A 56,965-nucleotide genomic window follows, 5' to 3' on the forward strand; every position below is an offset into this window, starting at 1 on the left:
AATGTTATTGAGGAACTGGGGACGGTCTGGGATGCCAACCAGATGAGTCTGTGCGTGAAAGCGACTTATAATGGAAATACCGCATTTTTCGGAGGGGATCTTTCGGCTGACAGAGAAGCAGTGATTGCATCTGAGATCGGAAGTATCGATTTGATGAAGGCGAATCATCATGGGTTTTACAGCTCAAATTCTTATGAATTTGTAGCAGCTCTTTCTCCGGAAATTGTCGTTGTCACCGGAGCCAATATCAGTTTTGTATCGGAGCAGATCAATAAAATCAGCGCCGGTTCAGCAGGAACCGATGTCGGTATCTATGCTACAGGCTGGTATTACGGACAGGTAGGGGCGCTCGTTTTTGATATGGGGGATTTCAGCTCCAATGTCAGTGAGTCGCCGCTTGTTATGGCGGGTACGGCTGATTCGGCTTATACACTTTTCCTGGATGGCCGTAAATACACTGCGGACGGAGTTGTGGAATACAGCGGACAGAATTATTATTTTGACAACAGTCCATATGCTTCTGTCGATGAATGGAATACCCGTGACGGAAAGTGGTACTACAGCGGCTCTGACGGAGTGATACAGACGGGCTGGCTTGAGCAGGACGGGAACAGAGTGTACATTACAGAAGAGTTTGAAAGAGCGACAGGCTGGCTTGAGCTGGACGATGGAGTTTATTACTTTGATGAGAACGGGGCAATGCAGACGGGCTGGCTTGAACTGGAGGATGACAGGTATTATCTCGACAAAAACGGAAGGACGGTAACGGGCTGGCATTTTATTGACGGAGCGCTGTACTATTTTGAGGAAGACGGACGAATCGTAAAAGGCGAGCATAAAATTGACGGCAAAACCTTTCTTTTTGATGAAGAAACCGGGGAACTTCTCGAAGCATCAGGTACGGGCTGGCAGCAGTTCGGATCTATCTGGTCCTATTTTGACAAAGATGGCAAGGCACTGACTGATTGGCAGTTTATAAACGGGAAATGGTACTATCTGGGAACGGATGGCGTTATGAGTACAGGCTGGCAGAATGTGGACGGCAAATGGTACTATTTCAACGGAAGTGGAGCGATGCAGACGGGGTGGCAGAGCATCGGCGGCATCTGGTACTATTTCAACGGAAGCGGAGCGATGCAGACGGGCTGGCAGTATATTGGCAGCAGATGGTATTACCTGAATGAGAGCGGAGAGATGTTGACGGGCTGGCAAAATATCGGAGGGGTCCGGTATTATCTGGACGGCAGCGGAGCAATGGCAACAGGCTGGCAGCTCATCGACGGCATCTGGTATTATTTCGACGGAAGCGGAATGGTGCAGACGGGCTGGCAGTATATCGGCGGCAGATGGTATTACTTAAATGCAGACGGAGAGATGACGACAGGCTGGCAGCTCATCGGTGACGCATGGTATTATTTGAGCGGCAGCGGAGCGATGGTGACAGGCTGGCAGTATATCGGCGGCGCGTGGTATTACTTAAGCGGCAGCGGAGCAATGGCGACGGGCTGGCAGTATATAAACGGCGCGTGGTACTATTTGAGCGGCAGCGGAGCGATGACAACAGGCTGGCAGTACATTGGCGGTGCGTGGTATTACTTAAGCGGCAGCGGAGCGATGGTGACAGGCTGGCAGTATATCGGCGGCGCGTGGTATTACTTAAGCGGAAGCGGAGCGATGGCGACAGGCTGGCAGAATATCGGAGGATACTGGTACTACCTGAAGTCAAACGGGGCAATGGCTGCTTCGGAATGGGTGGACGGCGTCTACTATGTTAACGGCTCGGGAGTATGGATAGCCTGATTTCACTGTTTCACAGGAAAATTTCAGATAGGTTTATGCAGGGGCGGTTTGTATTGGCAAACTGCCCTTTCTGTACATATATATGTAAAGAATCTGTAAATGAAATGTAAAATTTAGTTGAAAGATGGAATAGAGTGTTATAAAATATTAAGAATGGAGAATAGTAAATATATTCTGGAAATTAAAAAAGAAAAGAGGAAAAGCTATATTGGATGAAAAAAGAGAAAAGAAAATGATACGCACCTGGATAAAAGGTTTGACAGGGCAGCTTTTATGCGCGGTTCTGGCGATCAGCATACTGAGTCTGATTCTGGGAATGTATATGCTTGTGATGACCGTAGTCCCAAGTGATCCGGCGCTGATCAGGCCGCTGCTGGAGGATATCACACTTATCATATTGAATTCAGTTCCAATTCTCTGTATCATGCTCCTTCTCTTTTTTGTTATAAACAGGGTGTGGATCAGTTTCCTTCTGGCAGGAATCCTGTTTGGAGTTATCGCTACGGTAAACCGGTTCAAATTGGATTTCCGTGATGATCCTTTTGTGTTCTCCGATATTCTGCTTGCGAAGGAAGCTACAGAAATGACAGGCAGATACGAGTTGTATGTGGACAAGGCGATGGCGCTGTGTATTGCGATTATTGCCGCGCTCACTGTGCTTTGCGCGGTTTTTCTGAAAATCCGGCTGAATAAGAAACTTGTCCGGGGCGCCGGAGGGGTGATTACTGTTCTTGTCATGGTTCTTCTGTGCAGATTTGTCTATTTTGAGTATGGTGATCTCTATGACAATACATGGCACTGGCAGTTCGGAAATCAGTGGAAGACAGCCAACCAGTATATGTCAAGAGGAGTTGTGTATTCTTTTATACAGAGTATACCTGAGGCGATTGACCTTCCGCCGGAAGGATATGACGAGGATGAACTGGAGGCAAAACTTGACGAGTATGAAGATGTGGATATACCGGAGGAGAAGAAGGTAAACATTATCAGCATTATGCTGGAAGCGTACAATGACTTCAGCGTGTTTGACACAATTGAATTTAAGGAAGATCCATATGAAAATTTTCATGCTCTTCAGAGTCAGTCCTACTATGGAAACCTGTATACGAATATATTTGCCGGAGGAACGGTGACAACGGAGAGAGCCTTTCTCACAGGCTACTGTGATCCTGAGCTCAGAACGACAGACACGGAATCCTATGTTCGTTATTTTAACAGTCAGGGATATTATACCGAGGCCATGCACCCGTGCTATGGCTGGTTCTATGACAGGCAGAATATCAATGAGTTCCTGGGATTCCAGAATTTCGATCACTATGGAAATGCCTACAGTGACTTTACGCAGGATATGACAGAGCATGAGCTGTATGATTCTTTCCTTGACGACTATGACTTTTTTGATTATATTATTGAAGGATTTGAGGAAGCGACAGGAGCCGGGCAGAAGTATTTTAACTTCAGCGTTACCTACCAGAATCACGGACCTTATTCAACGGAGGCCCAGAGCGACACAGAGTTTGTGGCGTGGCAGGACGGCTACACGGAAGAAGAGTACAATATCATCAATAACTATCTGTACTGGATTGACAAGACGGATGATGCAATCGCCCATCTGTATGAATATTTTTCACAGTCGGATGAGCCGGTCGTACTGATCCTTTTTGGAGATCACAACCCCTGGCTGGGTGACAGCAACAGTGTATACTATATGTTGGATTTTAATTTTGACATGAGCACTCCGGAAGGGGGAGAAAACTATTATCAGACTCCGTATGTGATTTATGCCAATGATGCGGCAAAGGCTGCTCTTGGCAGAGATTTTGTGGGACAGGGGGATACGGTGTCACCCATGTTCCTGATGAACGAACTGTTTGATTATGTGGATCTGGACGGTCCGAAGTATCTGAACTACTTAAGTGATGTGAAGGAGAAATATGACGTAATCAATACAGTTTATGTGGGAAAAGGCGGGGAATACGAGCTCAGGGAAAATGTGGAGGACGACGGAACTCTGCTGGAAGTGGAGCAGATGTGTTATTACATGAAGCGCAAAGCGGTCACAGAAACCGGTTGATATGAGCGCTGTTAAGGTGTATAATCTTCATGTTCGGAATTTTCTGTCAAGTATAGCTAAGAGAGGACATATCGATGATACCTAAAAAGATCCATTACATCTGGGTCGGCGGCAAGGAAAAACCAGCCGACATAAAAAGATGCATGGCGACGTGGAAACGGCATCTGGGAGATTATGAGATAAAAGAGTGGAACGAAACGAATTTTGATATAGATGCGCATCCCTATACGAGGACTGCTTATGCTGCAAAGAAATGGGCCTATGTCAGCGATTATATCAGGGCATGGGCGATCTATAATGAAGGCGGGATTTATCTGGACACGGATGTCCTGATTCTGGATAATTTTGAGAAATTTTTAAATGACAGGGCGTTTGTCGGATATGAAACTCCGGATTATCCGTTTACAGCAGTATTCGGTGCGGAGAAAGGGCATCCTTTCGTAAAGGATATGATCGATTATTACGACGGAAGGGCGTTTGAGTTTGACACGTCAGATCAAATGAAAACTGTAAATACAAAGAGTGTTTCCGATATCTTGATTCAGGACTATGGGTGTGAACTTGGAAATAAGCGCCAGACACTCCGGGAGGGAATTGAAGTGTACACAGAGGATATTCTGTGCAACCCTTCTGCAAATTCCGTATCGATCCATGTCTTTACCGGAACGTGGATGGAGGGGGAAAAACCGCTTGCCCGTAAGGTAAACACATTCCTGAAGCTTCGCGCTACGACAAAAAGAAGAGCAGGCTTATTCAGGAAATATATTACAAAGAATAAATAAGGGACAGTATAATGGGAGAATTGAAAAAAAAGGTCAGCGTTCTGACACCGACCTACAATGATGCCGACAGTATTGAGGAGACTCTGCTGTCGCTGACACGGCAGACATATACAAGCTGGGAATGGATTGTGGTCAACGACGGGTCTACGGATAATACTTCGGAGCGTATTCCTCAGTTGTTCGAAAAATATAACATAGAAGATAAAGCAAAATTAGTCAGCCAGGAAAATGCTGATCAGCTTAACGCGCTTCTGCATGGGCTGGAATGTGCTTCGGGGGATTATATTTTTGTCCTTCATTCGGACGATCAGCTTCCGTCTGACAGTTTTTTCTCAGACTGTGTGAAGATCATGGAAGAAAATCCCGAAGCGGCAGGACTGTTCGGCGATCTTATGATTATGAATGAGGCGTCCAGAGTGGTCGGACATCAGAGAGTGAGAGAGTATCACTGCTGTGAGGAAGATCCTGCACTGATGCTGCTCTGGCTTGGGAGAAATATTTATTCGGATTTTGCTTTTCACAGAGCTTCTGTATACAGAGATTCCGTGAAGGATAATTATCTGACATGGAATATGCCGCTGTGGATTGATTTAAGAGACAACGATGTCCGCATGCTGAATTATCTGAGCGTACCGTTTCCGGTGCTGAAATACCGGGTTCACGCGGGAAACTATATCAATAATGAACTGGGAAAACTGAATGTGATCAACGGTGAGCTGCGTACGGCTTCTGAGCTGCTGAATCACTACACGATACCGAGATACAGCTCCCAGTATTTTCTGTTCCGTGTAATGAACAAACTGATGCCGGGAAAACGGTTCCGGGTACGCTATGAGAAGCGGCCGGCGCAGAACAGATATGAGGTGCTTTCTTTCATTGTAGAAAAGCGCTATCCGGACGGAGGCGAGGGGAATTTGTTCCTTTCCAGTCTTCTCGGATTTTACAGGGAAGAGTCTGAAAGAGAACTTGTGCTTCCCGGTCTGGACCCGGATCTGAAGATTTACTATGGAAAAGACGTCAGAATGTTTAACAGGCGTCTTCTTGATGGCACGCTGGAACCATTCTATCTGTCATTTATGGAAGAGATGAAGAAAGGCTTCGGAAAGATAACGGTACAGAGCGAAGCGGACAGAAAAAAAGTGAAGGACTTTGCCAGGTTCTTCTGTATCGGTCATATTGAAGTGGAGATTCGGACATGAAAATATCAATCTATGCTCTGCATCTGGGGTTCGGCGGGGTAGAGAAGTATGTCATTACTCTCGCGAATATGCTGTCAGAGCAGCATGATGTGGAGATTGTTTCAACTTACCGCATACAGGAAGAACCGGCATTCGATGTAAGGCCGGAAGTAAAGATTCGCTATCTTCTCACCGGTGTGAATCCGAATAAAAATAAGGAAGAGCTGCGAAGAGCAGTAAAAGACAGAAATATTGCTGCGGGTTTAAGGGAAGGCATAAAATCAGTCAGAATTCTCTGGCTGAGACGGAGCAGAAACGCGGCGGATCTGAAACAGTGTGACAGCGATGTTGTCATATCTACACGTGTCTTCCATAACCGGCTGATTGCGAGATACGCCAGACCAGGCATCGTACGGATTACAGGTGAGCATAATCATCATAATAATAATCAGAAATATATCCGCTCGGTTATACAGTCATGCAGAGGATTTGATTATTTTATTCCGATTTCCGGAGAATTATGTGATTTTTATAGGGAGTCAATGGAAAAACAGGGAGTCGAAACGCGATATATCCGATTCTGTATTGATAAAAATCCGGACAGGGCAGTACCTGCGCTGGATGGGAAAAATCTGATTTCAGTGGGACGGCTTTCACACGAAAAGGGTGTGGAGGATCTGATCCGTCTTTTCGAAAGGATTCACCGGGAAAATCAGAATGTAACACTCCATATTGTCGGAGACGGCGATGAGCGGGACAGAATGAGCAGGATGATCGAGGAAAAGGGCTTAAGCGGCAGTGTCGTTCTGCACGGGTTCAGGGAAAAAGAATATATATACGGACTGATGAAAGAGATGAGTCTATATGTAATGACATCCTATACGGAATCCTTCGGCATCGTACTTCTGGAAGCAATGTCATGCGGCATCCCCTGTGTTGCATACAGCAGCGCCCAGGGAGCACACGAAATTATTCAGGACGGACGCAACGGGTGGCTGATCGACGGCCGTGACGAGGAAAAGATGAAAGAGAAGATTCTTAGTCTGCTCTCAGACAGGGAAGAGCTTCTGCGGCTGAGCGGAAACGCGATTGCGACAGCGGAAGAGTTCAGTTATGATAACACAAAAAGAGCTTGGCTCTCACTGATGGATGAAATCGAGAGCAAAAGGGAGAACAGAAAATGATTAAAGTAATGACGATTTTTGGAACCAGGCCTGAGGCGATCAAGATGGCTCCGCTTGTAAAAGAGCTTCAGTCGAGAAAAGAGATTGAGACGATTGTCTGCGTGACCGCACAGCACAGACAGATGCTTGACCAGGTTCTGGAAACTTTCGATATTGTACCGGATTATGATCTGAATATCATGAAACAGGGGCAGACACTGGCGGATATTACGACACGCGCTCTGTGCGGGCTCGAGGAAGTGATCCGGGAGGTAGAGCCGGATATTGTTCTTGTCCACGGAGATACTTCCACTACATTTGCGGGAGCGCTTGCAGCCTACTACACACAGACGGCAGTAGGGCATGTGGAGGCAGGGCTCCGCACGTACAATAAATATTCACCGTATCCGGAGGAGATGAACCGTCAGATGGTCGGCGTGATTGCGGATATGCATTTTGCGCCCACCGAGAAGAGTGCTGCGAATCTGATCAGCGAAGGGAAAAAGAAAGAGACAATCTACATTACGGGAAATACGGCGATTGATGCCATGAAGCATACGGTTTCCGAAGAGTATCATCATGAGGTGCTGGACTGGGTCGGAGATGACAGAATGATTCTCCTTACCGCACACCGGAGAGAGAATCTCGGAGAACCGATGTATCACATCTTCCGTGCAATCCGGAGAATCGTGGATGAATTTGAGGATATCAAGGTGGTCTATCCGATCCATATGAATCCGAGAGTCAGAAGTGTGGCGTCCGAAGTGCTGGACGGGTGTGAACGGGTTCGGCTGATTGAGCCTCTGGAAGTGGTGGATTTCCATAATTTCCAGAACCGGTCGTATCTGATCCTCACAGACAGCGGAGGAATCCAGGAAGAGGCGCCGTCGCTTGGCAAACCGGTTCTTGTCCTGCGCGATACAACAGAGAGACCGGAAGGGATCGATGCCGGAACGCTTAAGCTTGCGGGAACGGATGAGCAGGTGATTTATGAGATGACAAAAGAGCTTCTCACAGACAAAGAGGTCTATGAGAGCATGAGCCACGCCTCCAATCCATACGGGGACGGACATGCCAGCGAAAGAATCGCCGACGCGATTATTGAGAAATTTTCAGACAGGTAAACAGAGAAAAGGGGGGATTTCGGGGCAGGGCCCTGTTACAGAAAAGGCGGAATTATAATGCGAAAAACAAATTCACTGAAGAATTTTATTACCAGTACAGTACCGTTTATCATTTTGATTATTCTCGGATTCTGGAAAGTCAATGTATGGCAGAATACTCTGGATGAGGATGTTTACGCGCTGAATCAGCTCTTCTTTCAGATTTTTGCCTATCTGTCTCTGGCAGAAGCCGGGATCGGCGCTCTGGTTCAGAAAGAATACTATAAATTCTTTGTGAACATGGACAAGGAAAAGATAAGGATCTACTTTACTCTTTCCAAGAAGATGCTGCGGACAGTCTGCTTTATTATTATGGCTGCCGGCATTGCAGTATCCTTTTTCCTTCCCGCGCTGGCGAACGATAATGATCTGTCGCTTCGCTATATGCAGGAGATCTTTATCCTGTTCCTGATCTCAAGTCTGGTAGAATATTTTATGTTCTCGCCGAGATTTGTGCTGCAGGCGGATCAGAAACTGTACAAGATAAATGTTCAGATGAATATTTATAAAATAGTGGAGGCCGTGATTGGTACGCTGATGATCATGTTCGGTATGTCATACGAGGCGGTTCTTGTTATGACAATCATACTGAGAATCGTAATGAATCTTCACATGAACAGGATCATTTACAGGGAATATCCGTGGCTGAAGCCGGTGAAGGATACGAAGGGAATCAAAATCAGGGGCATGCAGCATGTTCTGCTCTATAAAGTTGTGTCCGTTATTTACGAGAATGTGGATATGGTTCTGATCTCCGCGTTCGTGAACCCGCTGGCAGTCATCATATATTCAAACTATAAATACATTACAAAATACCTAAGTGACCTGCTGTATCAGGTGGCCACATCGATCACGTCGAGTATGGGAAATCTTCTGAATACGGAGAGGGACGAACATACCTTCTACACATATGAGATGATCAGCACCATGTTTTATTTCGTCGGATGCTTTCTGACGGCTGCGCTCGGGTACTCCATCAATTCCTTCATTGTGGTATGGGTAGGAGACGGAAAGCTGTTTGATTCAGTATCACTTGCCTGCATTTTGTTTACTCTTTATCATAATGTGGTGCGGAGACCTCAGTATATGCTGAAAGATATTTTTGCCCTGTACAAGGAGCTTCAGATTGTATCGATTGCAGAGGCTGCGCTGAATACGGTGCTTTCGCTTGCACTTGTCATACGCTTCGGCATCAGCGGCGTGCTGGTGGCAACCGTTATATCCACCATGCTGACAAACTTCTGGTATTTCCCGAAATATCTGTACCGGGAAGTGTTTGACAAAGGGCCGTGGCTTGATATCGTGAAATATCTCTGCGTACTGGCGTGGGCGGCTGCGATTGTTGTTTTAAGCAATCTCTTCCTTCCGCCTATACCGGATACAGGATATGTGGCGTGGTTTGTCGGATCATGTATCTATTCGCTCGGGGTGCTAGCTGTTCTTTTTGTTCTGTTTTTTGCAATGTTCAGAAGCTTCAGAAGACTGGTTGCACAGAGCCTGGACATGGTTCGGGGAATTCTGAGAAAAGGCAGGGAATAACTTTAGAAAGGACTTGACAAAATGAGGGGGCTTATTAAAAGCGTTTTAGGGCATATTCTGGAAGTTGTGTTCGCCCTGTTTCCGATCCGGAAAAACAAAATTTTCTTTGAGACGGGAATCGGCGAGGTGAAGGACAACACCAAAGCGGTATATGACTACCTCAGGAAAAACTATAAAGATCAGTATATTTTAAAATGGGCAGTCAGAAAGGGCAGTGACGTGTCGGAGATTGATCCGGGAGAAATTGTCTGGAAAAAGACCTTCGGCTATTACTATCATCTGATGACGAGCAAATACTGGATACGCACGCACAGTGTGGATAATATAGTCAGAAAGAGAGAAGGGCAGATCTATATCCAGCTCTGGCACGGGCCCGGAGCAACGAAAAAGGAAGGATTTGACACACCGGGAATTGAGAATACGGGTGAGACGATGTGGCATGCCCGGGAATGGGATTACTATATCGCGACAGATCCGGACAGCCGGGATTACATAAAAACAGCAGTCAACCTGAAAATCCCCCGGCTGCTTCTGGGAAGTCCGAGAAGCGACAGACTGGTCAACATGGATCCCGGAGAATACAAAAGAATCCGGGAAGAGCTCGGCATCCGGGAGGGGGAGACTGCAGTTCTGTATGCCCCCACATTCCGGGAAGAGGATTTTAACCGGACAAAAATCGAGCTGAAGGTGAAAAAACTCTGCGCGCTGGACGGCGTAAGAGTGATTTTAAGGCTTCATCCGGAAGTGAAAAGCCGTATGGATATCTCGGAGTATGACAGCTCTGTGATTGACGGAAACGGATACCCGGATATTTTTGAACTCTATATGGCTTCGGACATCATGGTTACAGATTATTCCAGTGTCAGCATTGAATACTCCCTGCTGAAACGGCCGATCCTGTATTATATGTACGACCTGGAAGAGTATACAAAGGAAAGAGATTTTTATTTCAATTATCTGGAACGGCTTTCCGGCCTCATTGTCCGGACGGAGGAGGAACTGATCCGTGCGGTTGAGAATATCGACGGGATTATGGAGGAGTATCACGACCGTTATGAGGCATATTATGACCATTACAACAGACTGAATGACGGTCATGTGTGCGAACGGTTCTGCCGACTCCTGAGTGAAGGTTTTTTTGACAGACCGGGAAACGACTGCCTTCCGGAATATGCGAAAAAACAGTGAATTAACTGTGAACATCCGGTGGATAAACAGGGGCGGGTTGACTGACTTTGGAAAATATTATATAATACACCGGAATAATTATTAGCAAAGGATAAGGATGCAGAATGAAACCAAACCAATTGGAGCAGTATAAAAGAATACTGAGAATCATAGCAGCACTTCTTGTGATTGCAAGTGTTTCTCTGGCTTTTTTCTTCATTTGGACAAGATACTATAACCTGAGAATTGTATTTCCATTTTATTATAAGGGCCATTGGGTTGTGATGGCCATCTATGTGATCCTGCTGTTTGTTTTCTTCTATATATATGGTGGGCTGAAGTTCGGTTATCTGAAATCTTCCAGTGTAATTCTGTCACAGATTATAGCCGTCGTTTGTGCGAACGTGCTGATGTATCTGCAGATTTCGCTGCTGTCTGCGGAACTGGAAGCTGTGGTGCCGTTCCTGTACCTCACCTGTGCGGATTTCCTTATTATTGTATTCTGGACTCTGATTATAAACAAGGTGTTCGCAAGGCTGTTTCCGCCGCGGAAGCTTCTGATCCTCTATGATGAGTATGAACCGCAGGCCATGCTGAAAAAGATGAAGGTCAGAAACGACAGATATGAGATCGGAGAGGTAAGAAAGGTATGGACGCTCTCTCAGGAGAAGTTTGAATATCTTGCCAAAAAGTATGACGCAGTGCTGATTTATGATCTTCATTCCGAGCTGAGAAACAAGATACTGAAATACTGTTATTCGGAGTCTATTCGCGTGTATTCGACTTCAAAAATTTCTGATATTCTTGTGAAAGGTGCGGAGAACATTCATTTGTTTGACACGCCGATCCTTCTGTTCAGGAATTACGGGCTGACATTTGAGCAGAAACTCGTGAAAAGGATTATGGATATCGTGATGTCTTCGATTATTCTGGTCATAACATCACCGATTATGCTGATTGTGGCTGCTGCGATTAAGCTTTATGACGGCGGCCCGGTTATGTTCCGTCAGGAAAGGTGCACAATCAACGGGAAGGTATTTCGCATTCATAAGTTCCGCAGTATGATTGTTGACGCTGAGAAGGAAGGAAAATCGATTCCGGCTACTGATAATGATCCGCGTATCACTCCGGTGGGACGTTTCATCCGCAAGACAAGGCTGGACGAGCTTCCGCAGATGATCGACATACTGAATGGAAATATGAGTATGGTAGGACCCAGACCGGAGAGGGTTGAGCATGTAAAAAAATATACGGAAGAGATTGCCGAGTTTGACTACCGTCTCAAAGTAAAGGGCGGGCTGACCGGATATGCTCAGATTTATGGGAAGTATAATACAACTCCGTATGACAAGCTGAAACTTGACCTGATGTACATCCAGAACTATTCTGTACTGATGGATCTCAGACTGATTCTTATGACAGTGAAGATCATGTTTATGAAGGAAAGTACGGAAGGGTTTGAGGAAAAGGAAGGGCAGAAAGCTCAGGAAAAAGAAGAAAAATAATAAATGGAAATAGCAGGCTTTTGTCTGCTGTTTTCTCTGTGAAAGAGAGCAGGCATATGAAAAAATATTTTGAAAAGATATTCGGGGGCGGACAGGAAGAGTTTCAGAAAGTCCTGTCAAAACATCTCGAGGAAGAGAAGCGCCTTTTTGTGGTGACCGCGAACCCTGAGACGCTGATGACCGGACAGGAGAACAGTGAGTTCGACCGGCTTCTGATGGATGAGGAAACATGTATCGTGCCCGACGGTATCGGTACGGTGAAGGCTGCGCATATGCTGGGATACGACGTGGCAGAACGCGTTACCGGTGTGGAGATCTCTCAGTTCCTTCTGAAAGAAGCAGTACGGCAGGGAAAGACTGTCTTCCTGCTCGGTGCAAAAGAGGAAGTGGTATCCGCGCTTGCGGGCAAGCTTGCTGCAAAATACCCGAATCTTGGAATCCTCGGTTATGAAAACGGATATGTGAAGGATAAGGATGTCGTGTTTGATCGGATCGCAGAACTCAGGCCGGATGTTGTGCTTGTCGCGCTTGGAATCCCGCAGCAGGAGCTTCTGATTTACAGACATTTAAGGCAGTTTGAAAAAGGAATTTTTGTAGGGGTCGGAGGAAGTTTCGACGTACTGAGCGGAACGAAGAAGAGGGCGCCGGAGATTTTCATAAAGCTGAATCTGGAATGGCTGTACAGAATAACGACGGAGCCGAAACGCCTTGGCAGATTTTTCAGAAGCAATATTATGTTTATTCTTAAGATCAGGAAGATGAAGTAGAAATATAGGAGTTGATATGGTGAAGGACAACAAAGCGAGGATTGAAAAAATATATGTGACGCTGCTTGCCGTTCTGGTTGCGATTCAGCCGATTCTTGAACTGGTGTGGTTTAATGACGGAACGGTCGGTGAAGTGGGGGGATTTACAATACCGACACTCATCAGGTTTGGCCTGATCGGGGTAGCCGGTATTTTGTCTTTTTTCGTAATCAGATTCAACAGAAAATATCTATGGCTGGTGCTGTATCTGGCAGTTGTGGCTGTCTATGCTGTTCTGCATCACATTTTCTGTATTGATTTTCAGTCCCTTGTGCCGGGAAATTTCAATTACAACATGATTTCAGAGATGTTTTATCTTGTCCGCATGCTTGTTCCGATTGCAATGATTTATTTTGTATATAATTCTTCGATGAGCAGGAAAGTATTCGATGGACTTGTAATAGGTATTTCACTTTTCTCTTCGGGGCTTGTAGTGATCACGAATCTTACGAAGACGTCCATAGGCTCCTATTCAAACAGGACGATTCTTGGGAACCTGATTGACTGGTTTGTTAATAAGGGAGTGTTTACGTTTAATGACCTTGCCTCGAAAGGGTTCTTTTATACCAGTATTTTTTCAGTCGTGCTGGTGCTGCTTTTCCCATATATACTTTATCTTTTTATCAGGGACAGGAAAAAAAGATACTTCTTTCTTGCAGTTATCCAGGCTCTCGCGCTCTATATGTTCGGGACAAAGGCTACAACATTCAGCGTGATTATAGAGCTTGTGGTTATGTTTGCAGTATATCTTGTATGTACTCTGATGAAAAAGGATCAGAAATTTCTGAAGAGTCAGGCAATTCCGTTCCTTGTGCTGATCCTTGCAGCTGTGATTGTTTATCCGTACACACCGGCAATTTCAAGATCAAATTATGATGCGGAGTATCAGAAAGAGCTGGACGAGGATTACGACGAAGAAGAGGAGAATAGGGCGCTGGAGGAAGCGGATGATCTGGAGAAATATTATGATGAAAATTATATGTATTTCTCAATTAGTCAGGATTTCATGCTCCGATCATATCCGTATAAATATGACCTTGAATTCTGGGATCAGCTGCTCAAGGATCTTGGACCGTCCCAGAGAATGCAGAACCGGATTGTGGAACAGAGGATGCTTGAGAGAGTAAAAGAGATCAATGACGATCCGATGGACGACCTTTTCGGTATGGGGTATACAAGAACATCCAATATTTATAATCTGGAGAGGGATTTCCTGTATCAGTATTATTCCCTGGGAATTGTCGGAGTGGTAATTTTTCTTGGACCATATGTCGGAATCCTTCTGATTACGATGATTCTTATGCTTGTGAAGTTTAAAAAGCGGGGGAATATAGAGAACTGCTCCCTTGTGCTGGGAGTCGGTCTGTCTCTGTTTCTTGCGTATTACAGCGGAAATGTGATGGATAATCTCGGCATTACAATTATTATGGGAATGGTACTTGGAATGTTGCTCAGGATCAATTTCAGAAAAGAGGTAGAGGATTGAGATGAAAAATTCTGGAATCAGTGCGATCAGAGGAATTGCGACTCTTATGATTGTATGCTGCCATCTCATGCAGGGACTGGATAATGAACTGGCCTTCTGGCTGAATGTAGGGGTTCAGATCTTTTTGTGCATGTCCGGATATCTGTATGGGAAAAAGCAGGTGGAGAATACGGTCGCATGGTACAAAAGACAGTACCTGAAAATCATGAAACCGGTATGGATTCTGCTGACAGTGCTTGCTGCGGTTATTCTGATCGGTCAGTTTTCCGATCTGTCTGTTATTTCACTGGGACTGAGCTATCTTGGACTTGCAGGATTCGGGACACTGCCTGAACTGACGCATACATGGTTTATCACGTACATTCTTTTCTGCTATCTTCTGACACCGTTGCTTCAGATGATTGACATTGCTTCAGAGAAGAAAACGTGGAAATTTGTACTGTCGCTGATTGTGTTTGTCGGGATTGCGGAGTGCCTGTATCTTTCAAGAATCGTGATGCTGATGCCCCAGTATCTGAGCTGTTATATTGTGGGATATTATTTCTCCAGACGGGAAGCGGCAAACGGAGGAGCCGATCTGAAGAAACTTACAGCAATCGTGGCGGCGATTGCTGTGGTGACGCTGCCGATCCGTCTGCTTGTACAGTATGGAGGGATCGAGATTCCGATGCCGGGCTGGCAGTACATCCGCACACAGATTACAGACTGGCATCATACACTGCTGGGAATTGCACTGTTTTTCGGGCTTCTCCTGCTGTTTACCCGCAAAAAGCCCGGATATACGAAAATACTTGAATACTCGGATAAATACTCCTACTATATATATCTGGTACATCAGATTTTTATATTAAATACATTTTCGCTTCTTCATGTCACACCGTTTCTTTTCCTGAATCTGCTGCTGATCGCGGCAGCTGTTCTCCTGTCTGCCGCTGTGCTGCGATGGGTGACAGAGCGGCTTGTGATTAAGAAAAAAGCAGTCTGATACAGAAAAAATATCAGATGAATGACTGTTGAATTTGCTGCACATAGTTGTTACAATGAACAATAAGGGGATTTTTAAAAAGAGTACCCAGATATAAAAGGAGGAGAATATATGAGACCAGGGAAAAAGACAGCTCTTCTGCTTGCGGGCGCTTTGGCGATACAGTCTCCGCTGACAGTGCTTGCAGAGGAGACCTATCCGGAAGAACAGCAGGCAACAGCTGAATTTGGACCGGAGGATGCAGATACAGCGGATACTGCTGCAGGAGAGGATGCAGAAAAAGAGGATCAGGAACCGGCTGGCGGAGCTGAGAACGGTGAAGCAGCTGAGGAGTCTTCCGGTGAAGCACCTGTTGATACGCCGGATGCAGGAGATGATACATCAGATACAGATGGCGGCGCATCGGATACAGGGGATGATGCATCGGATACAGGAAATGATGCATCAGATACGGGAAACGATACGGAAACACCACCGTCAACAGATTTGCCGGATGGCGAAGATCCGTCAGAAGAAATACCGGATGAGGGAGAGCCTGAAGAAGAGCCGGATGTACATAAGCCGGGATGGTATCTTGCGAACGAAGGCTGGTATTACTATAACAGCAACGGTGAAAAAATGACCGGCTGGCAGTGGATAAACGGGGCATGGTATTATCTGAACCCGTCGAATACAGAGTACCCGGGACTTATGATTGATGACAGCAGCTATGTGATTAACGGGACGACTTACTGCTTTAATTCCGGCGGTGCAATGGCATCGGGCGGTTGGTATTTCACAGATGAAGGCTGGTACTATTTAAATGGAAGCGGTGCGGCTGTGACCGGATGGCAGTGGATCGGAAACGTGTGGTATTATCTGGATCCGGCAAATGCGGAATATCCGGGCCTTATGCTTTCAGATGAAACTGCGGAGATTAATGGCCAGCGATATCTCTTTAAGTCAAATGGAGCGATGTATACCGGCTGGTATCTGTCAGAAGACGGATGGAGATATTATGGCTGGAGCGGAGCAGAAGCAGCAGGCTGGATTTCTCTGGACAGCGTATGGTATTATCTGGATCCGGAGAATGACCGACTCATGGTATCCAACTGTGAGAAGGAAATTGGCGGAAAGCTTTATCGCTTTAAAGAGAATGGAGCGATGTATACCGGCTGGTATCTTGAGAATGGAACAGAATGGCGCTATTACAGACCGGATGGGGATTCCGCGACCGGCTGGGTGCTTGACAGAGGAAAATGGTATTATTTTGATCCTGAAAACGAAAACCGGATGGCTGCAGACTGCGAGAAAGTAATCAACGGAACAAATTACATATTTACTTCCAGCGGGGCAATGTATACCGGCTGGCACTATGTAGACGGAGAGGGATACTACTATTATACGGAAAGCGGATTCCTGGCTTCCGGTTGGTGCCAGGTGGGCCAGACATGGTATTATATGGATCCGGAAAATAATAATATCATGGTAAATGACAAATGGAAGGACATCAACGGATACCGTTACAGTTTTTATGACTGGGGCGGTATGAGAATAAACTGGGGTTATATTGATGGATACTGGTATTATTTTGCACTTGATGGTTCCATGCATACAGGCTGGCAGACAATTGACGGCAAGCGCTATTACCTGTATAAGAAGGATGATCCCAATGGTGGCGTCTGGGGAGCTATGGCAACGAATGTCACTATTGATGGTATTTATATAGCTGCAGATGGTACTGCAAGTGCAGCTTACGGATACGCGGCTGCAGTGCTTGACCAGATCGGCTGGGATTTAAGAGCTGCGTTTAACTGGTCGGCAAGTCTGTCGTATGTGAGTGTTTCCGACACACCGGATCCGGGCAGTGAGTATTTCGCGACTTACGGTTTCCAGAACGGCTCGGGAGACTGCTATGTGATGGCGGCAACGTTCTATTATATGGCGAAGCTTCTCGGATATGACGCCCATCAGATGACGGGATATGTACCTCTGCTTAATGGAGGAATGGGCCCCCATTCATGGGTGGAGATCGATATGAACGGAACGACTTATGTGTTTGACCCTGATTTTACACATGAAACGGGATATAACGGTTATCAGATTACATACGGCGCATCCGGAACATGGATCTACAGAGATTATTACAGAATGAATTAAAATCTAAAGGAGAATAATACCGATGAAGAGAAGGTTATTGCTTGCCCTCTGTGTATGTATGATCGGCGCGATGGGGACGGTTACAGGGTGTTCTTCACAGTCCGGCGGGGAAGAGGATACGGCAGCATCTGTTGAAGATACGGCTGAAAAAGAGGAAGAAGAGCTGAAGACTATCGGAACGGAAGATGCAGATGCATTTCAGGTGGAGCTGAAAAACAGCACGGGAAAAAATATCACCGGAGTCAGTATTAAGCTGATGAGCGAGACGGAATATCCGGAGAATATGCTTACAGACGGCGACGTGTATGAGGCGGATGAGAGCAGAATACTCTATTATAAGGCTCCGGACGCGAGCGGAGATGCTGCAGCTGCAGCGGATGCAGCCGAGACAGAAGCGGCTGATTCGAATCAGAAAGTGATGACCACAGGATATGATGTCCAGCTTACTTTTGAGGATGCGAGCACAGCGGAACTTCATGCATTCCCGTTTGAGGATATCAGCGAGGGAGAAATCTGCTTTGCAGATGATGTGGCATATCTGTCCTACACAAGTGTTTCGACAGAGGAAAAGGTAGAGACGAAAGAGGCAGAGCTGTCCGTCAAGGCTCAGAAAGAGGCGGAAGCGCAGGCGGCGGCAGAACAGGCGGCAGCGGAACAGGCGGCGGCAGAGCAGGCAGCGGCGGAAGCGGCGGCAGCACAGGCGGCAGCGGAACAGGCAGCAGCGGAACAGGCAGCAGCGGAAGCGGCGGCACAGGCGGCGGCAGCAGCGGCCCAGCAGCAACAGCAGGCAGCACCTCCGGCTGATACGTCGGGCGGAGGAGACGGATGTCTGGATGGAGCGCTGTTTAACTAGGTGCTGAAAATTCAGCGTCAGTATTAAAGTACAGTATAAGGGAATAAACATTGAGTAAAAGCGGTGAGAATGCGGCGCATAAAGCCGCATCCTCATCTTTTTGCAGTTATAAGAGGGAATTATGTCTTTAGTATCGAATATATTTATCCTTTTTGTTGCTCTGTCTGTTTTTGTGTACTATATTGTCCCGAAGCGCTGCCAGTGGCCGGTGCTGCTGGCAGCAAGCTATGTGTATTATCTGACTGCGGGGGCGGAATATCTGTTTTTTATTCTGTTTTCAACAGCCGTAACATACGGAAGCGGGCGCCTGATTGAAAAGTATATGGAAACGGATCGGAAAGCGGCGAAAAGAATTCTTATTGCCGGCCTTGTTCTGAATTTTGCCATGCTTGGCGGCGTAAAATACACGAATTTTATTGTTGAAAATATCAATGCATTATTTCAGACGGATATTCCGGGAATCGGTATTCTTCTGCCGCTTGGAATTTCGTTTTATACGTTTCAGTCGTCGGGATATCTTCTGGATGTGTACTGGAAAAGGACAGAGGCGGAGAAAAATCCTTTCAGGTACGCACTGTTTGTCTCGTTCTTTCCGCAGATTCTTCAGGGGCCGATCGGACGGCATTCCAGGCTTGCGGCACAGCTCTATGAGAGCCGCACGTTTGAGTGGAACCGTTTCGCAAGAGGACTTGAGAGAATCCTCTGGGGATTTTTCAAGAAGATGGTTCTGGCAGACTGGGCGGCGGTATTTGTGGATGCGATTTTTACATATCCCGACTATTACAGGGGGCTTGCTCTGTTCGGTGTGCTGTTCTATTCCGTCCAGCTTTACGCGGACTTCTCCGGGGGAATGGATGTGGTGATCGGAATCGGGCAGCTCTTCGGTATTACAATGGACGAGAACTTCAAGAGGCCGTACTTTGCCACTTCTATTACTGATTTCTGGCACAGATGGCATATCACGCTGGGAACGTGGATGAAAGATTATCTGTTCTATCCGCTGTCACTTTCCGGGTGGATGAACCGGTTCGGAAGATGGGGAAAGAAACATCTGGGCAAGAAGATGGGGCGCAGGCTTCCTATTTGTCTGGCAAACCTTGTCGTATTTTTCGTAGTCGGTGTCTGGCATGGCGCGGCCTGGAAATATATTGCCTACGGTATATATAATGGCGTAATCATTGCCTTCAGCGGCCTGATGACAGACGAGTACCGGAAATGGAAGAAGACGCTTAAAATCAGCGGCAGCGAACGGTGGTATCATGTATTTATGATTGTTCGTACATTCATACTTGTCAATATCAGCTGGTTCTTTGATTGTTCGGCGACTGTCGGGCAGGCGGTTCGAATGATGGGATATGCAGTGACGTCCTTTACACCGGCACAGCTGCTTACGATTCCCGCAGGAAGGGAAGGAGTGGCGTTCACCCCGTATGCGCTTGCGATTATCTGTGTGGGATGTGTAGTTGTGTTTATTGTAAGTTTCCTTCAGGAACGGGGCGTGAAAATCAGGGAGACGATCGCAAAGCAGAATTTTGCAGTGCATTTTATTGTTTATCTGTGTTTGCTGCTGGCGATCGGATTTTTCGGATCAACGGCGGAGGTGAGAGGATTTATTTATGCGCAGTTCTAAAAAGACAGTGATGAAAGCGGCTGCGGCATTTGTTCTGCTTGCAGTTATATTGGCGGGCCTGGATTTTCTTCTCTATCCATGCACGTTTATGAGAAATGATATCCATTCCGTCACAACAGAGGCCCATGATGATATTTTCATGGGAACATCCCATGGGAAGATGAATATCGATCCTGATACGGTAGGAGAGATTACAGGGAGAAGCGGCCATAACCTCTGTGTGGGAGGAGAATACGGGATTGATGTGTATTATATGGCGAAATTGCTGACGGAGACGCAGAAGCCAAAGAGGATTATATACGAGATCGATCCGGGTTACTTTGTATCCGAGAAGGAGGAAGGAAACAATTATCTGCTGTTCTACCATGAATTTCCATTCTCCATGGCCAAGATTGAATATTTCTTTGACGCTGTGCTCGAGTGCGATCTGAGAAGTGCTGTTTTTCCGTGGTATGAATATTCGCTTTCCTATGAGATTGAATCGCTGCCGGATACGGTGAGCAAAAAGCTTGGCGGAGACTACGGGATTGAGGATTTTAAAAGCGATACGCAGGAATATCATGAGAACGGTTTTGTAGAGAGGTATCCGGTAGACACTACGACACTTCCGTTTACGGAACCGGTGCTGTTTTCCGAAGAGAAGGTGAGTGCTCAGAATATGGAGTACCTGGAGAGACTGATTGACCTCTGCAAAGAGGAAAACATAGAATTTGTGGCAGTAACGACCCCGATCCCGGCTGTAACTCTGAATCAGTATCCTGAAGAGTATGGCGATGCCTGGGACTATTTTGAGACGTTCTTTGAGGAACAGGGTGTGGAATATATGAATTTTAACACAGAGTATTACGACCTGTTTCCGCATGAGATGATCAATTATACGGACTATGACGGCCATATGAACGGGGATGCGGCACTGAGATTTTCTGAGATACTTGGAATTATGCTGAAGGATTATTGATCTGAAGCTGATATGGAGGGAAGGGAACGATGATAAGAAACGTAACAGAATATTTAGATCATTCGGCAGAAAAGTACCCGGATAAGACGGCGTTTGTGGATAAACATACGCAGATGACGTACAGAGAGTTGAAAAATGCGGCATACCATGTGGCTATGGGCATGATCTCGGCCGGAATTTTCAAAAAGCCGGTTGCGGTCTATCTTGAAAAAAGCGTGCAGTGTATTGCAGCGTTTATGGGCGCTGCATATGCAGGAAACTTTTACAGTCCTCTGGACACGGAGATGCCTCTGCCGCGTATAGAGAAGATTATGGATACGCTTCAGCCGGCAGTTATAGTTACGGATGAGGCCCACAGACAGCAGGCGGAAAGCTTTGCGAAGGAAAGTCTGATTCTGGTCTATGAAAAACTTCAGAATGAGCTTGTTGATGAAGAGAAAATACACAGTGTTTCTCAGAAAGTAATAGATACTGATATCCTGTATGTTCTGTTTACATCAGGATCTACCGGTACGCCGAAGGGGGTTATCATCTCACACCGTGCCCTGATTGATTTTACAGAATGGGGGACAGAGAGGTTCGATATTGACGACGGTTTCATATTTGGAAATCAGACACCGTTTTACTTCAGCATGTCGGTTTTTGACATTTATCAGACGTTGAAAAACGGCGCGGCGATGTATATTGTGCCAAAAGAGATGTTCTCATTTCCGGTGATGCTGATGCAGTATTTGTATGATCATGACATTAATACGGTTTTCTGGGTTCCGTCCGCTCTTATGCTTGTCGCGGCGTTTAAGGCGCTGGAGTCGCCATATCTTCCAAAATTGCGCAATGTGTTTTTTGGCGGAGAAGTTATGCCGGTGAAACAGCTTAATAAATGGATTGAAAAGTATCCGGACTGCAGATATGTTAATTTTTACGGCCCGACAGAGGTTACAGATACATGTACTGTATATGAAGTGAACCGGAAGTTTGAAAATTCTGAAAGACTGCCGATGGGGGAAGCGTGCGCGAATATGGATGTCTTTTTGCTTGATGAGGAGGACAGACCGCCAAAGGATGGCGAGATCGGCGAGATATGCGTAAGAGGAAGCGGGATTTCATATGGCTATTATCATGATGAGGAAAAGACAAGAGAAGCCTTTGTCCAGAATCCCCTGAACCACTGCTGTCCGGAGACGATTTACAGAACCGGCGACCTGGCATATGTAAATGAATATGGTGAGTTTGTGTATGTGTCCAGAAAGGACTTCCAGATTAAGCATATGGGACACAGGATTGAACTCGGGGAGATTGAGACGGCGGTATCCTCGGTAAAAGGTGTGGAGTCAAACTGCTGTATCTATGACCAGCAGAGCTCGCGGATTATAATGTACTATACAGGCACGGCTGATGGAAAATATGTTATGGAGCGTCTGAAAGAGATGCTTCCGGTATACATGCTGCCAAACAAGAGGATTCATCTGGAAGAGATGCCTTTTAATCTGAACGGAAAGATAGACAGGCAGCGGTTAAAGGAAATGGGAAGGGGAAATAAATGATGGAGATAGCAATTGCAGTTTTCATCGGACTGTGGCTGACTGTGGCAAGCGTAATGTCGTATGCCTGGCTGAAAAAAGAACTTGGCGGGGAACAGGAGGATAAGAAGAAATGAATATCTACTTTATCGGAATGTGCATCGCCATGATTGCCTATGTAGTGATAGGAGCTCTGGTCAGCCGCCAGGTGAAGGATGCCAATGATTTTTATGTGGCCGGAAGAAGAGCGCCGGTTCTTTTGATTGCCGGCTCCATGATTGCATCATATACAAGCACGGGAATGTTTATGGGAGATGCGGCTCAGTGTTACGACGGTGTGTTCTCTTCCATTATACTGTTTGCAGGAATGCAGTCGGCGGGATATATTATCGGAGCGATTTTTTTCGGACGGTATTTAAGAAGGAGCAAGGTGCTGACCATACCGGAATTTTTTGGAAAACGGTTTTGCTCAGACAGGATGAGAGCACTTTCCGCACTGACGGCAATTATTATGATGAGTGTGTATCTGCTTTCTGTTATGCAGGGAATAGGAACACTGATGCATATCGTGACGCGGGTTGACTATAATGTGTGTATCGGCCTGGCACTGCTTGCCTTTACCCTGATTACTGTCATGTCAGGATCAAGGGGTGTGCTGATTACGGACACGATTATGTCGGGAGTATTTACGGCGGCCCTGGTTATAGCGGTTCTGTTTATTGCGAACAGTGCGGGAGGCTGGTTTGAATCAATCCATGTGCTGTCTTCATCCCCGGATACGGCTCAGCTCCTTTCTTGGAGCGGAAAGCCGGGGCCGCTTTATGATACGGGTATTCAGAATATGGTATGGGGGCTGAACTACGGCATTGTATGGATGTCTGTATGTATGGTAGGCCCATGGCAGTCCAGCCGCTATTTAATGGCAAAAGATGAACACACAGTAATACGGTCTGCGCCGATATCCGCTTTTGGCGTTTTTATTCTTGAGTTCCTTGTTGGAATGGCTGCTGTGATTGTGATTGTTGTGAATCCGAATATGGAAGATTCTTCACAGGTTATGATATGGGCGGCCATGAATATGATGCCGGTTCTCGCCGGAGTGATACTGCTTACGGGAGTGCTTTCGGCCGGGATATCCTCAGCCACAACTTTCCTGTCGCTGATAGGAGCGTCAGTGGCAAATGATATGATGACGGTGCGCGGAAAGCGGTCAGTGTCGGTTGGGCGAATCGCGATGGTGATTGTAAGCGCGGTTGTATTTGCGCTGGCTGTGTTTAATCCGCCCTCGATTTTCTGGATTATGTTCCTTGGAGGCGCGGTTGCAGCAAGCGCATGGATGCCGGTAGCGGTTGCTTCCATATTCAGCAAACGGGTTACGAAGGCAGGCGCGTTCTGCGGTATGCTGTTCGGAACACTGGGCTGCTTCGGATTGAAGCTCTATACAAGCCTTATGGGAATTGCTCTTCCTGTCTACCTTGATCCGAGTATTGTCGGAATTGTATGTAATGTGGCAGCGATGGTGATCGTCTCGGCGCTGACCCGGGTGACGGAAGAGGAAAAGGCCGCCCGTGAAGAACTTTTTGTTGTTCCTGATTCAGAGAAGAAACCAAAGGAGATAAAGAAAACATTTATCTGGATGAAATGCTCATTGGGATTGGGGGCTGTGGTTGTTTTGATTCTTCTGATCTGGTGGGTATTCCCTTACCTGAAATATGTAACGGGCTAACCGCCACGTCTGGCGTCAGTCTACAAGGGGAAGCATGCTTCAAATCGTGTATTTTTGCAGAGAGAAATCTTGAGGAAATTTTGAAAAAATGCTAGAATGAACAGAAAAGATATAATATAATACGAAAGTGAGAAAAATTATGGAAAAATTACTGGAAATTTTGGAAGATATCCAGCCGGATGCGGACTATGAGAACTGTACAACGCTGATTGACGATGGGATTCTTGATTCCTTTGCCATCCTTTCGATTGTAAGTGAGATAGAGGATGAGTTCGGAGTGTCGGTTACGCCGGCGGAGATTATACCGGATAATTTTAACTCTGCACAGGCCATGTGGGAAATGATCCAGAGACTGGGCGGAGAGTAATGCGTCGTACAAAAGAAATGCAAAAGAAAGAAAACAGATAAAAAAGCGGACATACCGCACGAAGGAAAATCTGCGTGCGGTATGTCCGCTTTTTAAATCTTATATTCAGGGACGCTGTCAGGATTCGAAACAGCGCCCCATGAGTATGTCAGAAAATCTGTCAGATATCAGAAAAATTATTCTGCCACTGCCGGTGCCGGGCTGTAGCCAAGCCATACACCATTTGCATCGAACTCTGCGTATTTGCTATCGCTCGGAATATAGTAGTATCCGTCATAATACATATATCCCTGATTGCAGTAGTACCATTTTCCGCCGCTTAATACCCAGCCTGTTGTTCCGGCGCCGCTTGTGCTGAAGTGATACCATTCGTCACCGTACAGTTTCTGCCAGCCTGTCAGCATAAGTCCGGATGCGTTAAATGTATAGAGCTTTCCGTCGATATAGGATGTAAGGTCTTCATACATAGCACCGCTAATTCTGTCCAGATAATACCAGCCGTTTGCGTATACCCAGCCTTTTGCCAGGGAGCCGCCTGCGTTGAAGTAGTACCATGTACCGTCTTCATAAACAGTTCCGTCCTCATCTGTCCAGCTGTAGGGGTCATAATACCAGCCGGTTACCATTTTTCCGGAGGCATTGAATGCGTAGGTTGTTCCGTCAATGACCGCAATGCCGTCAGACGCCATGGAACCATCCTCATATAAGTAGTACCATGAACCGCCTTCATACAGCCATCCTTTATAAACGGTTCCGTTAGAGTTTGCGTAATACCATACGCCGTTCTGAACAGTATTTCCATTGCCGTCTGTAGTGGTATATGTCGCATAGTACCATCCACCTGTAACCATTCGGCCGGAAGCGTTGAACAGATAACGGGTTCCGTCAATTGTGTAAGCGCCGTTGCTGTACATGGAGCCGCTGTATTTTGCCAGGTAATACCATGAACCGCCTTCATACAGCCATCCTTCGTAGGCGCTTCCGTCTGCGTTCAGGTAGTACCATGTATCGTCTTCATAATGCCATCCGCCGGTTAACATTTTTCCGGAGGCGTCGAACTTATAATCCTTACCATCGATGTAGATAGATGTGTCGGAAGCCATAATTCCGGTCCAGGGATCAAGGTAATACCAGGAGCCGCCGTAGGCCAGCCATCCGCCGTCGTACATGGAGCCGTCGCCGTTGAACCAGTACCAGTCGACAGCGTTCACTTCAGTGCCTTCCTCATCCGTGTAAACATATTCATCAGCATACCATCCTGTTACCATGTATCCGCCGGAGTTGAAAGCATACCACTCGCCGTTGATCAAATACATACCGTCGGCGTACATTTCGCCGTAATCATAACCTTCGTCAAAATAGAACCATGCGCCGTATCCGCTGTCATAGCGCCAGCCCACATGCATGGAGCCGTTGCCGTTGAAATAATACCATCCGTCATACAGATCTGAGAAATACCATCCTGTTACCATGTATCCGTTCTCATCAAAAGCATATGGCGTTCCGTCGATTTCCCAGATGTCGTCAGCTATGTACTCGCCGCTTGTCAGTTTGAATACCCATTTGCCGTCCTTAATTTCCCAGTTTCCTTCGGATTCAGAGGTATCCTTTGCGCCCGCTTCGTTTGAATAAACAAGTCCGCCCTCTGTTTCGGGAACTTCTGTCTCAGGAGTCTCTGTTTCGGGAACTTCTGTTTCAGGAACTTCCGTCTCGGGAACCTCTGTTTCGGGAACTTCCGTCTCGGGAACCTCTGTTTCGGGAACTTCCGTCTCAGGAGTCTCTGTTTCGGGAACTTCCGTCTCAGGAGTCTCTGTTTCGGGAACTTCCGTCTCGGGAACTTCTGTCTCGGGAACTTCTGTCTCAGGAGTCTCTGTTTCAGGAGCTGTTGTGTCATCTGTAACAACGACAGCGCTGTCCGCTGTATCAGCGCCGGCAGCTTCTTCCGCGCAAACAACCGCGCCAGAAGAAACGATCAGTGCCGCCCCAGAGAGCACTGATAAATAAAGTTTGAGTTTTCGCATAAAATTTTCCTCCTTTACAATAATTTGTAAATCCTCTTGAAACCTATTATACAAAAATAAATAGAAGACTACAAGTATTTTTAGACAAGTTCCACAATTAATTTGTGTTAAAATTTCTCCTTAATTCTGAAAATTTTTGTAAGGGGGATGTAAAACAAAACACTCTGTTATTATTTCTCTTTTAAAAATTTTCCGGCGTCTTTTATAAAGCTTGCGGAAATCAGTACAATGACAAGCGCAATCGGAAAGGCGGCGATGATGCTTACCGACTGCAGGTTGCTCATGGAGCTGTCGGAAAAGACAAGTGCAATCGGAAGCAGGATGAGCAGGATACACCACATCAGCTGTACCAGCCGGTGCGGCATTTCGTTCTCTCCCAGCCTGTGATAGCTGTAGCAGGAGCCGATCAGCGCGATGGAGTCAAACGAAGTCGCGTAAAAAGCAATCATTGTGACGAGGAGCAGTACAAGAACAAGCGGCGCGCATGGCAGGGTGCGGATAATGGCGATAATGGCGCCGTACAGATCTCCGTCATTCTGGTATATGCTGATAAAATCAGCTGCGCCGGAAAGCTGCCTTCCCATAGAGTAGTTGCCCAGTATGATAAAGCTGATGACTGTGGAGCCAACACCAAAGACGTAGCCTCCGAGAATGGTCTGGCGGACGGTTCGTCCCCGGGAAATATTGCCGATAAAGAACGGAGCGGCTACGCACCATACCATCCAGTATGCCCAGTAAAAAATCGTCCAGTTCTGCGGGAAGGAGGTTGTGCGCTGAGGGTCTGTGTATGTCGCAAGCTCGAAGAAATTCTGTACCATTCTTCCAAGGGAGGAAAATCCGGTTTCAATAATGTACCTCGCTTCTCCGCCGAACAGGAGTACAAAGGCAAGCAGGGCAAAGAACAGATAGACGCAGGACTTCGCCAGAATACTGATTCCCTTGAACCCGTGCAGAAGTGAATACGTGTATACAATACAGGTGACAATCAGAATTACGATTGTCAGCAGAGTGGAATCAATGCTTGCGTGAAAAAGTTCATTGATTACATCTGCCATCAGAGGGGTCGCCAGACTGAATGTCGTCGCGGTGCCGGCCAGAAGAGCGAAGACAGCCAGCAGATCGATCAGCCGTCCGAGAATACCGTCAGTGTATTTCCCTAAAATGGGACGGCAGGCCTCCGAGTATTTCTGGCGGTCTCTTTTGCGGACATGCAGCATAAAGCCAAAGGCAACGGCGAGCACAAGATAGAATCCCCAGGGGATCAGGCTCCAGTGAAATACCGGATACACGCTGGCCCAGTCCTGAATGCTTCCGAGCTCTTCGATATGCGGATCAGTTGCATACAGAATCCACTCTGAGAAGGAGTAAAACAGGATGTCAGCCGCAAGTCCCGCGGTAAACATCATAGACCCCCATGTGAAAAAGGAGTACTTTGGCTTTTCCTCCTGCCCTCCAAGTACGATGTCCCCATATTTAGAGAATGCTATATATATGGAAAAAAGAAAAACACCAAGTCCGATTGCGAGATAGTATGTTCCGAAGGTATCACCCAGAAAGAAACGGATCTGGCTTACCACTTCATTGGAACGCTGAGGAAAGCAGAAAAAGAGAATGCACAGTGCCACAATAATAAGAAGCGGCACAAGTGTGATCATCCAGTCGATCTGATTTCCGGTTTCTTTGCTTTGAGTCGGTTTCCTGTTCATTTTGATAATCCTCCTTCTTTGAGACGGGCTCTGCGATTGCTCTGAGCAAGAAAAACTTTATAACTTTCGTCTGTCCGGGCCAGTTCGGCGATGCTGTCGATCTCAATGACATCGCCGGGCTTCATTTCACGGATGCCGAGGCGGTAGTCTTCCGGATGACAGAACAGCGCTACGTCATCCCAGTAGATCTGCCGGTTCATTTTTGTTTCAAACTCATATTCCAGATGCGCCTTAAGCTGTTTGCCATCCGCTTCTGTCCAGCGGGAGATGCTGAAAAGCTGCCATCCGTTTCTGCCGCCTGTGCGGCTGCAGGATGTTACAATCCCGCCGTGTACGGTGAGAAGCCATTCGTCTGTATCCGTGTCTGTCCAGATACAGTTGTAGCCGGAACGCTCAAAGCGGGGATCCAGAATTTCCGGATTGTAAATGATCTGGTCGCCGTCGAGGATGATGGTATCCCCGATCAGATCTCTCGCCACATAGAGGGAGGAGATGTTGTTGCATGTGTCGTAATACGGGTTCTCGATAACGGAAAGTCCGGGATATTCTTTTTCCAGACTGTAAAACTGTTCTTTTAAATAACCTGCCACCACGTAGATCTCCCGGATTCCGTTTGCGTGAAGCGCATGAATTACGGTATCGATCATGCGCTTTCCGTTGACTTTGATCAGCGGCTTCGCTGTCGTGAGTGTGACAGGGCACATTCTGTTTCCGATTCCTGCAGCCATGATGACTGCCCTTTTTACTGTGTGCATAGTTGTTTCCTCAGCTTTCTCTGTCCAGTTCCGTCCGGACAATCTTATAATATTCTTTCGCATACCGGTACTGCCTCAGGGAATATTCCCCGAAGTCTACGCCCAGCTTCCGCTTGTATTCACACCAGTTGCTCCACAGCAGGCCGCAGACGGCGATGTAGCAGTAGATTTTGAGCCGCACCGGAGCGGGGCAGTTCCCGCCGAAATAAAAGTCAACAGCCTGGTCGATCTGTTCCCTGCTGTAGAAAGAGTAGATACAGAACATTGCGATATCCACATGAGGATCCTGCATCCCGGCATATTCCCAGTCGATAAGCCTTACTTTTTCTTTCCCTTCGGAATCCGGGAAGAACAGAAAGTTGTCGGGAACCGCGTCGATATGCGTGAGGGATTCTTCCGGATGGAGAGAATCAATATAGGTCTTAAGAGCAAAGACCTCCTTTTTTGTCTTTTGGTAATCCTTGTATGCGGAAGGGGTTCCGTCCCAAAGTTCTTCATAAAAATCAATCTCTCCGAAAAGGTCAAACCGGTGGTCGACTTTCAGCTTCATTTCGTGAAAGCCGCGGAGCTTTGAAAAACACATTCGGACTTCTTCCGGATTCTTCGGATCACAGACGCGGGCGCCTTCCAGAAATTCGGTGATTTTATAACCGTTGTCTGGATTCATGTATACAATATCGTCGCAGATATGCCTTCCACTGACTGCACTGTATACCTGCGCTTCCTGTTTCCGGCTGATCAGACGGTCCGTACCCTCGCCCGGAATACGCATGATGTATTTTTTCCCTTTGCAGACGAAGAGGAAAGATCGGTTTGTCATTCCTTTTTTCAGAATTGTAATCTCCCGGATTTCTTTCATGGAAACTCCAAGTGCCTGAGCCGCAGTCATAACCGCATCAGACTTAAGCTGGCTGGAATGGCTGTCAAGCTCCCGGAGCTGTTCGTAAGTATTGATCTCCACTGCGGCCTTTGCAGGAACAACTCTGGCTGCCACTGTCATCCTGTCTTTTAGGTACAGAGCTTCCTCCCAGAAAGAGTGATCGTATCTGGAATCTGAGACGCAGTGTTTCAGACGTCTGCGGATGCCGGGGGCGTCATCAGCCGTGATATAGCTGATTCCCAGCATGGCGTTTCCGGGTTCGCTGTCAGATACCGTGACGAGTTCTGACTTCCGGTTGACGCGGACAGAGCTTCCGCGCTCCGGAGATTCGCTGACCATATACCAGGAATAGAGCTCGTGGGTTCTGAAAGGACTGGCAGCGCACCAGATGTCGCACGGAACGATGTAAGTGTTTGACAGATGCCCGGCTGCGAGCCAGAGGGAGTACAGATTGTTTTTAGAGGCATACTGGGTGTTTACGATCAGATCAACGCCGTAAAGGTCAATCAGGTATTCGTAGTGCTCCTTCATGAATCCGACAACAATATAGATTTCCCGGATGCCTGCCTCATGAAGCTGGCGTATGATCCGCTCGATCAATGGCTCGCCGTGTATTTCAAGAAGCCCTTTCGGCGTCTCCATATTGATGGGAACCATGCGCATCCCGTAACCGGCCGCAAGTATCACGGCATTCTGCGGGGAGAGACGCTTCGTTTCCGATATGGCAGACGGAGTAGGCTTTAAACTGCCGTCCAGATATCCTCCGGCGGCAAGCGATTTGAGCGAACGGTTTACGATGCCAAGCGAGTGTCCGGATTTTTCAGACAAGTCCCGCTGAGTTGTATAGGGAAATGACATGAGTGCGTTCAAAATATCACATTCCTGAATGTTCATGATTAATCTCCTTGTTATTTTTATGAACAACTAGATTATAATGTCATCTCAGGAATGTGTCAATGGATTTCGGAAAGTATTTTAGAAAAATCGGGGATTGCCCCAGATTTTGGAAAAACAGTCCGGGGCAATGAGAAAGCTTTTGTATTTTATTCTGCGGAAAAGATCTTTTTTGAGAGAGTGCTTTTCAGCCAGAGCGGAAGAATAGTAATTTCTGAAAATATCGATAAGATATGTCTTGTACTTTTTGCTGCTGCTATCCTGGCTGCCCGCGATCTGAGCATAAAGAATAATGACCTGGGAGAGGATCTGTACAGCTACCATGGATGCGAGAATCTCTCTGCCGATAGAGCGGTAGTACCGGAAAACCTCCTGGCGGGCTCTGACCGCGTCCAGCTTTTTTTCGGAAAAGATTTCCATTCCCGTACTGGAGGTGTGTCGGACATAACAGTAGAGCGGAGTATGGACAGACACCGCCCGCTCTGTTTTGAGAAGAATATGGCACAGAAGCTCAAAATCTTCGCTGCACCGGAAGTCGGAAAAGCGGACTGAGTCAAAAAGCTCTGCGCGGAACAGCTTGTTCCAGAGAAAATCGCTGAGCCCTTCATTCCGGCAGAAAGAAGAAGCGATGCGGATATTTCCATCTTCGGACAGAAAACGGGGATACATTTCCCTTCGTTCACCGGTAGTCTCGTTTTCGATCCATGCTCCGCATTCTGCAATATCAGCTCTGTGTTGAGTGAGCGTTTTCAGAAGAATCTCGATATAATGCTCTGACACATAATCATCAGAATCAATAAACGCGATATATTTTCCGGAGGCTGTGTTGAGCGCTTCGTTTCTCGCGGAAGAAACACCTCCGTTTTCCTTATTAATAAAGCAGATGCGTCTGTCGTTTGCCTGAAACTCTCTGCAGATCTGTTCTGACTTGTCTGAAGAGCCGTCGTTGACAACGATAATTTCAAGGTGGGGGTATGTCTGATTCACTGCGGACTGGAGACATTTCCTTAAATGGGGTTCTGCATTATATACGGGAATGATAATACTGACCAGGTCGTTTCCTTTCATAGATGCCCTCCTTTTTACTATATATTGCCTATTATATCGATATAAATATAAAGGTTTTGTAATGAAAAAGTGTAAATTGTGTGAAGCCTGAATAAAACCAGAGGCTAAAATACTTGAATCCTGTCGGAGATTGTTGTACTATGGAGAACGTGTAAGAGATTATTTCTGAGAACAGGTGGAAAAGATGTCAGCAAAAAACAGAAGAAGACAAAACAGAAGGCGGGGACGAAGAGCGCGCAGCCGGAAAGCAAGGCGGCTGAAGCCGATTCAGATCGTGCTCATATGTCTTGCCGCGGTTCTGGCCGTACTGGTGGGGACAGCAGTTTTTTATGTGGCTTCCAAGTGGGATAAGATTGACACGAATAATATCAGCGCGGAAGATATTATTATCAACCAGGAAGTGCGGGAGAATAAAAATGTGGATCTGGGCGAAGGATACACAAATGTAGCGATCTTTGGCGTGGACTCAAGAGACGGAAGTCTCGGAGAAGGAAACAGGACAGACTGTATTATCGTGGCAAGCTTAAATAATGAGACGAAGGAAATCAAACTTGTCTCTGTTTACCGTGATACACTTCTTGATCTGTCGGAAGGAACTTATCAGAAGTGCAACGGTGCTTACAGCTATGGCGGACCGGTTCTGGCGATCAATATGCTGAACATGAATCTGGACCTTGACATACAGGATTACGTGACAGTGGATTTCGGAGCGATTGCCGATGCAATCGACCTGCTGGGAGGCGTTGAGATTGAGCTGACAGAGGAGGAGCTGCCTTATCTGAACCAGTATCTGACTGAGACGGCCCAGTCGGCGGGAAAACAGTCCTATTTTATAGGAACTCCCGGACTTCATACTCTGGACGGAGTGCAGGCAACTACATATGCAAGAATCCGCTCCACAGCGGGGGGAGACTTTACCAGAACAGAACGGCAGCGCCATGTGATCGAGAAAATGTTTGAAAAGGCAAAGAGTGCGGACCTGGCTACGTTAAACGAAATTATCGATAAAGTATTTCCCCAGGTGTCCACAAGCTTTACTCTGTCGGAAATCCTTTATTATGCATCAGCATACAGCGAGTATACGCTTGTCGGAAATATGGGATTCCCGCAGGACAATTACATGGAAACTCTTGCAGAGCTGGGAAGTGTGGTAATTCCGGATGATCTGGTTTCAAATGTGACGAAGCTTCATGAATTTCTGTATGGGACGACCGGGTATACTCCGTCGTCTACCGTATATACTGTAAATGACAATATCGCATACACGGTGAGTTCAGCACTTGCATCCTCGTCAGATACAGAGGAGACTTATGACGAGACCTACTATGACGATGGTACCGCATATTATGATGAGACATACAGCGACGGAACCTATGAGGGCGATTCGTATGATGATGGCTCTTCCGGGGGAGGTTATTATGATGAGAACGGAAATTATGTCGACAGCGGCGGAGGCGGAACCGGGGATGGATGGACGGATACCGGGGACGGAACCGGTCAGTCGGGAGGCGGAACGACAGATCCGGGTACCGGAATGGATCCGGGGACAGAGTGGTAAAAGAATCCGGCAAGGGAAACGCTGTCCTGCGGTTGCGCGGACTGTGCCGGAATATGTAATTATTCTGGACTTTTTGCCGCAAAGCGTGTATGATATAGAGAGGGTGAGCGGCAGGTCCGGCTGTGGACCTGCAGCAGTAAATAATTAAACACAAAAAGAGGTATTCACATGAAAGTATTTAAGAGATTGGCGGGAGTGATTCTGGCGGTATGCCTTATGGTTCCGATGTTCGGATCGGTGGCGTTTGCAGCCGAGGGCGTTCTGATGTTTTCGGATCCTTCTACACAGGTAGGAGAAAACGTGAGCGTTGATCTTGTAGTGCAGTCGAGCACCGGAGAGACGGTCGGAGATGTGAGCGTGACAATGAACTATGATCCGGCAGTGCTGGAGTTTGTGAGCGGAGACGGTTTTACGGCTGACGGATCCGGAACGCTTACCTACAGCGGATCAGGCAGCAGTGCCGAACTGCGTGTGACAGCACAGTTCAGGGCTCTTTCAATGGGAACCGCAGCGATTTCGGTTACAGGCTATACGGCAGCTGTTTCTTCCGGAGAGGAACTGAATCTGGAGCTCGGTTCCTCAGCGATTACGATTGAAGCGGCTGCGGACGGAAGCACAACGGCGGAACCGTCTGATGCAGCAGAAACTTCCGGTGCAGCGGGAGAGACGACGGATGTTGTAGTTTCGGTAAACGGAACTGACTACAATTTTTCTGAAGCGTTTACAACGGCAGATATCCCGGAGGGGTTCTCTGAGACAACCGTGAACTTTAACGGGGCGGACAGAAAATTTGTTTCTAATGAGGCGGGTGTGACGCTCGGCTACCTTGTGGACAGCGCGGGAACGGGAAGCTTTTTCCTTTACAATTCGGAAAATGCGACATTTTCTCCGTATGTCCTGCTGAATATATCAGATACGACAGCGATCATACCGCTGAGTGATGCGAGCGAGGTATCGCTTCCGGAAAACTATCAGCAGTCGGAACTTACGGTTGAGGATCAGCAGTTTCCGGTATGGTCTGATCCGACAGTGTCGGAAAGATATTATATTATCCACGCGCTGAATACGAGAACAGGAACAGAAGGCTTATATCAGTATGATACGGAGGACGGAACATACCAGTACTTCGAAGTCCCTGATCAGACAGAAGAAGAGTCCTCCGGCATTGCGCTTCCGGGCGCGCTGGGATCCTTTATCGGGGAACACATTATGATTGTTCTTGTGATCCTGGTTGTGATTATTCTGATTCTCCTCATTCTGATGATTATCTTTGCTGTAAAACTTGTGCATCGCAATCAGGAACTGGATGATCTTTATGATGAATATGATATCCCGTACGACGATGAGGATACATCGGCTTCATCAAAAAAATCGGAAAAATCAGTGCCGCTGCCGGACAATGATGACGACTACAGCGATGATTATGACGATGACTATGATGATGATGACTACGACGATGATTATGATGACGACTATGATGATGATTATGACGATGAAGAGGAGGAAGACCGGGACAGAGGAAAAAAGCAGAAAAAGTCTTCCGACGATGACGACTATAATATTGATTTCGTAGATCTGTAAATTTACAGTTCCGGAAAGACAGAGAGACAGAGAGCACTGGAAAAGCGGAAGCAGAAGCCACGTGACAGCTGTCTCTCTTTTTCAACAATTATTTATTGATTGTACACAGTTTTATCACAAAGCACATATATGATGGGCATATAACTTAGAAAAGACTAAAAGGCAGGTAAATTTATGGATAATCAGTATAATTACTATAATCCAAATGAGAATTATCAATATGGAGGAGGATTTTCCGACGGACAGGATCATAATACATCCGGAAGCGGAGGCGGAAAGCGCCCGCGCAAAGGAGTGCCGAGAGCAGTGGCGGTTACCGGGTTTGCCATTCTGTTCGGTGTGGTTGCAAGTGCTGTTTTTCTTGCTTCAAATGTGATCGGAAGCAGACTGCTTGGCCTCGGCGGGGCGGCGGAGTCATCGGAGACGACCTCCGGACAGGTAAATAACGGATCCACTCTTTCCAGGTCGTCCAGTGTTGTGACATCGGATGTCTCGGATGTCGTGGAGGAGGTCATGCCTTCTCTTGTATCTATAACAAGTATGTCTGTTGAGGAGGTACAGAATTTCTTCGGCCAGTCTTATGAGAGGACGAGCCAGGGTGCCGGAACGGGAATTATTATCGGCGAGAATGAGTCTGAGCTGATGATTGTGACAAATGACCATGTGGTTTCCGGAAGTGATACTTTGACCGTTACTTTTAGTGACCAGACGAGCGTGGAGGCGGATATCAAGGGCACAGATTCCAACTATGATGTGGCTGTGATTGCTGTCCAGATGTCTGCCATACCGGATAGCACCCGCAATGAGATCAAGGTGGCTACACTTGGTGATTCAACAGCACTGAAAGTAGGAGAGCCGGCTATCGCGATCGGAAATGCTCTTGGATACGGCCAGTCCGTTACAACAGGAGTGATCAGTGCTCTGAACCGGCAGGTTACAACAACGAACAGTGAGACCGGGGAAGTACAGTCGAGCGGAGTGGAACTGATTCAGACAGACGCGGCGATCAATGGCGGAAACAGCGGCGGCGCTCTGGTGAATGTAAACGGAGAAGTGGTTGGAATTAATTCATCAAAGCAGGTCGGTGATACGGTGGAGGGAATCGGATATGCAATTCCGATCAGCGATGTGAGCGAACTGATTCAGAGTCTGATGAACCAGGAGACAAAGACGAGGGTATCTGAGGAAGACCGGGGCATGATCGGAATTACAGGGATCAGCGTTTCCGATGCATTCTCTCAGGAGATTGATATGCCGGCAGGCGTGTATGTGACGGAGATCACAGCCGGTGGTGGCGCGGAAGAGGCCGGAATGACCAGAGGATGTATTATTACCGGAATCAACGGAAGTACTGTGGACAGTATGGAAGCTCTTCAGCAGCAGCTTGAGTACTATGCGAAGGGCGAGACAGTGACACTTACGATTCAGGTGCCTCAGACAAATGGAGAATATAAGGAACAGACGATTGATGTCACTTTGAAATAGAGTCCGAATCGTAATTCGGACGGGAAGAGCCTGAAAGTCTTGAATAAAAGCGGTAAAAGGAACCGGCAGATCTTTTGACAGACTGCCGGTTCCTTTTTGGCTGGCGGCAGGCCAAAGCCCGGATCTGCCCGGTACTCCGGCTGCCGTTTATGAGTGCTGCCTACAGGACGGTTCAGAGCGTCTATTTGTCAAATTCCGGATTGAAGGCATAGAAGTTGCGGCTGTCCAGACGGTCCTGGACAAGGCGCAGACTTTCGCCGAAACGCTGGTAGTGAACAATCTCCCGCTGCCTTAAGAAACGGATCGGGTCGCATATCTCCGGATCTTTGACAAGACGGAGGATATTGTCGTACGTTGTCCGGGCTTTCTGTTCAGCGGCGAGATCCTCGTGGAGATCAGTGATGGGATCTCCTTTGGACTGGAAGACTGTTGCTGTCCAGGGTGTTCCGCTTGCGGCCTGGGGCCAGAGTGCCAGTGTGTGATCCACGTAGTAGGGTGCGAAGCCGGAGCGCTCGATCTCTTCGGGCGTGAGATCTTTTGTGAGCTGATAGACAATGGCGCAGATCATTTCCATGTGGGCAAGTTCTTCTGTGCCGATGTCTGTCAGTATTCCGGTGACTTCCTTATAAGGCATCGTATATCTCTGCGACAGATATCTCATGGAAGCTGCCAGTTCGCCGTCCGGCCCGCCGAACTGGGTGATGATGATCTGAGCAATTTTCGGATTTGTCTGCGTGATCTTTACCGGATACTGCAGTCTTTTTTCATAATTCCACATAAATCAGCATCCTCCTTCCTGCCAGGGCCACGGCTCGTTGATCCAGCTCCAGCGGTCAGAGCAGGAATCCGCTGCTGTGTCAACTGTGAGCGGTCCGTAGGACTCGGCATAATCTTTAAGTGCCTGGCTGCGGTGGCGGCTCATCTCGCGGAAATATTCCAGTGCTTCGGTATCGCAGGGGTGGGTGTCGAGATACAGGGTTATCTCATTTATTACAAAGCTCACCTGATTGATATGATCCATGAGCTGTCTGCGGTTCATCATGCTGTGATCCGGAACCTGCCCCATATTCTGGCCTGTATTCCGGCCGGTATTCCGATTCATATTTTGATACATGTTCGGGTTCATCTGGTCCGCCCTCCTTTCCCGAGAAACGGTTTGTCGAGTTCCATAAAAAGCGTTCCGCGCTCAAGAGCTTTACATGGCTCATAGAGGTCTCTCCATTGCTGCCACGGTACATAGGCCATGGCGATGGGCATATCCGGCGGAAAAAGATCATGTGTGTCCGGACAGCCGGGCGCCTGGCCGGTCTGACTGCGGAATGCGGAATCAGACGGAGCGGCAGATGATCCGGTGCGGCGCATACAGCGCATATTATTCTGACAGTTTGCCATTTGAGATACTTCCTTTCATAACGGGCAATTCCTTATTATATTATGGGATTTTTTCATGGATGTGCGGAACATACTTTCCTCTTCCTTCTTAGATATTTTTCTGCTATACTATATCCGTGACAAATGAGAAATCTGATATATTAGCTGAAGTCAGACGGAAGTGTATTGTCTGGAATGGTATAAGACGACTGTGAAGAGGTGAAGAAAAACTCTGCTGGAAAAGTTAGACGAGCTGTACCGGAAATACGGGTACTGTCTGAACACACTGCATTCTTATGAATTTGAAGGTTCTGCCGGATTCACCCGTATGCAGCAGATTATGCAGAAATTCCGTGAAGGTCTGGAATGTGTGGGCGGAAGAAAGGTAGAGAAGATGCTGGACTATTCAAAAGGTCTGGATGGACTCCCGAAGTCGGATGTGCTTAAGTTTTTCCTCGAGGAAGGATGCTCGGTAGTTGTACGGCCTTCGGGAACGGAGCCGAAGCTCAAAATATATATTTCTGTGAGAGCCGGAAATCAGGACAGCGCTGAGAAAACAGAAAAGCTGATGGTGGAAGAGTTATCAGAGCTGTTGGGAAACCAGTGTCCGGCTTAGATTAGAAGAGAATGAGAAGAATTGCTGGGGGGCATCATGTTTTTTAATTCATATCTGTTTATACTGGTTTTTTTCCCGATTGTATTAATCGGTTATTACTCGATCAACCGCACAGGGAAATATCGGTTGTCAGAGTTCTTTCTGCTTCTGATGTCAGCCGTTTTTTACGGCTCTTTTGAGATAAAAAGTATCCCGGTCATTGCGGGAAGCATACTGGTCAATTACGCCATGGGAAGGATCCTTGAGCACAGGCAGTCAAAAGTCTGGCTTGCGGCAGGGATTCTGTTCAATGTGCTTCTGCTGGGCGTATTCAAATACCTGAATTTTGTGCTGGAAAATATCAGCGGGCTGATCGGCGGAAGAGTTACTCTTGTGGAGATGATCGTTCCCATCGGAATCAGTTTTATGACGTTCCAGCAGATTTCCTACATCGTAGATGTATACAGAAACCGGAATTACGGGTATAGCCTTATGGAATACGCGCTGTATGTTTCCTTTTTCCCATATGTGATTTCCGGACCGATTGTAAGGCACAACGAGCTGATTCCCCAGCTGAGGGACTCCGGGAGAAAGGCTTTTAACGCGGAAAATTTTGCGAAGGGTCTTTACGCGTTTATTCTCGGGCTTGGAAAAAAGGTGCTGATCGCGGATACGTTTGCAGCTGTGGCCAATGCGGGATTTAACAATGTGGGCAGCTTAAATACGACGAGTGCGCTTTTTGCCGTTCTGTCCTATTCGCTCCAGATTTATTTTGATTTCAGCGGATATTCGGACATGGTGCTCGGAATCGGAAAAATGCTGAATCTGGATATGCCGATCAACTTCAACAGTCCGTACAAAGCGGCGAATATTCTGGATTTCTGGAAACGGTGGCATATCTCTCTTACCAGGTTTCTGACGGAATACATATACTTTCCGCTGGGCGGAAACAGAAAAGGAACGGTTCGGACATATATAAATGTCATGTGTGTGTTTGCGGTCAGCGGAATCTGGCACGGAGCAAGCTGGACGTTTGTCATATGGGGGCTTCTTCATGGCGCGGCCAGTGTGATCACAAGGATGTTCCGGACGAAAATTGAGAAGATGAACCAGACTGCGTGCTGGATTCTGTTTTTTGCGTTCATCAATTTCACATGGATTTTCTTCCGGGCGGCTACGCTGAACGATGCGTTCACTGTGATAAAGACGATCGTAAAATGTCAGTTCGGCCTGCCCCCGGCGGAGATGACAACGGCAGTGCTGCTCCCTGAAATTGAGATGGTGCTTGATCTTCTCGGAGCTGTCCATCCGGCTCTGGCGGCGATGATCCTCCCGGCTGCGGCTGTGACTGTCACCATCTGTGTGCTGGTGATGAGAAACACACAGGAAAAACTTGAAACATTTAAGCCTACAGCGGCAAAGTCGCTTCTGTGTGCGGTGCTGCTTGTGTGGTGCGTTGTGTCGTTCTCGGGCGTCACCTCATTTATCTATGTCAATTTCTAGGGAGGCTGGAAGATATATGTACGGCAAATTTATACGAAGGACTCTGATTACTGCAGCGGCGCTTCTCGTTGTCTTTGCGCTGACGATCATTGTTATCGATCCCTTCTTTCACTATCACGCGCCTCTTAAGGGGCTTAAGCCGGTTATAAATGACGAGAGATATCAGAACCCGGGAATTGCGGAGCGCTTTGAGTACGACTCTGTGCTGATCGGCTCCAGTATGACTCAGAATTTCAGGGTTTCGGAGTTTAATGAGACATTTGACTGTGACACCGTGAAACTTACCTACTCCGCGGTGCGCACCGGAAGCTATAAGGAGATGTTTGACAGAGCGTTTGAGGGCAGGCAGATTAAGAATGTGTTCATGGGGCTGGACATTGACCCCCTGATTGATACATTCGGAAACTATTATTTTCCTCTTCCGGAGTATCTGTATGACGATAATATTTTCAATGATGTAAACTATGTTCTGAATAAAGCGGTCATGTTTGACAATACATATCATTATATGAAGGATAACCTTCTCGGGACAGTGCCGGATATCGACGACGCATATATGTGGGAAGGCAGCTTTTCAAAAGAAAGTGCGCTCCAGTCAGTGGGGTGGGACATAAACTATCGCGGTGAGCCGACCCCGTATCCTTACTATCTGGAAAATGCCAGGCTCAATCTTGGGAAAAATATCCTTCCGGCCATAGAAGCACATCCGGAGACGACGTTCTATGTGTTCCTGCCGCCGTACTCTCTGCTGTGGTGGAATATGAGGCTGAATTACGGAGACCTGGACAGTATTCTCGATGTGGTGGAATACGCGGAAGGCGAGCTGCTGAAATATGACAATGTGAAGCTGTTCAATTTCCAGGGAGTGGAAGAGGTTGTGACCGACCTGAATCTCTATAAAGATTACAACCACTACGGTCCGGAGATTAACTCCAGAATGATCGGCTGGATGAAAGAGGGAGAGTACCAGCTGTCTGCAGAGACGTATAAGGAAAAACTGGCACAGTTCAAAGATTTCGTGGAAACGTTTGACTACCAGACGTGGGTGGCGGAGTGATTTCCCAAAAAAGTCCTTTACAATTCAGACTAAATTATATATAATGTATTAGTCGGCGGGGTGTGGCTCAGTTTGGTTAGAGCGCACGGCTGGGGGCCGTGAGGTCGCAGGTTCGAATCCTGTCACCCCGATGATCCGTGAAGGATAACAATAAATTAGGTTCAGTCATTGCAATAAGGAATCAGCTCAGGTAAAGAAGGATTTACCGAACCTGGTTCCTTATCTGTTATTACCGCCGGGGTTTTCGGCGGACATTGTCTGGACAGTTCTATACCACATGAAAAGGAGACATCAGTATGTGTGGATTCGCAGGATATGTCGGAGAGACAGAAGACAGGGAACAGGTCCTTGTCAATATGATGAATACGATCATTCACAGAGGACCCGACAGCGAGGGAAAATATATAGATGAAGACGCCGCGCTGGGCTTTCGCAGGCTCAGCATCATTGACCTTTCCGCTGTGGGCGACCAGCCCCTCTATAATGAGGACCGGAGCATGGTTCTTGTATTTAACGGAGAGATCTACAACTATCAGGAACTGAGAGAAGAGCTGGTAAAGGCAGGACATACGTTTGTGTCGAATACGGATTCCGAGACGCTCATTCACGGCTTTGAGCAGTGGGGCGAGAGCCTCGTGGACAGACTGAGGGGCATGTATGCGTTCGTGATCTGGGACACAAAGAAAAAACGGCTTTTCGGAGCAAGGGACATTTTCGGAATCAAGCCGTTTTATTACGCGCATATGAACGGCACGCTGATGTTTGCCTCCGAGATCAAGGCGTTTATGGAGCACCCGAAATTTGACAAGATTTTTAATGAGGACGCCCTGGGAAATTATCTTTCTTTCCAGTTCGTTCCCACGAATGAGACGTTCTTCAAAGGCGTGTTCTGCCTGCAGCCGGGACACTATTTTGTCTACGAAAACGGGGAGATGAAGATCACACGCTATTTTGAGCCTGATTTTACAGGGGACTGCACAAAACCGTTTGAAGAAGTTGTGGACGATGTGGAAGCTGTCATGAAGGAATCGGTTGAGAAGCACAAGATCAGTGACGTGGAAGTGGCATCCTATCTGTCAAGCGGCGTTGATTCCAGTTATCTCACGTATTTGGGACAGGTGGACCGCACGTTTACGGTCGGGTTTGACGAAGGGAAATACAGCGAGATCCGGGACGCGAAGGAGTTTGCAGCGAGCATCAATATGAAGAACGACGCGAAAGTGATCACGCCGGACGAATACTGGGACAGACTGTCTGATATCCAGTATTATATGGATGAGCCTGTGGCGGATCCGGCGGCGATCGCGCTCTATTTCCTCAGTGAGGAGGCGGCAAAAAAGGTCAAGGTTGTTCTCTCGGGAGAGGGCTCGGACGAGCTGTTCGGCGGGTACAACATCTACTGTGAGCCGCTGGAACACACGTCGTTTAACCGGATTCCGCTGGGAATCCGCCGGCTTCTCGGAAAGTTCGCAGAGTACTGCCTTCCCCGCGGAATGAAGGGCAGAGGATTCCTCATGCGCCACGGAAAGACTCTGGAGGAAAGATATTTCGCCAATGCCACGAATATCTTTACCGAGAGAGAGGCAAATAAAATTCTGAAAAACGGATGCAGACCGGGAATCCAGAAGGTGACCAGGCCGCTTTACGACCGGGTAAAGGGCAAAGATCCGGTTACGAAAATGCAGTATGTGGATCTCCACCTCTGGCTTGTCCATGATATCCTTATGAAAGGGGACAAGATGGGAATGGCAAATTCTCTCGAAGTGAGGGTGCCTTTCCTTGATAAGAAAGTGCTGGAACTGGCACAGACGCTGCCTCTTGACTACAAGGTGAGGGCACCGAAGACAAAAGTGGCGCTGCGCGCGGCGGCGGAGCGGTGCATCCGCAGCAAGACTGCTGAGAAAAAGAAACTGGGATTCCCGATTCCGATCCGCGTATGGCTTAAGGAGGAAAAATACTATAACAGAGTGAAAGCGATGTTTTTATCTCCTGCGGCAAAGAAGTTTTTTAACACGGATATGCTGATCCGAATGCTGGATGACCATAAGGCGGGGAAAAATACGAATGAAAAGACGGATGACAGCCGGAAGATCTGGACCGTATATATTTTCCTCGTGTGGTATGACCGGTTTTTTGAACACGGCAAACCGATGCATCCGTCCATGAGCGCAAGATAGGTGATAGAATATGAGAAGCAGAACTGTGAGGCCGGTGAAACGGCGCGAACAGAGCACAGGTAAGAGCAGAAAAAGCGGCAGAATCGGGGACACACAGCCCATGCCTGTTGTGAGGCAGCAGCAGTACAGGGCATCTCTGTCGGATACCCGGCCCATGCGGACCGCAGAGGCCCGCTACAGGACAGGTACGGGAAACAACAGGAGATCATCCGGTATACGTTCCGGGTATGAGGAATATCAGAGAACGATCCGCGACAGACAGAGGGTTCTGCGTACCCCGCGGCCGGCACCGGAACGAAAGGCGGTCCGCCCGGCAAAACCGCGGCAGTCAAGCCTGGGGAGAGTGATTGCCCGCAGCAGGGCAAAAGGTGCGGAAAAAGCGCAGTATTTTGACTACGATCTGTTGTTTGTTATCATTTTCCTGATGTGTTTCGGTCTGGTGATGCTGTACAGTGTAAGCGCCTATGAGGCCCAGGTTGATTTCGGGAGCGATATGTATTACTTTTCCAAGCAGGCGCTGATCGGTGTGCTTGGATTTGTGGTGATGTTTATTGTCGCGAGAATCGATTATCATCTGTACGGCGCTTTTGCCGTTGAGATTTTTGCTGTATCGATTGTGCTGATGGCACTTGTTCAGACGCCGCTGGGCGTAACGGTAAACGGTGCCAGAAGGTGGATCCAGCTTCCGGGCAACCTGACGCTTCAGCCTGCGGAGATTACAAAGATCGCCGTGATCCTGTTCATCTCCTATGAGCTGTGCAGGCTCGGGAAAAAAGCATATACTATAGAAGGAATTATCCGGGTTTTCATATTCGGCGCGGCGGCGGCGGGAGGTGTCCTGATTCTGACAGACAACTTAAGTACGTCGATTATCGTTATGGCAATCACCTGTATACTGATTTTTGTCATTCATCCGAAGACAAAGCCGTTTCTTCTGTTTGCGGCGGGAGCGTTGGCGTTTGCGGTGGTTGTAATCGCCATACTGGCGGTCGTTGCGACGAACACGGATAACTTCAGAATTCAGAGAATTCTGTCATGGCTGAATCCGGAAGCGACGGCGGATGACGGAAGCTTTCAGGTTATGCAGGGACTGTACGCAATCGGAAGCGGCGGCTTTTTCGGAAAGGGGCTTGGGAACAGTACCCAGAAGCTTGGTGTGATCCCGGAGGCCCAGAACGATATGATCCTCGTTGTCATCTGTGAGGAACTCGGAGTGTTTGGAGCGCTTATTATCCTGCTCCTCTTCGGAATCCTGCTTTACCGCCTGATGTTTATCGCGCAGAACGCGCCTGATCTTTACGGCTCCCTGATCGCGGCGGGGATATTCGCGCATATTGCGCTTCAGGTTATTTTGAATATTGCGGTTGTCACCGGGCTTCTCCCGACAACCGGTATCACGCTTCCATTTATCAGTTACGGAGGTACCGCGATTCTGTTTCTTATGGCGGAGATGGGAATTGCGCTGGGCATTTCCAGAAGGATTAAGCTGGAGGGAGAATAGAAAACAGAAAATTCACATAAAATGCTTTCCCTTTGTGAAAATATATGATATAGTCATATGTGGTATTAAGAACTACATGAAGAGGCTTTCAATATATTGAATAGAGATAACTCCCGCCCACGTCAGGCGGTGAGTGAGAACGTTGAATATTGCTTCGGGAGGGATTTTATGGATTACAGAATAGTTGTGGACAGCTGCGGAGAGCTGACGCACAGGATGAAAGAAAGCGGGATCTATGTAACGGCTTCACTCAGCATGGAAGTTGACGGAGATACGATTGTAGATGATCATACATTTGATCAGGCAGATTTTCTGCGCCGGGTGGCGGCAAGTCCGGAATGTCCGAAGTCATCCTGCCCGTCGCCGGAGAAATACATGGAACTGTTTGAAGGAGGGGCGAAGCGTGTTTACGCGGTAACCCTTTCCGCGGAACTGAGCGGATCCTACAACAGCGCTCAGCTTGGAAGAAGCCTCTTTCTCGAGGAAGAGAAGAACCGGGATGTGCAGATTCACGTGTTCAACTCCAGATCGGCATCTGTCGGCGAAACTCTGATTGCACTGAAGATTCAGGAGTGCGAAGAGGAAGGACTTCCGTTTGATGAGGTCGTACGCCGGGTGGAGGATTATATAGAAGAGCAGCATACCTATTTTGTGCTGGAGAACCTGGATACGCTTCGCAAAAACGGGAGACTGACAGGAATCAAGTCGCTTGTGGCAAGCGCCCTGAACATCAAGCCTGTGATGGGCTCAACCCCTGAGGGGACGATCTGCCAGCTGGGGCAGGCGAGAGGAATCCGGAAAGCTCTTGCGAAAATGGCAGAGCAGATTGCTAGGGAAGGAATGCAGACGGAGAAGAAGATACTGGCCATTGCCCACTGCAACTGTGCGGAACGTGCAAGGGAAGTGGAGCGGATGATCGTTGACAGGATCAAAGTGAAGGACAGTTTTATTGTGGATACTGCCGGAATCAGTACAATGTATGCGAATGATGGGGGAATAATTGTTGTGCTCTGACGGAGATTGTGTTAAACTGTCTTTATGTCATGGCGTGCGGGAATGCTGCCGGTGGCAGTTTTTTCGTATGAGTGAAAGGAGCTGAAACAATGAGTCAGGAAAAGGTTGACCGCTATAAAAAGGAAAAAGCGAACAGAAAACAGATCATGCACAGGCAGAAAGTGATGAGTGTTGTCCGCAAGACAGTTCTTACGGTTGTCGCACTGGCACTGGTCGGCTGGCTTGGCTTTTCCGCGTATGATATGTATGAATCCGGAAAAGAGCGTGTGGTTGCGGAAGTGAACTACGATTCGATTACGGATTATTTCAGCAGCCTTAACGCGGATGCAGCGGAATAATGAGATATTGTGAAACCGCGGAACAGTGAAAACTCTGTATGAGAACGGGGACGGAGCAAAAGCGGAAACTGTACCGGAAAAAGCCTGAAAACAGAAAATGATTAAAAAACACAACATGTAGAGGAAAGATGGAAATCTGTACTCTACATGTTCTTTTTTTGCGCAGATTTGTATTTCCTGGAAGAAATTTCCGGCCTGTCCGGACACAAAAAAATCAAAAAAAGGGGTTGAAAAAGGGGGTGTGGTGGTTTAGAATGGTGTCAAGTGGTAAAGAGTGGTGGATAGTGGAACAAAGTGGGGGGATGTGGAGGCTCACCCTGAGAGAAAGGATTCCAAATGTTACTGGGAGAGTTTAACCATACGATTGATGAAAAGGGCAGACTTATCATCCCTGCAAAACTGCGGGATGATCTCGGTGACAGCTTCGTGATATGCAACGGGCTGGAAGGGTGTCTTTTTGTCTATTCCCAGGATGAGTGGAGCAAATTCGTCGCTGAACTTGAAACCTTACCACGAATGAACAAGGATGCCAGAATCTTCAAGCGCTATTTCTTCGGAAGTGCTTCTGAGGGCAGCTTCGACAAGCAGGGGAGAGTTCTTGTCCCGCCGTCGCTCAGAAAGGCAGCGCATCTGGACAAGGACGTAGTCCTGGTGGGAGTTCAGGACCGCGTTGAGATCTGGGACAAGGCACTCTGGGAGGAGAGAAGCCAGGTGAGCGAAGAAGACCTGGATGCAATCGCAGAGCGCATGGAGTCCATAGGAATCAGGATCTGACTGGGAGGAGAATATGGCATTTAGTCACACTTCCGTCCTGCTTTACGAGACGGTGGACGGGCTTGACATCAGGACGGACGGCATCTATGTGGATGCCACGCTGGGAGGCGGCGGACATGCCTTTGAGGTGTGCAGCCGGCTTGGCAGCAAGGGGAGATTTATAGGTATAGACCAGGACGCCGACGCCATTGAAGCGGCGGGAAGGCGCCTTGAAGGCTTCGGGGAGAAGGTCACGATAATCAGGAGCAATTATTGTGATATGAAGCCGCGGCTCCATGAGATCGGCGTTGACAGAGTTGACGGCATTGTCCTTGATCTGGGAGTTTCCTCCTATCAGCTTGACACGGCTGAGCGGGGATTTTCCTATCGGGCGGACGCACCGCTTGATATGAGGATGGACCAGAGACAGAAGATGACGGCCAGAGATATCGTCAACGGCTACAGTGAGGCGGAACTTTACCGCGTGATCCGGGACTACGGGGAAGACAGATTTGCGAAGAACATCGCAAAGCATATTGTCACGGAGCGCGAGAAAAGTCCGATCGAGACAACAGGACAGCTGAATGAAATCATAAGCCATGCCATTCCGATGAAAATCCGGAAGACTTCGGGACACCCGTCCAAGCGGACGTTCCAGGCGATCCGGATTGAACTGAACCATGAGCTGGATGTGCTGAAAAATTCGCTGGACGACATGATCGACATGTTGAATCCGGGCGGCAGGATCTGCATCATCACATTTCATTCACTGGAGGACAGGATTGTGAAAAGCGCGTTCCGGAAAAATGAGAATCCGTGCACCTGTCCGAGCAGCTTTCCCGTCTGCGTCTGTGGGAAGACATCAAAAGGGAGAGTGGTGACGCGTAAGCCCATCCTGCCGACAGAGGCGGAGATGGAAACAAACAGCCGCTCAAAAAGCGCGAAACTGAGGATCTTTGAGCGTGCGTAAGAAAACCAGGGAGTAGTTAAAATAAATGCCCCGGCGGGAGGGGAGAACCCGGCGGGGCACAAAAACAGGAAGGGGCATTTCGTTATGGCATACAGAACCAGTACATACAACCGAAGACATGCTGATCTTAAGGGGAACGATCAGAGCCGGTTCTACGTGTACGGCAATGCTGTGCGCCAGGCAGAGCCTCTTCCGCGGAGAATGCCGAAAGAGCAGCCGGCGCCTGCAAAAAGGCGTACAAGCCGTCAGGTGGCAAGAAACAGACACCGCGCTATGAGTATCAGTCCGGTGTATGCAGTGTTTCTTGGACTGGCAGCAATCTGTGCGGTGGCAGTCTGCGTCCTGTATCTGAATCTTCAGTCGGACGTGATAAGCCGCTCAGAGAATGTGACTGCGCTTCAGGAGCAGCTGACCGATCTGACAGAGGCGAATGACACCGCATACAACGCGGCGGCAGATTCGATCAATCTGGAGATGGTGAGGGAGAAAGCGATGAATGAGATGGGGATGGTATATGCGTCGGAGGGAACTGTGATTGAGTATGACAGTCCGTCCGGAGGATATGTAAAGCAGTACAGTGATATCCCCGAGAGCGGTATCCTTGCCCAGTCGGAGAGCACTTCGGATTAAGGATTATTTAATATGGCAGGAAGAAAGAAAAAAAACAGATTTGAATTCCTGACAAGGAAATTTCCGGTCAGGATGCAGCGGAAACTGGTAGGGCTGTTTATGGCAGTAATACTGGTTTTTGCTGTTCTTATAGGAAGAATTACACTGATTAATGTAACAAGCGGCAGCAGCTACACAAAGGTCGTGCTGGATCAGCAGAATTATGACAGCCGAGTGATCGCCTTCAAGAGAGGCGATATTGTGGACCGGAACGGGACAAAGATCGCCACAAGTGAGCGTGTTTACAATGTGATACTTGACGTGGCGGTCATGACGGACAAAGACGAGTATATCGAGCCCACGAAGGCAGTGCTCAAAGAGTGCTTCGGCATCGAGGAGAGCGTCGTGGATGAACTCATCGAGGAAAGCCCGGAGAGCCATTACGAGATCCTTGTGCAGGGGATCGATTACGAGACAGCCCAGAAGTTCAACGAGATCGACAACGATGACGAAAACTATCCGAATGTCATGGGAATCTGGCTTGAGGATGACTATACGAGAACCTATCCTTACGGCAGCATGGCCAGCGATGTGATCGGATTTACCTACGAGGGAAATTCGGGAGCGATCGGTATAGAGAGCGCATACAACAGCGTACTCAACGGGACAGACGGAAGAGAGTACGGGTACTTTGACTCCGACTCGTCTCTGGAGAGAACCGTAAAACCGGCGAAGAATGGAAATACTGTTGTGTCTACCATCGATGTAACCCTCCAGAATATCGTGGAGAGATGTATTCTTGAATTTAACCAGGAGCATGCGGACGAGGACAGTCCGGGAAGCAAGAATACGGCAGTAATTATTATGGACCCGAATACAGGGGAGATTCTTGCCGAAGCGTCCTACCCGAACTTTGACCTGAACAATCCGAGAGATCTGTCCATTTTCTATACAGATGAAGAGTGGAACGCCATGTCGGATGAGGATCAGGTCAATGCCATGAACGACCTGTGGCGAAACTTCTGTGTGAGCGATGCCTACGAACCGGGATCCACCGCAAAGCCGTTTACAGTGGCAGCGGGGCTGGAGACAGGAACGCTTACGGGAAATGAGACATACTACTGCGGCGGAGCGAAAGATGTTCTCGGAACGTCTATCTCGTGCCACTACGCGGACGGCCACCAGACAGAGACCGTGCAGGATGCCATTGCAAATTCCTGCAACGTGGCGCTTATGGATATGGCCAGCGTGATCGGGGTCGACAACTTTACCCGGTATCAGCACATTTTCGGTTTCGGGGAGTACACGGGAATCGATCTGCCGGGAGAGGCGGAGACATCAGGACTTCTCTACTCGGCGGAAAATATGACAGAGATCGATCTGGCGACAAACTCCTTCGGACAGAACTTCAACGTCACTATGACACAGATGGTATCAGCGTTCTGTTCTCTCGTAAACGGCGGTTACTACTATGAACCTCACGTGGTAAAGGAGATTCAGGATGAGGACGGAAATGTCATTGAGACGAAAGACCCGGTACTTCTCCGCAAGACTGTTTCCGAGGAGACGTCGACCATGGTGAAGCAGTACATGAAGGCCGTGCTTGACTATGGAACCGGTCAGAGTGCTCAGGTGGAAGGATATGATATCGGAGGAAAAACGGGAACAGCCGAGAAACTTCCGAGAAATAATGGAAACTACCTTCTTTCCTTTATCGGATACGCGCCCCAGGAAAATCCGGAAGTAGTCATTTATGTCGTTGTGGACGAGCCGAACACTGCGGCGCAGGATGACAGTTCCCTTGTACTTGGCTTAAGCCAGAAGATTATGGCAGAGGCTTTCCCTTATCTCGGGATCACGACGACAGCCGAGAGCGGGGCGACCCAGACAGAGGGGACGAGTTTCGGGTCGACGGAATACACGGATTATGATACAAACTATGAGGAGACGTACGACAATCCGGACGGATCCTACATTGACGAGAGCTACGACCCGGATCTGGACGACTGGGCGACAGGAGAAACAATAGAATAGTCAGAGAGACGAATAACCCTGCAAAAGATGTAATAAGCTTTATCAACATTATTTTGCAGGGTTGTTTTGTATTTATGAAGAACAGGACATACAACAGAAAGAAAATACTCGTCGTGTTTCTCTGTGCGGTGGTTATCCTTTCCGGTCTGATCGGAAGGCTTGTGTATCTGATGATTTTTGACGCGGAATATTATCAGGAGCTGGCGGAAGACCTGCACGAGAGGGAGAGGGAGATTAAGGCGGCCAGAGGCGAGATTGTGGACCGCAACGGTGTTGTACTGGCCACAAACCGGACCGTATGCACCATATCCGTGGTGCACAGCCAGATCGAAGATCCGGAGACGGTCATAAGCGTATTGAGCTCGGAACTTTCACTGGATGAAGCTGAAGTGAGGGAAAAGGTGGAAAAGGTGTCCTCCATGGAAAGGATAGAGACGAATGTGGACAAGGAGACAGGGGATAAGATCCGGGAATATGACCTGGCCGGCGTGAAGGTGGATGAGGACTATAAGAGATATTACCCCTTCGACGATCTGGCCTCGCGTGTTCTTGGTTTTACCGGAGGAGACAACCAGGGAATTATCGGGCTGGAAGTAAAATATGAAGATGTTCTGAAAGGGACGAACGGGATGATCCTTACAGTGACAGATGCCCGGGGAATCGAGCTGGAGGGAGTAGCGGAGGACCGGATTGAACCGGTGGCGGGAGACACGCTTCAGGTGAGTCTGGATTACAATATCCAGGCGTACTGCCAGCAGGCCGCCATGAACGTGCTGGAGGAAAAGCAGGCGGAAGCGGTGTCCATCCTCCTGATGAACCCGCAGAACGGGGAAATCTACGCCATGGTCAATGTGCCGGAATTTGATCTGAACGATCCGTTTACGCTGAACACAGGAGAGGATGCCTCGTCTCTCACGGACGAAGAACTTCAGGATGCGCTGAACCAGATGTGGAGAAACCGGTGTATCAATGACACGTATGAGCCGGGGTCGGTCTTTAAGATTATTACTGCGTCGGCCTGCCTGGAAGCCGGGACGCTCTCTCTGGACGACACGTTTTACTGCCCGGGATACCGGATCGTGGAGGACAGAAAGATCCGCTGCCACAAAGTGGGAGGGCACGGACAGGAGACTTTTGTGCAGGGGATTCAGAACTCCTGCAATCCCGTTTTTATGGACATCGGGCTGGAACTGGGGGCGGAGCGGTTTTACGAGTATTTTGAAAAATTCGGACTTCTCAAACTGACCAATATCGACCTGCCCGGGGAGGCCGGGACGATCATGCACAGAAAGGAAGATATCGGTACCGTGGAGCTTGCGACCATGACATTCGGCCAGTCCTTTCAGGTTACGCCGATTCAGATGGCAGTGACGGTCAGCTCGATCATAAACGGGGGAACAAGGGTGACTCCCCACATCGGCGCGGCTGTGCTCGATGAGGAGGGGAATACGGTTGAAAAACTGGAATATGAGACGGAGTCAGATGCTGTTTCCAAAGAGACATCAGAGACAATGCAGACGCTTCTTGAAAGTGTCGTCTCGGAGGGGTCCGGGAAGAACGCTTATCTGGAGGGGTACTCCATCGGAGGGAAGACGGCCACGTCCCAGACCCTTCCGAGAAGCGCCAACAAATATATTTCCTCCTTTCTCGGATTCGCCCCGGCGGATGATCCGCAGATACTTGGGATGGTCATCATCCACGATCCCCAGGGCGTATATTACGGGGGAACGATTGCGGCGCCCGTGCTACGGGATATCTACGACAATGTGCTTCCCTATCTCGGGATTGAAAAAAACTGACCGATGGTATATACTAAATGAGATATTCAAAAAGGAAGAGATCTTTTTAAGACGAAAGAGATGAAGAGGTGAATTTATGAGCAGTCATATTGTGATCCCGGTACTGATCTCCTTTGCGATCAGTCTTGTGCTGGGGCCGGTTGTGATACCTTTCCTCAGGAAACTGAAAATGAAACAGACGGAGCGTACTGACGGGGTGCAGTCTCATCTGAAGAAGGCGGGAACTCCGACGATGGGCGGAATCATTATTCTGATCTCCGTGATTGTGACATCGCTTCTCTATGTGAGGGACTATCCGAAGATCATTCCGGTGCTTTTCCTGACGGTTGCGTTCGGGCTGATCGGGTTTCTGGATGACTATCTGAAAGTAGTGCTGAAACGTTCTGACGGGCTGATGCCGATGCAGAAGATGGCGCTGCAGATCGTGGTGACGGCGATTTTCGCATATTATATTGTCATGGTGGCGGATATTCCGCTGACGATGCTTGTGCCGTTTTCCGGCGGCTATTATCTGGATCTGGGCTGGCTTGCCATTCCGGTTCTTTTCTTTGCCGTGATCGGAACGGTTAACGGAACCAACTTTACAGACGGCCTGGACGGCCTGGCGTCCAGTGTGACGGTTCTTGTGGCGACGTTTTTCACTGTGGTGGCGATCGGAACAGACAGTGGAATCGAGCCGATCACGTGCGCTGTTGTGGGCGCGCTGCTCGGTTTTCTTCTGTTCAACGTATACCCGGCCAGCGTGTTCATGGGAGATACGGGCTCTCTGGCGCTCGGCGGATTCGTGGCAGGAACCGCGTACATGCTCCAGATGCCGCTGTTTATCATTATTGTCGGCTTTATCTATCTGGTAGAGGTGGCTTCGGTCATTATCCAGGTTACTTATTTTAAAAAGACAGGCGGGAAGAGAATCTTCAAGATGGCGCCGATCCACCACCACTTTGAACTGTGCGGGTGGTCGGAGACAAGAGTTGTGGCGGTATTTTCCGTTATCACGGCGCTTCTGAGCCTGATCGCACTTATGGGGGTATAGATACGATGGATATGAAAAGTACAGATGGCGTGAAAAGTACGGAGGATCTGACGGAAAAGGATCTGAAAGGGAAAAAGGTTCTTGTATTCGGATCCGGGATCAGCGGTGAGGCGGCATGCAGCCTTCTTTCGGAAGAGGGGGCGCATGTGGTGCTCTATGATGGGAACGGCAGCCTTGATCCGGATAAAATCCGGGAAAAAGTTCCGGGGGAGACGGAGATTGTTCTCGGTGAATTTCCGGAGAGTCTTTTGGATGAGATTTCCATGACCGTGATGAGCCCGGGCGTTCCTACGGATCTTCCGGTTGTAAACCGGATGCGGGAGAGAGGCATTGCCATCTGGGGAGAGATTGAGCTGGCCTATGTATGCGGAAAAGGCGACGTTCTGGCGATTACGGGCACAAACGGAAAGACGACGACGACGGCGCTGCTGGGACAGATCATGAAAAACTACAATGAAAAGACGTTTGTAGTCGGAAATATCGGAAACCCGTATACAAGCGTTGTGCCGGAGACGACAGAGGACAGTGTGATCGTGGCGGAGATGAGCAGTTTTCAGCTTGAGACGGTACGTTCTTTCCGTCCGAAGGTGAGTGCGATTTTAAATATCACGCCGGATCATCTGAACCGTCACCACACAATGGAAGCCTACATTGCCGCGAAAGAGAGAATTGCGGAAAACCAGACAGAGAGCGATTTCTGCGTGCTAAACTACGAGGATGAGGTGCTGCGTGCGTTCGCGGAAGAGGTGAAGGCGCAGGTTCTATATTTCAGCAGCCGGCGTAAACTTAACAGAGGTGTATTTCTGGACGGCACGCAGATTATCTGTGAGATCGGGGAGAAGATTCCCGTGTGTGACGTAAGTGAGCTTCAGATTCTGGGTACGCACAATCATGAGAACGCCATGGCAGCCGTGGCGATGGCTTATGCCTACGGTGTGCCGGTGGATGTGATACGAAAGACGTTAAAAGAGTTCGCAGGGGTGGAGCACAGGATTGAGTTTGTGGCGGAGAAAAACGGAGTTGCCTATTATAATGACTCCAAGGGGACGAACCCGGATGCCGCAATCAAGGGTATCCAGGCGATGAACCGGCCGACCGTGCTCATTGGCGGAGGATATGACAAAGATTCTGCCTACGACGAGTGGATCCGTTCCTTTGACGGGAAAGTAAAGAAGCTTGTCCTTCTCGGCGCCACAAGAGAGAAGATCGCCGAGACTGCCAGACGCCTCGGATTTACGGACATTGTGATGGCCGACACGTTTGAGGAGGCCTTTGAAAAATGCGTGAAATACGCACAGCCCGGCGATGCGGTGCTCTTATCGCCTGCATGCGCGAGCTGGGGAATGTTTAAAAACTACGAAGAACGCGGAGATAAATTCAAAGAGCTTGTAAACCAACTGTAGGGAGTGGATTTTATTTGGAGCGTTCCGGGAAGAAGAGTGAAAAGAAGAGGCGGTATGACGAGACGATGATCGCTGTAGTGCTGATTCTCCTTGTGATCGGTCTTGTCGTGCTCTACAGCACGAGCGCGTACAACGGCAGCGTGAAGTTTCACGATCCCTTTTATTATTTGAAAAAGCAGGGCTTTGCCACTCTTCTGGGACTTCTGGGAATGATGTTTGTGGCGGGCATCGACTACCGCAGGTGGTCTGTGCTGGCAGTTCCCGGCTACCTGACTGCGATTGCGCTTTCGGTAGCAGTCATGCTCTTCGGGGATGAATACAACGGGTCCAAAAGATGGCTGTCTTTGGGCCCGGTTTCTTTTCAGCCGTCGGAGTTTGCTAAGGTGGCTGTGATACTCTTTCTCGCCTGTCTTGTCAGCAGATATGCGGGAAAGATCGGAAAGTTCAAGTATCTTGTCCTGATGATGCTCCCGGTTCTTCCGATCGTTGCGCTTGTGGGGGCCAGCAATCTGAGCACCGCCATTATCATTCTCGGAATTGCCGTGGTGCTGGTCTTTGTGGCGAGTCCGAAGTATTCTCAGTTTATCTGGATGGGAAGCGCAGGGGTTGCATTTATGGCTATCTTTCTCGCCATGGAGAGTTACAGGCTGGAGCGTATCGCCATATGGCGCAACCCGGAGAATTATGAGAAAGGGTATCAGACGCTCCAGGGGCTTTACGCGATCGGAAGCGGAGGACTTTTCGGAAGAGGTCTGGGAAACAGTGTGCAGAAGCTGGGGTTTGTGCCTGAGGCGCAGAATGATATGATCTTCTCGATTATCTGCGAGGAGCTCGGTCTTGTGGGAGCGGGGATCATTATCCTTTTGTTTCTGCTCCTGATCTGGCGGCTTTTTGTGATCGCCACCCGGGCGCCGGATCTTAAGGGGGCACTGATTGCGTCAGGCGCGATGGCCCATATGATGATCCAGGTCATCCTGAATATTGCCGTGGTGACCAACACGATACCGAACACGGGTATCACGCTTCCGTTTATCAGCTATGGAGGCACTTCGATTCTGTTTCTTCTGCTGGAGATGGGACTCGTGCTCAGTGTGTCAAGCCGGACAGAGTAATGCGAAGGAGGCTTACGGATGAAAAAGAAAAAGCACAGAAAGAGAAAGATATGGCCGGTTGTGGCGGGCGTCTTTCTCGCGGTGATTGTCCTTGCTGCGGGGAGTGTGCTGTTATTCCGCACACGCTCGTTTGAGGTGGAGGGAAACTCCTATTACAGCAAAAACACGATCACATCCTGGATTCAGAACGACCAGTTTTCTTTCAATACATTATATATACTGATCAAATACAACTTTACAGACGCAGACCTGCCGTCCGCGGTGGAGAGCATGGATGTGTCGCTGAAAAATCCGTGGACGGTCCGTGTGAAAGTGACAGAGAAGGAGATGGCCGGATATGTGGATTATGACAACGCCTATCTCTATTTCGACCGGAACGGAAATGCGGTGCTGCGCACTCCCCGGGTTCTGGAGGGAGTGCCCTATATCGAGGGACTTGTCTTTGACGCGGAAAAGGTAGAGATCGGGAGTGCTCTCCCGGTGGAGGACGACAGTGTTTTCGACAAGATTGTCGAAGTGTCGAAAAGCCTGAAGAAGTTCAGCCTGACTCCGGACCGGATCTCCTGTGCGGACGGAACGATCCACCTCTTTTTCGGAGGAGTGGAAGTGCTGCTTGGAAGCGGGGATTACGATGTGAAGCTGGAACAGGCACAGGCAGTGATGGAGAAACTTCTGGAACTGTATCCCGACACGCCGGGGACGCTCCATCTGGAAAACTATGACCCGGATTCCGGTTCGATCCGGTTTGTTCCGGCGGCATAGTTCGTCTGTACGTGTTTTCCGCGCCATTCGCAAAGCCGCACTGGCGTGCTTCCCGCGGCATACGCCGCAGCTTTGCTCATAAGAAGGCGCTCAGTCCATAGAAACACTCAGGAGAGAAACCATGCAAGCATGCTTTCTGCTCCCA

46 protein-coding genes and 1 tRNA gene (1 of these 47 running past the window's edge) are annotated in these 56,965 nt (G+C 48.2%); 39 read left to right on the top strand and 8 right to left on the bottom strand.

The window, feature by feature from the left end:
- The 19 genes from LKD70_RS06690 to LKD70_RS06780 all read left to right on the top strand — a co-directional run.
- Nucleotides 1–1,800 carry the 3' portion of an MBL fold metallo-hydrolase gene (locus tag LKD70_RS06690; protein WP_227707262.1) on the top strand. Its footprint begins 816 nt before the window's first position, so 1,800 of the gene's 2,616 nt are visible here — the last part of the coding sequence; its start codon lies beyond the left edge, outside the window; it ends in the stop codon at nt 1,798–1,800.
- A gap of 208 nt (nt 1,801–2,008) precedes the next feature.
- Nucleotides 2,009–3,874: an LTA synthase family protein gene (locus LKD70_RS06695; RefSeq protein ID WP_227707263.1), complete on the top strand. Its 1,866-nt coding sequence runs from the start codon at nt 2,009–2,011 to the stop codon at nt 3,872–3,874.
- 74 nt (nt 3,875–3,948) lie between these two features.
- The gene (locus tag LKD70_RS06700) at nt 3,949–4,656 is read left to right on the top strand and encodes a glycosyltransferase family 32 protein (RefSeq protein WP_227707264.1); all 708 of its coding nucleotides are present in this window, start codon (nt 3,949–3,951) and stop codon (nt 4,654–4,656) included.
- 11 nt (nt 4,657–4,667) lie between these two features.
- Nucleotides 4,668–5,855 carry a glycosyltransferase gene (locus tag LKD70_RS06705; protein ID WP_227707265.1) on the top strand — a complete coding sequence of 396 codons (1,188 nt, stop codon included), beginning with the start codon at nt 4,668–4,670 and terminating at the stop codon, nt 5,853–5,855.
- On the top strand, nt 5,852–7,018 hold the full coding sequence (locus tag LKD70_RS06710) for a glycosyltransferase (protein ID WP_227707266.1): 1,167 nt from the start codon (nt 5,852–5,854) through the stop codon (nt 7,016–7,018). Before LKD70_RS06705 ends, LKD70_RS06710 begins: the two co-directional genes overlap by 4 nt.
- Nucleotides 7,015–8,121: a non-hydrolyzing UDP-N-acetylglucosamine 2-epimerase gene (gene wecB / locus LKD70_RS06715; protein WP_227707267.1), complete on the top strand. Its 1,107-nt coding sequence runs from the start codon at nt 7,015–7,017 to the stop codon at nt 8,119–8,121. Before LKD70_RS06710 ends, wecB begins: the two co-directional genes overlap by 4 nt.
- Nucleotides 8,122–8,178: 57 nt before the next feature.
- Nucleotides 8,179–9,699: an oligosaccharide flippase family protein gene (locus tag LKD70_RS06720; RefSeq protein ID WP_227707268.1), complete on the top strand. Its 1,521-nt coding sequence runs from the start codon at nt 8,179–8,181 to the stop codon at nt 9,697–9,699.
- A gap of 21 nt (nt 9,700–9,720) precedes the next feature.
- Nucleotides 9,721–10,887 (top strand): CDP-glycerol glycerophosphotransferase family protein, encoded by a 1,167-nt coding sequence (locus LKD70_RS06725; protein ID WP_227707269.1) that lies wholly within the window; start codon nt 9,721–9,723, stop codon nt 10,885–10,887.
- A gap of 104 nt (nt 10,888–10,991) precedes the next feature.
- Nucleotides 10,992–12,371: a sugar transferase gene (locus LKD70_RS06730; RefSeq protein WP_227707270.1), complete on the top strand. Its 1,380-nt coding sequence runs from the start codon at nt 10,992–10,994 to the stop codon at nt 12,369–12,371.
- 56 nt (nt 12,372–12,427) lie between these two features.
- The gene (locus LKD70_RS06735) at nt 12,428–13,138 is read left to right on the top strand and encodes a WecB/TagA/CpsF family glycosyltransferase (protein WP_227707271.1); all 711 of its coding nucleotides are present in this window, start codon (nt 12,428–12,430) and stop codon (nt 13,136–13,138) included.
- 16 nt (nt 13,139–13,154) lie between these two features.
- Nucleotides 13,155–14,663, top strand: a complete 1,509-nt coding sequence (locus tag LKD70_RS06740) for an O-antigen ligase family protein (RefSeq protein ID WP_227707272.1) — start codon at nt 13,155–13,157, stop codon at nt 14,661–14,663.
- 1 nt (nt 14,664) lies between these two features.
- A complete protein-coding gene (locus LKD70_RS06745; protein WP_227707273.1) occupies nt 14,665–15,648 on the top strand; it encodes an acyltransferase family protein in 984 nt (327 codons plus the stop codon).
- Nucleotides 15,649–15,759: 111 nt separating this feature from the next.
- Entirely contained in the window at nt 15,760–17,787 is a 2,028-nt protein-coding gene (locus LKD70_RS06750) for a transglutaminase domain-containing protein (protein WP_227707274.1), read from the top strand.
- A 22-nt stretch (nt 17,788–17,809) separates the two neighbouring features.
- Nucleotides 17,810–18,640, top strand: a complete 831-nt coding sequence (locus LKD70_RS06755; RefSeq protein WP_227707275.1) for a hypothetical protein — start codon at nt 17,810–17,812, stop codon at nt 18,638–18,640.
- Between the two features lie 121 nt (nt 18,641–18,761).
- On the top strand, nt 18,762–20,270 hold the full coding sequence (locus LKD70_RS06760; protein ID WP_227707276.1) for an MBOAT family O-acyltransferase: 1,509 nt from the start codon (nt 18,762–18,764) through the stop codon (nt 20,268–20,270).
- Complete coding sequence (locus LKD70_RS06765; protein ID WP_227707277.1) at nt 20,257–21,228, top strand: hypothetical protein; 972 nt, start codon at nt 20,257–20,259, stop codon at nt 21,226–21,228. The genes LKD70_RS06760 and LKD70_RS06765 overlap by 14 nt, the downstream gene beginning before the upstream one ends.
- 29 nt (nt 21,229–21,257) lie before the next feature.
- On the top strand, nt 21,258–22,772 hold the full coding sequence (locus LKD70_RS06770) for an amino acid adenylation domain-containing protein (RefSeq protein ID WP_227707278.1): 1,515 nt from the start codon (nt 21,258–21,260) through the stop codon (nt 22,770–22,772).
- 109 nt (nt 22,773–22,881) lie between these two features.
- Nucleotides 22,882–24,474: a sodium:solute symporter family protein gene (locus LKD70_RS06775; protein WP_227707279.1), complete on the top strand. Its 1,593-nt coding sequence runs from the start codon at nt 22,882–22,884 to the stop codon at nt 24,472–24,474.
- Nucleotides 24,475–24,601: 127 nt separating this feature from the next.
- Nucleotides 24,602–24,841, top strand: a complete 240-nt coding sequence (locus LKD70_RS06780; protein WP_407690921.1) for an acyl carrier protein — start codon at nt 24,602–24,604, stop codon at nt 24,839–24,841.
- A gap of 176 nt (nt 24,842–25,017) precedes the next feature.
- On the opposite strand, the gene LKD70_RS06785 is transcribed toward LKD70_RS06780, so the two are convergent.
- The 5 genes from LKD70_RS06785 to LKD70_RS06805 all read right to left on the bottom strand — a co-directional run bounded on the left by LKD70_RS06785 (nt 25,018) and on the right by LKD70_RS06805 (nt 32,165).
- Nucleotides 25,018–26,862, bottom strand: coding sequence for a hypothetical protein (locus LKD70_RS06785; protein WP_227707281.1), 1,845 nt, complete (start codon nt 26,860–26,862; stop codon nt 25,018–25,020).
- 170 nt (nt 26,863–27,032) lie between these two features.
- Nucleotides 27,033–28,568, bottom strand: a complete 1,536-nt coding sequence (locus LKD70_RS06790) for a BCCT family transporter (RefSeq protein ID WP_227707282.1) — start codon at nt 28,566–28,568, stop codon at nt 27,033–27,035.
- On the bottom strand, nt 28,565–29,323 hold the full coding sequence (locus LKD70_RS06795; RefSeq protein ID WP_227707283.1) for a phosphocholine cytidylyltransferase family protein: 759 nt from the start codon (nt 29,321–29,323) through the stop codon (nt 28,565–28,567). The genes LKD70_RS06790 and LKD70_RS06795 overlap by 4 nt, the downstream gene beginning before the upstream one ends.
- Nucleotides 29,324–29,333: 10 nt before the next feature.
- On the bottom strand, nt 29,334–31,097 hold the full coding sequence (locus tag LKD70_RS06800; RefSeq protein ID WP_227707284.1) for an NTP transferase domain-containing protein: 1,764 nt from the start codon (nt 31,095–31,097) through the stop codon (nt 29,334–29,336).
- Between the two features lie 81 nt (nt 31,098–31,178).
- Nucleotides 31,179–32,165, bottom strand: coding sequence for a glycosyltransferase family 2 protein (locus LKD70_RS06805; RefSeq protein ID WP_227707285.1), 987 nt, complete (start codon nt 32,163–32,165; stop codon nt 31,179–31,181).
- A 184-nt stretch (nt 32,166–32,349) separates the two neighbouring features.
- On the opposite strand from LKD70_RS06805, the gene LKD70_RS06810 reads away from it, so the two are divergent.
- The 3 genes from LKD70_RS06810 to LKD70_RS06820 all read left to right on the top strand — a co-directional run bounded on the left by LKD70_RS06810 (nt 32,350) and on the right by LKD70_RS06820 (nt 36,789).
- Nucleotides 32,350–33,723, top strand: coding sequence for an LCP family protein (locus LKD70_RS06810; protein WP_227707286.1), 1,374 nt, complete (start codon nt 32,350–32,352; stop codon nt 33,721–33,723).
- Between the two features lie 168 nt (nt 33,724–33,891).
- Nucleotides 33,892–35,304, top strand: coding sequence for a cohesin domain-containing protein (locus LKD70_RS06815; RefSeq protein WP_227707287.1), 1,413 nt, complete (start codon nt 33,892–33,894; stop codon nt 35,302–35,304).
- 174 nt (nt 35,305–35,478) lie between these two features.
- Nucleotides 35,479–36,789, top strand: a complete 1,311-nt coding sequence (locus tag LKD70_RS06820; protein WP_227707288.1) for a S1C family serine protease — start codon at nt 35,479–35,481, stop codon at nt 36,787–36,789.
- A gap of 181 nt (nt 36,790–36,970) precedes the next feature.
- On the opposite strand, the gene LKD70_RS06825 is transcribed toward LKD70_RS06820, so the two are convergent.
- From LKD70_RS06825 to LKD70_RS06835, 3 genes are read right to left on the bottom strand one after another with little or no spacing between them, the layout of a single operon-like run.
- A complete protein-coding gene (locus LKD70_RS06825; protein WP_227707289.1) occupies nt 36,971–37,567 on the bottom strand; it encodes a manganese catalase family protein in 597 nt (198 codons plus the stop codon).
- A gap of 3 nt (nt 37,568–37,570) precedes the next feature.
- Complete coding sequence (locus tag LKD70_RS06830; RefSeq protein ID WP_407690922.1) at nt 37,571–37,915, bottom strand: spore coat protein CotJB; 345 nt, start codon at nt 37,913–37,915, stop codon at nt 37,571–37,573.
- On the bottom strand, nt 37,912–38,181 hold the full coding sequence (locus LKD70_RS06835; RefSeq protein ID WP_227707290.1) for a spore coat associated protein CotJA: 270 nt from the start codon (nt 38,179–38,181) through the stop codon (nt 37,912–37,914). Before LKD70_RS06835 ends, LKD70_RS06830 begins: the two co-directional genes overlap by 4 nt.
- A gap of 307 nt (nt 38,182–38,488) precedes the next feature.
- On the opposite strand from LKD70_RS06835, the gene LKD70_RS06840 reads away from it, so the two are divergent.
- The 17 genes from LKD70_RS06840 to LKD70_RS06920 all read left to right on the top strand — a co-directional run bounded on the left by LKD70_RS06840 (nt 38,489) and on the right by LKD70_RS06920 (nt 56,820).
- Nucleotides 38,489–38,776, top strand: coding sequence for a hypothetical protein (locus LKD70_RS06840; RefSeq protein WP_227707291.1), 288 nt, complete (start codon nt 38,489–38,491; stop codon nt 38,774–38,776).
- A gap of 36 nt (nt 38,777–38,812) precedes the next feature.
- A complete protein-coding gene (locus LKD70_RS06845; protein WP_227707292.1) occupies nt 38,813–40,258 on the top strand; it encodes an MBOAT family O-acyltransferase in 1,446 nt (481 codons plus the stop codon).
- Between the two features lie 16 nt (nt 40,259–40,274).
- Entirely contained in the window at nt 40,275–41,315 is a 1,041-nt protein-coding gene (locus tag LKD70_RS06850) for a hypothetical protein (RefSeq protein WP_227707293.1), read from the top strand.
- Between the two features lie 56 nt (nt 41,316–41,371).
- Nucleotides 41,372–41,446: transfer RNA gene (locus LKD70_RS06855), tRNA-Pro, on the top strand.
- Nucleotides 41,447–41,611: 165 nt separating this feature from the next.
- On the top strand, nt 41,612–43,492 hold the full coding sequence (asnB, locus tag LKD70_RS06860; protein WP_227707294.1) for an asparagine synthase (glutamine-hydrolyzing): 1,881 nt from the start codon (nt 41,612–41,614) through the stop codon (nt 43,490–43,492).
- Nucleotides 43,493–43,502: 10 nt separating this feature from the next.
- Nucleotides 43,503–44,993: an FtsW/RodA/SpoVE family cell cycle protein gene (locus tag LKD70_RS06865; protein WP_320442587.1), complete on the top strand. Its 1,491-nt coding sequence runs from the start codon at nt 43,503–43,505 to the stop codon at nt 44,991–44,993.
- A 168-nt stretch (nt 44,994–45,161) separates the two neighbouring features.
- The gene (locus tag LKD70_RS06870) at nt 45,162–46,007 is read left to right on the top strand and encodes a DegV family protein (protein ID WP_227707295.1); all 846 of its coding nucleotides are present in this window, start codon (nt 45,162–45,164) and stop codon (nt 46,005–46,007) included.
- A gap of 89 nt (nt 46,008–46,096) precedes the next feature.
- Nucleotides 46,097–46,345 (top strand): hypothetical protein, encoded by a 249-nt coding sequence (locus LKD70_RS06875; protein WP_227707296.1) that lies wholly within the window; start codon nt 46,097–46,099, stop codon nt 46,343–46,345.
- A gap of 336 nt (nt 46,346–46,681) precedes the next feature.
- A complete protein-coding gene (mraZ, locus tag LKD70_RS06880) occupies nt 46,682–47,119 on the top strand; it encodes a division/cell wall cluster transcriptional repressor MraZ (RefSeq protein WP_227707297.1) in 438 nt (145 codons plus the stop codon).
- A 13-nt stretch (nt 47,120–47,132) separates the two neighbouring features.
- Complete coding sequence (gene rsmH, locus LKD70_RS06885; protein ID WP_227707298.1) at nt 47,133–48,068, top strand: 16S rRNA (cytosine(1402)-N(4))-methyltransferase RsmH; 936 nt, start codon at nt 47,133–47,135, stop codon at nt 48,066–48,068.
- A gap of 84 nt (nt 48,069–48,152) precedes the next feature.
- Complete coding sequence (locus tag LKD70_RS06890; protein WP_227707299.1) at nt 48,153–48,698, top strand: hypothetical protein; 546 nt, start codon at nt 48,153–48,155, stop codon at nt 48,696–48,698.
- Nucleotides 48,699–48,710: 12 nt separating this feature from the next.
- Nucleotides 48,711–50,711, top strand: a complete 2,001-nt coding sequence (locus LKD70_RS06895; protein ID WP_227707300.1) for a peptidoglycan D,D-transpeptidase FtsI family protein — start codon at nt 48,711–48,713, stop codon at nt 50,709–50,711.
- A 74-nt stretch (nt 50,712–50,785) separates the two neighbouring features.
- Entirely contained in the window at nt 50,786–52,510 is a 1,725-nt protein-coding gene (locus LKD70_RS06900) for a peptidoglycan D,D-transpeptidase FtsI family protein (RefSeq protein ID WP_227707301.1), read from the top strand.
- 76 nt (nt 52,511–52,586) lie between these two features.
- A complete protein-coding gene (mraY, locus tag LKD70_RS06905; protein WP_227707302.1) occupies nt 52,587–53,543 on the top strand; it encodes a phospho-N-acetylmuramoyl-pentapeptide-transferase in 957 nt (318 codons plus the stop codon).
- 11 nt (nt 53,544–53,554) lie between these two features.
- The gene (gene murD / locus LKD70_RS06910; protein ID WP_407690924.1) at nt 53,555–54,946 is read left to right on the top strand and encodes a UDP-N-acetylmuramoyl-L-alanine--D-glutamate ligase; all 1,392 of its coding nucleotides are present in this window, start codon (nt 53,555–53,557) and stop codon (nt 54,944–54,946) included.
- A 14-nt stretch (nt 54,947–54,960) separates the two neighbouring features.
- Nucleotides 54,961–56,058: an FtsW/RodA/SpoVE family cell cycle protein gene (locus LKD70_RS06915; RefSeq protein WP_407690923.1), complete on the top strand. Its 1,098-nt coding sequence runs from the start codon at nt 54,961–54,963 to the stop codon at nt 56,056–56,058.
- Between the two features lie 18 nt (nt 56,059–56,076).
- Nucleotides 56,077–56,820 (top strand): cell division protein FtsQ/DivIB, encoded by a 744-nt coding sequence (locus LKD70_RS06920; RefSeq protein WP_227707304.1) that lies wholly within the window; start codon nt 56,077–56,079, stop codon nt 56,818–56,820.
- Nucleotides 56,821–56,965 lie beyond the last annotated feature (145 nt).

The organism is Ruminococcus turbiniformis (assembly GCF_020687545.1).
Taxonomy (GTDB): Bacteria; Bacillota; Clostridia; order Lachnospirales; family Lachnospiraceae; genus Mediterraneibacter; species Mediterraneibacter turbiniformis.

Coding starts and splice junctions, on each gene's coding strand:
- LKD70_RS06700 (WP_227707264.1), top strand. CDS start 3,949: ATGATACCTAAAAAGATCCATTACATCTGGGTCGGCGGCAAGGAAAAA.
- LKD70_RS06705 (WP_227707265.1), top strand. CDS start 4,668: ATGGGAGAATTGAAAAAAAAGGTCAGCGTTCTGACACCGACCTACAAT.
- LKD70_RS06710 (WP_227707266.1), top strand. CDS start 5,852: ATGAAAATATCAATCTATGCTCTGCATCTGGGGTTCGGCGGGGTAGAG.
- wecB (WP_227707267.1), top strand. CDS start 7,015: ATGATTAAAGTAATGACGATTTTTGGAACCAGGCCTGAGGCGATCAAG.
- LKD70_RS06720 (WP_227707268.1), top strand. CDS start 8,179: ATGCGAAAAACAAATTCACTGAAGAATTTTATTACCAGTACAGTACCG.
- LKD70_RS06725 (WP_227707269.1), top strand. CDS start 9,721: ATGAGGGGGCTTATTAAAAGCGTTTTAGGGCATATTCTGGAAGTTGTG.
- LKD70_RS06730 (WP_227707270.1), top strand. CDS start 10,992: ATGAAACCAAACCAATTGGAGCAGTATAAAAGAATACTGAGAATCATA.
- LKD70_RS06735 (WP_227707271.1), top strand. CDS start 12,428: ATGAAAAAATATTTTGAAAAGATATTCGGGGGCGGACAGGAAGAGTTT.
- LKD70_RS06740 (WP_227707272.1), top strand. CDS start 13,155: ATGGTGAAGGACAACAAAGCGAGGATTGAAAAAATATATGTGACGCTG.
- LKD70_RS06745 (WP_227707273.1), top strand. CDS start 14,665: ATGAAAAATTCTGGAATCAGTGCGATCAGAGGAATTGCGACTCTTATG.
- LKD70_RS06750 (WP_227707274.1), top strand. CDS start 15,760: ATGAGACCAGGGAAAAAGACAGCTCTTCTGCTTGCGGGCGCTTTGGCG.
- LKD70_RS06755 (WP_227707275.1), top strand. CDS start 17,810: ATGAAGAGAAGGTTATTGCTTGCCCTCTGTGTATGTATGATCGGCGCG.
- LKD70_RS06760 (WP_227707276.1), top strand. CDS start 18,762: ATGTCTTTAGTATCGAATATATTTATCCTTTTTGTTGCTCTGTCTGTT.
- LKD70_RS06765 (WP_227707277.1), top strand. CDS start 20,257: ATGCGCAGTTCTAAAAAGACAGTGATGAAAGCGGCTGCGGCATTTGTT.
- LKD70_RS06770 (WP_227707278.1), top strand. CDS start 21,258: ATGATAAGAAACGTAACAGAATATTTAGATCATTCGGCAGAAAAGTAC.
- LKD70_RS06775 (WP_227707279.1), top strand. CDS start 22,882: ATGAATATCTACTTTATCGGAATGTGCATCGCCATGATTGCCTATGTA.
- LKD70_RS06785 (WP_227707281.1), bottom strand. CDS start 26,862: ATGCGAAAACTCAAACTTTATTTATCAGTGCTCTCTGGGGCGGCACTG.
- LKD70_RS06790 (WP_227707282.1), bottom strand. CDS start 28,568: ATGAACAGGAAACCGACTCAAAGCAAAGAAACCGGAAATCAGATCGAC.
- LKD70_RS06795 (WP_227707283.1), bottom strand. CDS start 29,323: ATGCACACAGTAAAAAGGGCAGTCATCATGGCTGCAGGAATCGGAAAC.
- LKD70_RS06800 (WP_227707284.1), bottom strand. CDS start 31,097: ATGAACATTCAGGAATGTGATATTTTGAACGCACTCATGTCATTTCCC.
- LKD70_RS06805 (WP_227707285.1), bottom strand. CDS start 32,165: ATGAAAGGAAACGACCTGGTCAGTATTATCATTCCCGTATATAATGCA.
- LKD70_RS06810 (WP_227707286.1), top strand. CDS start 32,350: ATGTCAGCAAAAAACAGAAGAAGACAAAACAGAAGGCGGGGACGAAGA.
- LKD70_RS06815 (WP_227707287.1), top strand. CDS start 33,892: ATGAAAGTATTTAAGAGATTGGCGGGAGTGATTCTGGCGGTATGCCTT.
- LKD70_RS06820 (WP_227707288.1), top strand. CDS start 35,479: ATGGATAATCAGTATAATTACTATAATCCAAATGAGAATTATCAATAT.
- LKD70_RS06825 (WP_227707289.1), bottom strand. CDS start 37,567: ATGTGGAATTATGAAAAAAGACTGCAGTATCCGGTAAAGATCACGCAG.
- LKD70_RS06830 (WP_407690922.1), bottom strand. CDS start 37,915: ATGAACCCGAACATGTATCAAAATATGAATCGGAATACCGGCCGGAAT.
- LKD70_RS06835 (WP_227707290.1), bottom strand. CDS start 38,181: ATGGCAAACTGTCAGAATAATATGCGCTGTATGCGCCGCACCGGATCA.
- LKD70_RS06840 (WP_227707291.1), top strand. CDS start 38,489: ATGCAGCAGATTATGCAGAAATTCCGTGAAGGTCTGGAATGTGTGGGC.
- LKD70_RS06845 (WP_227707292.1), top strand. CDS start 38,813: ATGTTTTTTAATTCATATCTGTTTATACTGGTTTTTTTCCCGATTGTA.
- LKD70_RS06850 (WP_227707293.1), top strand. CDS start 40,275: ATGTACGGCAAATTTATACGAAGGACTCTGATTACTGCAGCGGCGCTT.
- asnB (WP_227707294.1), top strand. CDS start 41,612: ATGTGTGGATTCGCAGGATATGTCGGAGAGACAGAAGACAGGGAACAG.
- LKD70_RS06865 (WP_320442587.1), top strand. CDS start 43,503: ATGAGAAGCAGAACTGTGAGGCCGGTGAAACGGCGCGAACAGAGCACA.
- LKD70_RS06870 (WP_227707295.1), top strand. CDS start 45,162: ATGGATTACAGAATAGTTGTGGACAGCTGCGGAGAGCTGACGCACAGG.
- LKD70_RS06875 (WP_227707296.1), top strand. CDS start 46,097: ATGAGTCAGGAAAAGGTTGACCGCTATAAAAAGGAAAAAGCGAACAGA.
- mraZ (WP_227707297.1), top strand. CDS start 46,682: ATGTTACTGGGAGAGTTTAACCATACGATTGATGAAAAGGGCAGACTT.
- rsmH (WP_227707298.1), top strand. CDS start 47,133: ATGGCATTTAGTCACACTTCCGTCCTGCTTTACGAGACGGTGGACGGG.
- LKD70_RS06890 (WP_227707299.1), top strand. CDS start 48,153: ATGGCATACAGAACCAGTACATACAACCGAAGACATGCTGATCTTAAG.
- LKD70_RS06895 (WP_227707300.1), top strand. CDS start 48,711: ATGGCAGGAAGAAAGAAAAAAAACAGATTTGAATTCCTGACAAGGAAA.
- LKD70_RS06900 (WP_227707301.1), top strand. CDS start 50,786: ATGAAGAACAGGACATACAACAGAAAGAAAATACTCGTCGTGTTTCTC.
- mraY (WP_227707302.1), top strand. CDS start 52,587: ATGAGCAGTCATATTGTGATCCCGGTACTGATCTCCTTTGCGATCAGT.
- murD (WP_407690924.1), top strand. CDS start 53,555: ATGAAAAGTACAGATGGCGTGAAAAGTACGGAGGATCTGACGGAAAAG.
- LKD70_RS06920 (WP_227707304.1), top strand. CDS start 56,077: ATGAAAAAGAAAAAGCACAGAAAGAGAAAGATATGGCCGGTTGTGGCG.